General features: G+C 64.1%; 54 protein-coding genes (1 of these 54 running past the window's edge). 38 read left to right on the top strand and 16 right to left on the bottom strand.

Features of this window, described 5'->3' with window-relative positions:
- Positions 1–926 precede the first annotated feature (926 nt).
- Together RBB39_RS15200 and RBB39_RS15205 are read right to left on the bottom strand one after the other, a co-directional pair.
- Positions 927–1,490, bottom strand: coding sequence for a PIN domain-containing protein (locus tag RBB39_RS15200; protein ID WP_045993605.1), 564 nt, complete (start codon positions 1,488–1,490; stop codon positions 927–929).
- A complete protein-coding gene (locus RBB39_RS15205) occupies positions 1,490–1,942 on the bottom strand; it encodes a helix-turn-helix domain-containing protein (protein ID WP_045993606.1) in 453 nt (150 codons plus the stop codon). The genes RBB39_RS15200 and RBB39_RS15205 overlap by 1 nt, the downstream gene beginning before the upstream one ends.
- A 553-nt stretch (positions 1,943–2,495) precedes the next feature.
- Between RBB39_RS15205 and RBB39_RS15210 the strand changes: the two genes are divergently transcribed.
- Positions 2,496–3,122, top strand: coding sequence for a hypothetical protein (locus tag RBB39_RS15210; RefSeq protein WP_045993607.1), 627 nt, complete (start codon positions 2,496–2,498; stop codon positions 3,120–3,122).
- 77 nt (positions 3,123–3,199) lie between these two features.
- On the opposite strand, the gene RBB39_RS15215 is transcribed toward RBB39_RS15210, so the two are convergent.
- The 7 genes from RBB39_RS15215 to katE all read right to left on the bottom strand — a co-directional run bounded on the left by RBB39_RS15215 (position 3,200) and on the right by katE (position 12,442).
- Positions 3,200–4,483, bottom strand: coding sequence for a TRAP transporter large permease (locus tag RBB39_RS15215; RefSeq protein WP_045993608.1), 1,284 nt, complete (start codon positions 4,481–4,483; stop codon positions 3,200–3,202).
- Between the two features lies 1 nt (position 4,484).
- A complete protein-coding gene (locus tag RBB39_RS15220; RefSeq protein ID WP_045993609.1) occupies positions 4,485–4,979 on the bottom strand; it encodes a TRAP transporter small permease in 495 nt (164 codons plus the stop codon).
- A 92-nt stretch (positions 4,980–5,071) separates the two neighbouring features.
- Entirely contained in the window at positions 5,072–6,037 is a 966-nt protein-coding gene (locus tag RBB39_RS15225; protein WP_052704419.1) for a DctP family TRAP transporter solute-binding subunit, read from the bottom strand.
- A 113-nt stretch (positions 6,038–6,150) separates the two neighbouring features.
- On the bottom strand, positions 6,151–7,110 hold the full coding sequence (locus tag RBB39_RS15230; RefSeq protein WP_045993610.1) for a C-terminal binding protein: 960 nt from the start codon (positions 7,108–7,110) through the stop codon (positions 6,151–6,153).
- A gap of 228 nt (positions 7,111–7,338) precedes the next feature.
- A complete protein-coding gene (locus tag RBB39_RS15235) occupies positions 7,339–8,124 on the bottom strand; it encodes an IclR family transcriptional regulator (RefSeq protein ID WP_071211132.1) in 786 nt (261 codons plus the stop codon).
- A gap of 552 nt (positions 8,125–8,676) precedes the next feature.
- Positions 8,677–9,840 carry a Fic family protein gene (locus tag RBB39_RS15240; RefSeq protein ID WP_045993612.1) on the bottom strand — a complete coding sequence of 388 codons (1,164 nt, stop codon included), beginning with the start codon at positions 9,838–9,840 and terminating at the stop codon, positions 8,677–8,679.
- 451 nt (positions 9,841–10,291) lie between these two features.
- Positions 10,292–12,442: a catalase HPII gene (gene katE / locus RBB39_RS15245; RefSeq protein ID WP_045993613.1), complete on the bottom strand. Its 2,151-nt coding sequence runs from the start codon at positions 12,440–12,442 to the stop codon at positions 10,292–10,294.
- 391 nt (positions 12,443–12,833) lie between these two features.
- Between katE and RBB39_RS15250 the strand changes: the two genes are divergently transcribed.
- From RBB39_RS15250 to RBB39_RS15350, 21 genes are all read left to right on the top strand, one after another.
- Positions 12,834–13,481 carry a hypothetical protein gene (locus tag RBB39_RS15250; protein WP_045993614.1) on the top strand — a complete coding sequence of 216 codons (648 nt, stop codon included), beginning with the start codon at positions 12,834–12,836 and terminating at the stop codon, positions 13,479–13,481.
- Positions 13,482–13,991: 510 nt separating this feature from the next.
- Entirely contained in the window at positions 13,992–14,660 is a 669-nt protein-coding gene (locus RBB39_RS15255; RefSeq protein WP_045993615.1) for a beta-ketoacyl synthase chain length factor, read from the top strand.
- Complete coding sequence (locus RBB39_RS15260; protein ID WP_045993616.1) at positions 14,657–15,445, top strand: 1-acyl-sn-glycerol-3-phosphate acyltransferase; 789 nt, start codon at positions 14,657–14,659, stop codon at positions 15,443–15,445. Before RBB39_RS15255 ends, RBB39_RS15260 begins: the two co-directional genes overlap by 4 nt.
- A complete protein-coding gene (locus tag RBB39_RS15265) occupies positions 15,417–15,686 on the top strand; it encodes a phosphopantetheine-binding protein (protein ID WP_045993617.1) in 270 nt (89 codons plus the stop codon). The genes RBB39_RS15260 and RBB39_RS15265 overlap by 29 nt, the downstream gene beginning before the upstream one ends.
- Complete coding sequence (locus RBB39_RS15270; protein ID WP_083970492.1) at positions 15,676–15,939, top strand: acyl carrier protein; 264 nt, start codon at positions 15,676–15,678, stop codon at positions 15,937–15,939. Before RBB39_RS15265 ends, RBB39_RS15270 begins: the two co-directional genes overlap by 11 nt.
- Positions 15,940–15,956: 17 nt before the next feature.
- A complete protein-coding gene (locus RBB39_RS15275; protein ID WP_239452578.1) occupies positions 15,957–16,490 on the top strand; it encodes a hypothetical protein in 534 nt (177 codons plus the stop codon).
- On the top strand, positions 16,487–18,259 hold the full coding sequence (locus RBB39_RS15280; protein WP_253028995.1) for an AMP-binding protein: 1,773 nt from the start codon (positions 16,487–16,489) through the stop codon (positions 18,257–18,259). Before RBB39_RS15275 ends, RBB39_RS15280 begins: the two co-directional genes overlap by 4 nt.
- Complete coding sequence (locus tag RBB39_RS15285) at positions 18,252–18,992, top strand: glycosyltransferase family 2 protein (protein ID WP_045993619.1); 741 nt, start codon at positions 18,252–18,254, stop codon at positions 18,990–18,992. Before RBB39_RS15280 ends, RBB39_RS15285 begins: the two co-directional genes overlap by 8 nt.
- Entirely contained in the window at positions 18,989–19,927 is a 939-nt protein-coding gene (locus RBB39_RS15290; protein ID WP_052704421.1) for a glycosyl transferase, read from the top strand. The genes RBB39_RS15285 and RBB39_RS15290 overlap by 4 nt, the downstream gene beginning before the upstream one ends.
- Positions 19,911–21,464 carry a histidine ammonia-lyase gene (gene hutH / locus RBB39_RS15295; protein ID WP_045993621.1) on the top strand — a complete coding sequence of 518 codons (1,554 nt, stop codon included), beginning with the start codon at positions 19,911–19,913 and terminating at the stop codon, positions 21,462–21,464. The genes RBB39_RS15290 and hutH overlap by 17 nt, the downstream gene beginning before the upstream one ends.
- A complete protein-coding gene (locus RBB39_RS15300; RefSeq protein ID WP_045993622.1) occupies positions 21,454–21,894 on the top strand; it encodes a thioesterase family protein in 441 nt (146 codons plus the stop codon). Before hutH ends, RBB39_RS15300 begins: the two co-directional genes overlap by 11 nt.
- On the top strand, positions 21,891–22,520 hold the full coding sequence (locus RBB39_RS15305) for a LolA-related protein (protein ID WP_306169177.1): 630 nt from the start codon (positions 21,891–21,893) through the stop codon (positions 22,518–22,520). Before RBB39_RS15300 ends, RBB39_RS15305 begins: the two co-directional genes overlap by 4 nt.
- A complete protein-coding gene (locus RBB39_RS15310) occupies positions 22,517–24,871 on the top strand; it encodes an MMPL family transporter (RefSeq protein WP_253028994.1) in 2,355 nt (784 codons plus the stop codon). The genes RBB39_RS15305 and RBB39_RS15310 overlap by 4 nt, the downstream gene beginning before the upstream one ends.
- Positions 24,855–26,108, top strand: coding sequence for an NAD(P)/FAD-dependent oxidoreductase (locus RBB39_RS15315; RefSeq protein WP_045993624.1), 1,254 nt, complete (start codon positions 24,855–24,857; stop codon positions 26,106–26,108). Before RBB39_RS15310 ends, RBB39_RS15315 begins: the two co-directional genes overlap by 17 nt.
- A gap of 146 nt (positions 26,109–26,254) precedes the next feature.
- Entirely contained in the window at positions 26,255–26,794 is a 540-nt protein-coding gene (locus RBB39_RS15320) for a DUF3261 domain-containing protein (protein ID WP_071211134.1), read from the top strand.
- Positions 26,779–27,987 carry a beta-ketoacyl-ACP synthase gene (locus RBB39_RS15325; RefSeq protein ID WP_045993625.1) on the top strand — a complete coding sequence of 403 codons (1,209 nt, stop codon included), beginning with the start codon at positions 26,779–26,781 and terminating at the stop codon, positions 27,985–27,987. The genes RBB39_RS15320 and RBB39_RS15325 overlap by 16 nt, the downstream gene beginning before the upstream one ends.
- 32 nt (positions 27,988–28,019) lie before the next feature.
- The gene (locus RBB39_RS15330; RefSeq protein ID WP_045993626.1) at positions 28,020–28,517 is read left to right on the top strand and encodes a hypothetical protein; all 498 of its coding nucleotides are present in this window, start codon (positions 28,020–28,022) and stop codon (positions 28,515–28,517) included.
- Complete coding sequence (gene fabG / locus RBB39_RS15335; RefSeq protein WP_045993627.1) at positions 28,514–29,239, top strand: 3-oxoacyl-ACP reductase FabG; 726 nt, start codon at positions 28,514–28,516, stop codon at positions 29,237–29,239. The genes RBB39_RS15330 and fabG overlap by 4 nt, the downstream gene beginning before the upstream one ends.
- A complete protein-coding gene (locus RBB39_RS15340) occupies positions 29,239–30,498 on the top strand; it encodes a beta-ketoacyl-ACP synthase (RefSeq protein ID WP_045993628.1) in 1,260 nt (419 codons plus the stop codon). Before fabG ends, RBB39_RS15340 begins: the two co-directional genes overlap by 1 nt.
- Before the next feature lie 53 nt (positions 30,499–30,551).
- Positions 30,552–30,992: a hypothetical protein gene (locus tag RBB39_RS15345; RefSeq protein WP_045993629.1), complete on the top strand. Its 441-nt coding sequence runs from the start codon at positions 30,552–30,554 to the stop codon at positions 30,990–30,992.
- Positions 30,973–31,800, top strand: a complete 828-nt coding sequence (locus tag RBB39_RS15350) for a 4'-phosphopantetheinyl transferase family protein (RefSeq protein WP_052704423.1) — start codon at positions 30,973–30,975, stop codon at positions 31,798–31,800. The genes RBB39_RS15345 and RBB39_RS15350 overlap by 20 nt, the downstream gene beginning before the upstream one ends.
- A 71-nt stretch (positions 31,801–31,871) precedes the next feature.
- On the opposite strand, the gene RBB39_RS15355 is transcribed toward RBB39_RS15350, so the two are convergent.
- Positions 31,872–32,852: an Rpn family recombination-promoting nuclease/putative transposase gene (locus RBB39_RS15355; protein ID WP_045993630.1), complete on the bottom strand. Its 981-nt coding sequence runs from the start codon at positions 32,850–32,852 to the stop codon at positions 31,872–31,874.
- Between the two features lie 283 nt (positions 32,853–33,135).
- Here RBB39_RS15355 and RBB39_RS15360 point away from each other — a divergent pair, with 283 nt between their 5' ends.
- From RBB39_RS15360 to RBB39_RS15375, 4 genes are all read left to right on the top strand, one after another.
- Complete coding sequence (locus tag RBB39_RS15360) at positions 33,136–33,951, top strand: FadR/GntR family transcriptional regulator (protein ID WP_045993631.1); 816 nt, start codon at positions 33,136–33,138, stop codon at positions 33,949–33,951.
- 69 nt (positions 33,952–34,020) lie between these two features.
- Entirely contained in the window at positions 34,021–35,169 is a 1,149-nt protein-coding gene (dgoD, locus tag RBB39_RS15365) for a galactonate dehydratase (protein WP_045993632.1), read from the top strand.
- Between the two features lie 88 nt (positions 35,170–35,257).
- Entirely contained in the window at positions 35,258–36,220 is a 963-nt protein-coding gene (locus RBB39_RS15370; protein ID WP_045993633.1) for an SMP-30/gluconolactonase/LRE family protein, read from the top strand.
- Between the two features lie 85 nt (positions 36,221–36,305).
- A complete protein-coding gene (locus RBB39_RS15375) occupies positions 36,306–37,049 on the top strand; it encodes an SDR family oxidoreductase (RefSeq protein ID WP_045993634.1) in 744 nt (247 codons plus the stop codon).
- Between the two features lie 17 nt (positions 37,050–37,066).
- On the opposite strand, the gene RBB39_RS15380 is transcribed toward RBB39_RS15375, so the two are convergent.
- Positions 37,067–39,319, bottom strand: a complete 2,253-nt coding sequence (locus RBB39_RS15380; RefSeq protein ID WP_045993635.1) for a bifunctional diguanylate cyclase/phosphodiesterase — start codon at positions 39,317–39,319, stop codon at positions 37,067–37,069.
- A 299-nt stretch (positions 39,320–39,618) separates the two neighbouring features.
- Here RBB39_RS15380 and RBB39_RS15385 point away from each other — a divergent pair, with 299 nt between their 5' ends.
- On the top strand, positions 39,619–40,368 hold the full coding sequence (locus RBB39_RS15385; protein ID WP_045993683.1) for a FadR/GntR family transcriptional regulator: 750 nt from the start codon (positions 39,619–39,621) through the stop codon (positions 40,366–40,368).
- A 48-nt stretch (positions 40,369–40,416) separates the two neighbouring features.
- Here the strand turns inward: RBB39_RS15385 and RBB39_RS15390 are convergent, their stop codons facing one another.
- From RBB39_RS15390 to RBB39_RS15400, 3 genes are read right to left on the bottom strand one after another with little or no spacing between them, the layout of a single operon-like run.
- A complete protein-coding gene (locus RBB39_RS15390; RefSeq protein WP_052704424.1) occupies positions 40,417–41,667 on the bottom strand; it encodes an allantoate amidohydrolase in 1,251 nt (416 codons plus the stop codon).
- Between the two features lie 51 nt (positions 41,668–41,718).
- The gene (locus tag RBB39_RS15395) at positions 41,719–42,420 is read right to left on the bottom strand and encodes a DUF1028 domain-containing protein (protein ID WP_045993636.1); all 702 of its coding nucleotides are present in this window, start codon (positions 42,418–42,420) and stop codon (positions 41,719–41,721) included.
- A gap of 8 nt (positions 42,421–42,428) precedes the next feature.
- Positions 42,429–43,817 carry a YfcC family protein gene (locus RBB39_RS15400; RefSeq protein ID WP_045993637.1) on the bottom strand — a complete coding sequence of 463 codons (1,389 nt, stop codon included), beginning with the start codon at positions 43,815–43,817 and terminating at the stop codon, positions 42,429–42,431.
- 266 nt (positions 43,818–44,083) lie between these two features.
- On the opposite strand from RBB39_RS15400, the gene RBB39_RS15405 reads away from it, so the two are divergent.
- Positions 44,084–44,998: a mechanosensitive ion channel family protein gene (locus RBB39_RS15405; RefSeq protein WP_108449236.1), complete on the top strand. Its 915-nt coding sequence runs from the start codon at positions 44,084–44,086 to the stop codon at positions 44,996–44,998.
- Positions 44,999–45,158: 160 nt separating this feature from the next.
- Positions 45,159–45,674, top strand: coding sequence for a DUF805 domain-containing protein (locus RBB39_RS15410; RefSeq protein ID WP_045993638.1), 516 nt, complete (start codon positions 45,159–45,161; stop codon positions 45,672–45,674).
- Positions 45,675–45,710: 36 nt separating this feature from the next.
- Here the strand turns inward: RBB39_RS15410 and RBB39_RS15415 are convergent, their stop codons facing one another.
- A complete protein-coding gene (locus tag RBB39_RS15415; RefSeq protein ID WP_045993639.1) occupies positions 45,711–46,649 on the bottom strand; it encodes a LysR substrate-binding domain-containing protein in 939 nt (312 codons plus the stop codon).
- A gap of 117 nt (positions 46,650–46,766) precedes the next feature.
- On the opposite strand from RBB39_RS15415, the gene RBB39_RS15420 reads away from it, so the two are divergent.
- The 6 genes from RBB39_RS15420 to RBB39_RS15445 all read left to right on the top strand — a co-directional run bounded on the left by RBB39_RS15420 (position 46,767) and on the right by RBB39_RS15445 (position 52,549).
- Positions 46,767–47,300: a TRAP transporter small permease gene (locus RBB39_RS15420; protein WP_045993640.1), complete on the top strand. Its 534-nt coding sequence runs from the start codon at positions 46,767–46,769 to the stop codon at positions 47,298–47,300.
- Positions 47,293–48,591, top strand: coding sequence for a TRAP transporter large permease (locus RBB39_RS15425; protein ID WP_045993641.1), 1,299 nt, complete (start codon positions 47,293–47,295; stop codon positions 48,589–48,591). Before RBB39_RS15420 ends, RBB39_RS15425 begins: the two co-directional genes overlap by 8 nt.
- A gap of 86 nt (positions 48,592–48,677) precedes the next feature.
- The gene (dctP, locus tag RBB39_RS15430) at positions 48,678–49,670 is read left to right on the top strand and encodes a TRAP transporter substrate-binding protein DctP (protein WP_045993642.1); all 993 of its coding nucleotides are present in this window, start codon (positions 48,678–48,680) and stop codon (positions 49,668–49,670) included.
- A gap of 62 nt (positions 49,671–49,732) precedes the next feature.
- Positions 49,733–50,857, top strand: coding sequence for an FAD-binding oxidoreductase (locus RBB39_RS15435; protein WP_045993643.1), 1,125 nt, complete (start codon positions 49,733–49,735; stop codon positions 50,855–50,857).
- Positions 50,835–51,155: a (2Fe-2S)-binding protein gene (locus RBB39_RS15440; protein WP_045993644.1), complete on the top strand. Its 321-nt coding sequence runs from the start codon at positions 50,835–50,837 to the stop codon at positions 51,153–51,155. The genes RBB39_RS15435 and RBB39_RS15440 overlap by 23 nt, the downstream gene beginning before the upstream one ends.
- Complete coding sequence (locus RBB39_RS15445; RefSeq protein ID WP_045993645.1) at positions 51,152–52,549, top strand: NAD(P)/FAD-dependent oxidoreductase; 1,398 nt, start codon at positions 51,152–51,154, stop codon at positions 52,547–52,549. Before RBB39_RS15440 ends, RBB39_RS15445 begins: the two co-directional genes overlap by 4 nt.
- Before the next feature lie 39 nt (positions 52,550–52,588).
- Here RBB39_RS15445 and RBB39_RS15450 read toward each other — a convergent pair whose 3' ends face one another.
- A complete protein-coding gene (locus RBB39_RS15450) occupies positions 52,589–54,091 on the bottom strand; it encodes a sigma-54-dependent Fis family transcriptional regulator (RefSeq protein ID WP_045993686.1) in 1,503 nt (500 codons plus the stop codon).
- A 231-nt stretch (positions 54,092–54,322) separates the two neighbouring features.
- Between RBB39_RS15450 and speB the strand changes: the two genes are divergently transcribed.
- The 3 genes from speB to RBB39_RS15465 all read left to right on the top strand — a co-directional run.
- On the top strand, positions 54,323–55,273 hold the full coding sequence (gene speB / locus RBB39_RS15455; RefSeq protein ID WP_045993646.1) for an agmatinase: 951 nt from the start codon (positions 54,323–54,325) through the stop codon (positions 55,271–55,273).
- Positions 55,274–55,365: 92 nt separating this feature from the next.
- Positions 55,366–56,751, top strand: coding sequence for a YjiH family protein (locus tag RBB39_RS15460; RefSeq protein WP_083970496.1), 1,386 nt, complete (start codon positions 55,366–55,368; stop codon positions 56,749–56,751).
- A 13-nt stretch (positions 56,752–56,764) separates the two neighbouring features.
- A protein-coding gene (locus RBB39_RS15465; protein ID WP_071211135.1) for an HD domain-containing protein crosses the window boundary here: on the top strand, positions 56,765–56,972 show its 5' end (the start). It continues 476 nt past the right edge of the window; the window shows 208 of its 684 coding nt (coding positions 1–208); the start codon lies at positions 56,765–56,767; the stop codon falls past the right edge of the window.

The raw sequence follows: 56,972 nt of genomic DNA on the forward strand, positions 1-56,972 counted from the left end.
CACCCCAGCATGAGGAGCGAATCCCTACTGATGCCCTCCCGACAAATTTTTTGGTCTGATTATCCATACTCTACGTTTTGTGGGGCACAGCTCTTGATGGTCGACTGAGCTAGTCACTCGGGAGCTGTGACTCAAAAATGCCCAGACGTGACCACGGCCCAAGGTAACAGCAAACCGCTCTAGCATGCAGATTCCCGAGGCTCTGACCACGTAACCTGGAAAACCGCCTACCCCTTCTTCTCTATGTGCTCCTTTTCCTATATAACTTCACATTCCCCTAACAATAGAAGCTAAGGTCACACGGTTACAACAGAGGAAAGCCCATTCTAGAGAGGTTTTTGTCGACTCAATGGCTTGGCCACACCTAGTGTCTCGGCCACCACCCCCCGCTTGGCCAGCTTCGACGACAAGATATAGGCAGCACTCGTACACGTCATAGACAACACAGAAAAAGGCCTCCCATCACGGCCGATCCTAGACTTATCTTTTTTAGCCACGAGGATGAAACATGAAGCGCTTAAATTCCGATGAGGGAGACTCAATATGGGCAAGCTAAGAAAGGTTGCTCTTTCGAAGCGGCTACACATATTGCTGCTTACCGGGCTAGGGGGTTTGCTGATCGCCCAGTCATTTAGCCCAGGAGGCAGCTCTCCTACTTCTAGTTGGGGAGGCGAAAGCACTCGGTCATGGGGAGCTTCAGTAGACCCTATGTTGATGGCCTTAGGCATGATTTCTTTAGTCGGGGCATGGTTGATATATCGAAAATGGTCGAAGAGTCTGTGATGAGTCGTTGGCAGGGGGCGGATAGGAATGGAGATCTTGTGGGATAGCAAAGATGTTACGCATACGCTCTCGCCCACATCTCCCATAGCTGACCTTGATGACATGGTTGGCTGATCGGGAACGCCAGGTCGTTATACAAGCCGTTAAAGGACGTCGATAAATTCTCGCAGACGCTCCGCTGTCACGATCAGGCCACAGGCTGCCAAGGTGCTGAGGTACTCCTCGGCACTTTTCGGCGGCTTGCGCAGGCTGGCGCGGTGACGGCGCGCGGTCCTGACCATTAGCCCCTCATTCGACTCGAACTGCTGCTCCAGAAAGGTGTCGGGATGGACGGCCTCGATCCCGAAACCGGCCAGGGTATCGGCGGAAAAATCCCTCAGATTGAAGGTGACGATGAACTGGGCTCCAGCGCAAATGGCCGCAGCCAGCACGTGACGGTCGTCAGGGTCGGGGAGCTCAAGTGCCGGGATCAACGGCTCATGCCCGGTGACCAGGGAATCCGGCACCGCTTGATTCATGAGTGCGACGGTTCGCGGCAACGCCTCCGCCAGTTCGGGACGCTTCTTGAGCAGGTTGCGCGTCCACTCGTCATGGATCTGTTCTGTCCAGCGTGCGGCGAACAGCCCCGAAGTGGCCAAGCGCATCAATAGGTCCCGCAGAGGCGCGGGATAGAGCACGCAGGCGTCGTAGACGACTACGAAACGCATCAGTAGCCCATGTCCAGCTCCTGAGCCTGGTCGGCCAACTCCTGCAGAGCGGCCTCGGAGGTCTCCTCCTGCTGGCGCTTGTAAGCCAACAGGTCCTGCAGGCGAATTCGGCGATGGGTGCCCACCCGGGTAAAGGGAATCGCGCCCTCTTCCACCAGCTTGACCAGGTGGGGCCGCGAGACATTGAGCATGTTGGCGGCTTCCTGGGTCGTCACCTCGGCATGGGTGGGAAGGATGGTCACGGCATTGCCCTGGGCCATCTCGGTCAGCAGGTCACGCAGCAGCACCAGCGCTTGGCGGGGGAGCACCAGGTCGGCCCCATCCAGCTTGATATGCGCCCGGTCGTTCTTGGGCCGCTCGCGAAGCAGCTGACTGAGCTCGGTGGCGCTGGCCCTGGCCAGGCGGGTGAGCTCGAAGTTGCCGGGCACGCTATCTTGGCTGGCGCTGTTCATGACTGGGCCTCCACGCAGCCCGCTAGCGCTGGCTGCCGCCTTGTGTTCTATCGTTGCTTGCCAGGTTATTCGAAATAAACAAAACTCGCAATATTCGAAACAACGTGACTGCCTATGCGGCACTGTGTGCCAGCCAGGAAATTAGCAAGAGTGAACACCATGGCAGGGCCCGAACACATGGACGTACAGAAGCCTTTCATCGACCAACTGGTGGGCCAGGGCCGGAAGTACCTGTCCGGCTCGCGGGATGTTCCGGCTACCGGCAAGCAAGGTGCTGAAGGCCAACAAGCTCTCCATCTGACTGCTGCTGAATGGGCTGTCCGCCGCGGGGCTTGAGGGTTGGAACACCGGCCGGGGATCACGCGAACCCAGGCCTGGTGCTGTTCACCACCGGCATCGAAACCTGAGTCTCGGCACCCGCCCCGCCGTACAACTCAGCCGTCACTGATACACTCCTACTTAACACTCGTTATTGCACAATCGAGCCCACGCCACACAATGCAGAGTTAGCGGATTCGATCTCGCCCTCCCCTAACCGACAAGGACCTCTCCCATGGAATGGATCTCCAGCCACGGTACCTTTCTGCAATTCATGACCAGCCTCGGCACTTTGGCGGTCTGGATCTTCTACGCTCAGTTGCTCTACGCCGGCTTCCGTCGCCAGCGGCGCCCCAAGGTGGTCATCAATCAGGTGATGGGCTTGTCCACCCAGGGCCGCTGCCTGATCAGCAACATGAGCGCCGAGGGCATCCATATCGAGACCGTCCAGGTGTGGCTGCACGAGAAGTGCGGAATACGCCGCTGCACCGTGTCGGAGGTGGATACCGACGAAAACGGCGATACCCCCACCTCCATCGCCAGGGGGACGCTGCAGGGTCCGCTGCCATCCAACGCTCACCTGGATGCCGGCGAAATCGATAGTCTGGTGCGCCGGGCACGCGCCGCCGACATCGAGGACGAAGACAACACCCTGTGTGAGGGTGAAGACAGCGACTACGTGCTCGAGTTGCTGGTCCTGTACATCTACAGCTCCGCCCCCGGCATCATGGGGGCCAGCCGCTCCTTTGTGTTCGACGACAACGGACAGGCGCGCCCCCACCACCTGGAAACGCAACAACTCAGGGGCTACCGCGACCGCAAGCGCATGGCGCGTATCTATCGCAACTATCTGGACCGCTGAGGCTCCAGACAGCACCTTGCCCTGGGCCTGAAGATGCCCCAGGGCAAGGCTGCTCCTTCATCTCCCGCCAGCGGCGACTAGCCGTTGAACACCGACAGCAATACCAGCGACAGCTGCGGTACGTAGGCGATCACCAGCAAGGTCAGGATCATCACGATCACGAAGGGCACGATGCCCTTGATCACGGTGCCAAGCGAGGCATTGCCGATGCGCGAGGCCACGAACAGATTGATCCCCAGCGGTGGCGTGATGAAGCCGATGGCCAGGCTGACCACCATGACGATGCCGAAGTGCACTGGATCGATACCCATGGAGGTCGCCACCGGATAGAGAATCGGTGACAGCACCAGAATCGCCGGTGTGGTATCCATGACGCAGCCCACCAGCAGCAGCATTACCAGGATGACCAGCAGCAACACCGCAGGGCTCGACGAGAACTGCAGCATGAAGTCGGCGATCGCCACCGGGATCTGCTCGATGGTCAGGATGCGGGCGAAGGTCGAGGCGCAGCCCAGGATCACCATCACCGTGCCGGTGGTGGCGCAGGACCCTGCGATGGTCTTGAAGATATCCCGGGGCGACAGCTCGCGATGGATGAACACCCCACAGACAAAGGCGTACACCGCCGCCACTGCCGCCGCCTCGGTGGGAGTGAAGATGCCCGCATAGATGCCCCCCAGGATGATTACCGGATTGAGCAGCGCCCACTTGGCCTCCCATACCAGGCACAGGGTCTTGCGCCCATCGAAGGGGGTATCATCGCCCTTCCAGCCCATCTTGCGGGAATAGAAGTAGGCGTAGGTGATCAGCACCAGACCAATCAACAGCCCCGGCAGGACACCGCCGAGGAACATGTTGGAGATAGAGGTGCCGGTGGAGACCCCGTACAGCACCATCGGGATCGAAGGCGGAATGATCACGCCGATACTCCCGGCCGCCGCCACCAGCGCCAGCACGAAGGACTTCGAATAGCCGGCCTCGAGCATGGTCGGCACCACCATGGACCCCACCGCTGCGACCGTGGCCGGGCCCGAGCCCGATACCGCGGCAAAGAACATGCACACCACCACGGTGACGATGGCAAGACCCCCGGTGAAGCGACCAAAGAAGGCGGAGGCCACCCCGAGAATCCGCCGCGACACGCCGCCGGCCCCCATCAGGTCGCCGGCCAGAATAAATAGCGGTATGGCCATGATCGGAAAGCTGTCGGTGGCCGACACCAGAGTCTGGGCCACATAGAGCTCTGACAGGGTGCCGAAGGACAGGATGGTCACCACACAGGACAGACCGATGGCGATGCCCACAGGGACGTTCAGGATCAACAACACGACCAGGCTCAAGAACAATACCGTCGCGGTCATCTCACACCTCCTTGTCGTGTACGGCGTCGGGATGCGCAAGCCGCCAGCGAATGCTCTGCACCTGGCGCAGGGTGGTCAGCGCAAAGCCGACGAAAGGCGCCGCGTAGACCACCCACATGGGAACACCGATAGCCGGGGAGGCCTGGCCGAGCATCAGCTGGCGCTCTATGACCGCCCAGCTGGTCCAGACCACATAAAGCGCGAAGGCCAGAAACAGCAGGTCCCCCAGGATGACCACCCAGTGACGCGCCGAGCGCGGGAACAGCTTGAGTGCCGCGTCGATCTTGATATGCCGCATTTCCCGGGCGCCGTAGCTGATCCCAAGATAAATCAACCAGATAAAGAAGTAGCGCGCGAGCTCTTCGGACCAGGACAGCGACGCGCCCATGATGTATCGCATGAACACCTGCACCGCGAGCAATAGCGTCATCGCGGACATCAGCGCCACGCAGATCGAGATCTCCGCGTACTCATCGAGCCATCTCACAAGTTTCATCCGCTCTCTCCCTGGCAGCGGGGTGATGACAGAAGTCGGCAAGGCTACAGCGAAGCGCCCGCGTGCGGCGGGCGCCTTCTGGCCTCATCGGGTCATGGCTTCAACAGCTCGTCGAGGTACTCGGGATGCTCCATCTTCGATTTGACCAGCGAGTAGATGTCGGCCTCGACGGCGGCATCACGCCACAGTTCCTTCTGCTCCGGGGTAATCTCGGTCACCGTCACCCCCTGATCGGCAAACTTGTCGAGGATCTCGCCTTCCAGCTGCTGGGAGCGCTCGCGCTGGTAGGTCGTCATCTCATCGATGGTGGCGTCGAGCGCCTCACGCAGGGAGTCGTCGAGGGCGTTGTATCTGTCGAGGTTCATGAACACCAGGTAAGGCGTATAGACGTGCTGGGTCAGCGACACGTGGTCCTGCACTTCCTGGAAGCGATTGCCGTCGATGATGCCCAACGGGTTTTCCTGGGCGTCCACGGTCCCCTGCTGCAGCGCGGTAAACAGCTCGGTGAAGGCCATCGGTGTCGGATTCGCACCGTAGGCGCGCCAGGCCGCCAGATGGACCTCATTCTCCATGGTCCGCACCTTCATGCCGTCCAGATCTGCCGGCTCGGCCACCACCTTGCCGCTGTCGGTGAAGTTGCGAAAACCGTTCTCCCAGAACGCCAGCCCCTTGAGGCCCTTGCTTTCCAGCGACTCGAGGAGCTTGTCGCCGACCTCACCGTCCAGGGCACTGTAGGTGGCCTCCGTCGACAGAAACAGGAAGGGAGCATCGAACACGTACAGGTCCGCAAACAGCGTGGCCATCGGACTGGTCGAGGAGATACCGATGTCGATATCACCGAAGATGGTGCTTTCCACCACCACCCTGTCATCGCCTAGCTGGTTATCCGGGAACAGCGTGATCTCGAGCTCGCCGTCGGTCCGCTCTTCAACCAGTCGCTTGAACTCGACACTGGCGTCCTTGGCCGAGGTCGAGGTCACGCTGGACATGCGCAGCGTTTCGGCCTGGGACAGCGCCGGGGTCATCGCCAGTGCCGCGGCGATCAGGGACAGCTTCATTCTGGAGAGTCTTGGCATGAGGTCTTTCTTTGTTGGTGTTGTTGGCATTGAAGAGCACGGGCACCAAGGCGCCCGTCGTCACAGCGATCCTGCATCCGCTTCTCGAGGGTTCGTCACGCGAGCCGATTGACGGCCCAGTAAACCGCCTCCCCTCTGGCAAAGCGCACCGCCTCCTCGGCCACCTTGCGTTTGAGCTCGGCAGCCGCGTCCTCGGAATACCAGGCCATGTGCGGTGTGATCAGACAGCTTGGCTGGGCCCACAACGGGCTATCGGGTTCCAGCGGCTCCCGTTCGGTGGTGTCGAGGCCTGCCCCGGCGACGTGACCGGAGGCGAGCGCCTCGGCCAGTGCCACCTCGTCGACGATCCCGCCCCGTGAGGTGTTGACCAGAAAGACCCCGGGCTTCATCGCGGCCAGTGCCCCTGCGTCGATCAGGTGACGGGTGTCCTCCGTCAGCGGGCAGAACACCGCCACCACGTCGGCCCGGCCGTAGAGCGAATCGAGTTCGACGGCTTCGATATAGTCGGTGCCATCCTCGGCACTGGGGCGGTAGAAGGCGTCGTAGCCGATGACACGGAAACCGAGGGCGTTGACTTTCCGAGCGTACAGTCGACCAATCCGTCCCAGGCCGATCAGACCCACCGTCTGAGTCGACTGTCGCCGCAATGGAATGGCCTCGACGTAGTCCCAGCGACCCTGGTGACAGGCAAGGTTCATCGGCACCAGCTTGCGCGTGAGCGCCAGCGTCAGCGCCAGGGCATGGTCGGAGACCTCGTTCATGCCGTAGTCGGGTACGTTGCATACCTGCACCCCGGCGGCGGTGGCCGCCTCGAGGTCCACGTTATTGACGCCGACACCGTAGCGCACGATCAGCTTGAGTCGTGGCAGTGCCTCGAGCACCCGACGGGTGAAGGGGGCGTACTGGTTGAGCGCGATGTCCACGTCAGTAAGCTGATCGACCAGATCCTGCTCGGTGCGACAGGCCAGCATCGGTGCGTCGAATCCGGCGGAAGCCAGGATGTCCTGCTCGATGTCATGATCGGCGTGATCCAGATCGGAGAAGACAATGTTCATGGCAGGTGTCCTTTTCAAGATCCCAGGCAACCACTGTCCACAGGCGGAACGGCCTCTCTGACATCGTCAGAGACAGGTGATGCCAGCATCATCGGTGGTCCATTCATGTCATCCCCGGCGCTGCAGGGGCCGGTATCGACCAATACGTCCATCTCACGCTCCAGTGTGGGCGGTGGCTGCCAGGTACAGAGCGCCACGCGCGACCGCGCATGGACGCGATGCTGCTTGCTAACTTTCACCACGAAGGGCCCGCGAGATGGTGTCGGCGGTGCGTTTGACCTGGGGGCCCAAGGCTGCCATGCGGTCTCTCGGCATAAAGCTGATGACACTGGTGACACTGACGGCGGCCACGGCGTTATCGACATGATTCTTGACCGGTGCCGAGACACAGCGGATGCCGTACTCGTTTTCTTCCCAGTCGAAGCTCCAGCCGCGCACGTCGGCTTCCTTCAGATCGCGACGGACCTCCGCGAATGACTTGAGTGCAGGAGCATCCTCGCGAGGCCTGGCTACCCGCTGCACGGCGGCATAGTAGGCGGGCCAGCTGGAGGGATCCTTCGATGCCAGCATTGCCTTGCCCAGGGCAGTGGCCAGCGCCGGCATGCGCCCTCCGGTGCGCGAGCGCATCTCAAGAGTCCGCTTGCCCGGCAACTTGCACAGGTAGAGCACATCGCCACCGTCGAGCACCCCGAAGTGCACGGTATCCCGCGTCTGCTCGGCCAGCGCCTCCAGGTACGGCCTGGCAATATCGACCAGGGGCTGCTGCTCCGCCGCCCGTTCGCCCAGCTCGATCAACTTCGCCCCGAGGTAGTAGCCCTTGTAGGGCACCTTGTGCAGGTAGCCGTCTCTGACCAGGCAGGACAGGGAACGGGCCACCGTACTGCGAGGGAGCTGCATCGCCTGGGACAGCGCCTTGATCGTGGAAATACCACGCCCGACGCACTGCAGCACTTCGAGCCCTCGACTCAGGGTCTGGGTGCCGGAGCGGTCTTTTGGGGGAATCAGTTCATCCATGGCGCCTCCTTGATTCATCCCATTCAAGGCAAGGCCCCATACACGGTCAAATAGTCAACCAATCCGCCACATAGTGAGTCACTTGAATAAGTAACTAACGGAAAAAGCAACAAAAAACCGCCAACTTCGTGAAAGTGGCGGTGGCAGAAAAAACAACGTCTCACCGATCAGTACGTCATCGCCGACATCTCCTGCAAGACATCTCCTGATGACTCAACCAAGGTCGATATCAGCTCGGGCAATGATGCGCACTTCAGGCAATTTATTTAGCTTGAGGGAACCGTCTTTACTCCTGCACCTTTCATCCAGGTGACGCTTACACCGGCTGGTGCTTGAACTCAGGGTCACCAGTGGTCCGCTTGAGCGGAGCCGAAGAAAAAATATGGCGGTCTCAACGAGTTATTATCGCTATTGGGGAAAGGCCAAGCTAGCTGTCGACAACGAGCCTTACCGAGGTCGAGAGGGCGGCACCCCGTCCTACCGTTACCCGCAACCGCGGGGCTCAGCAGTATGGCTCGGCACTCCTTCTCCTCGTGTCATTACAGCGGACACCTACTCCCCGCTGTCCTGATGAAACCGTTCCGGTACCTGATAGCGCGTGCTGCGGCCACCTCCTGGAAGCTTCACCAAGCAACCCTTCTCGACCAGCCCAGCGAGATGACGGGTGGCAGTTGCCTTACTGACCTTGGCGGCTTTCTGGTACTGCGACGCACTGATGCCGTGTTCGAAGCCTCTCTCACCGCCATCCAGCAGGCGGTTCAACACCTTCACCTGCTCAGGCAACAGGCCGGCTGCCCTGAAGTGCTGCCAGAAACGGGCCTTGGCCAACGTCCTATCGACCTTCCCCAGGACATCCAACAAGGTGGCATCCAGCGTCTCCAGGAACCAGACAAGCCAGGCCGTCAGGTCAGGCGTGCCACACTGGTTCGCTTCCAGGCGCCGATAATAGTCAGCGCGGCGCTCCAGGATGGCAGCCGACATGGCATACAGGCGGATACTCTGCTGATCCGCCTGCGCCAAGGCGCGATCAGCGATAGCCCGGGCAATCCGACCATTGCCGTCTTCAAATGGATGCAGTGTTACAAACCAGAAGTGTGCCAGGCCCGCTCGAACCAGGGGATCCAACTCGGGGTCATGACGGCTGGACGCGAACCAAGTGAGGAACTGATCAACCTCAAGTTCCAACCCCTCTCGCGGCGGCGCTTCGAAATGCACCTTGGGTCGATCGAGGCGACCCGAGACCACCTGCATGGGCTCCACTCCGCGCCACTGCCCGGGCCTTAACGTCGTAAGCCCCGCGTCAGCATCAGGGAACAACCACCGATGCCACTGAAACAGCCTGGTGGTGTCCAGCGGCGTGTCAGGCTTGAAGGTGGCATCCAGCATCAACTCCGCCAGGCCTTCAGCACGTGGTGAGGTAGCCCCCTCCGGCTCCTCCACACCAAGGCGTCGGGCCAAGGAAGAGCGAACTGACACCACGTTCAGACGCTCTCCCTCGATGGCCGAAGAGGTAACGATGCTCTGCAGTAGCGTATCCAGGGCGGCTCTTGCCTCAGCGTCCTGGTCATCCGCGGATGTCAGAGCCCACGAGCGTCCCAGCAAGATGCCGAGATCCCTCCAGCATGCCTGGACCCGCGGCTGAATCTCGGCCGCGTGCCAGGTGAAGTTCGGCCAGTCAGGATGCTGCCAGATCCATGTCGAGGCGTGATCGGTCATGCCAGGCCTCCAAGAAGGCGGAGGAGCCGAATGACAACGATATTCGACTCGCATTGTGAGCCGAATAATGATTGGTTTCGGCTCAGCTGGCAAGTCTGGGAGTCATAAGGCCTCGGCGACCATGAGGACAGGTTTCAGATCAGGCCACCCAATCCAAAGGTGGTCAAAGGTGGCCCTCATGGCGGCCCGGGGAGCGATGCCCCGCTGCATGAGGCGGCGTGCCGTCCACGAATACAGGGCATGGGTAAGACCGGCCAATAGCCCCAACAGCAAGCTGTGGATCAGGTCCGATCGGCGGATGGCCTATGGATAACGCGACACGGCGTACTTCTTCCTGAAGATCCGCGCCGCATTTCCCGGCAAAATGCGATGAACCCAAAAAAAGCCCCCGAGTCTCCTCGGGGGCTGCTGTGCTGACCGCCAGTTCAAAGGGGTCTGCCATCGCCGGACCTCAGGCCGGCATGTCGTTGGCCTTGGCGTCGCGCGACCAGACCCGGTGGCCACGAATCGCCTCCTGGAAATCGGCGTAGAGATCGTCCACGGTCTGCGCCGAGAACACGCCGTCTTCCGGCACCTCGATGCCAGCCGCCTGCAGCACATTGGCACCGTCGCCGAGTGCAGCGATCGGCTTGAGGTGCTTGTAGGCCTCCTGCACGTAGTAAAGCCCCAGGCCGGAACCCGCCAGCGCCTTGACACTGTCATCGCCAGGGGCCACCGCCACGGCGTCCAGAGTCACCGACGGCAGTCCGTTGAGCATGGCATCCGGGGTCAGGGTGCCGCCTTGAACGGTCGCCACCGGCGCCATCGACGGCGCGATGATGAGCCCCTGGGCCCCCTCGGCTTCCAGGCGCTTCTGCAGCGCTTCCACCTGGTCACCGTCGACCCCGTCGGCGGCCAGGATCGCCACCTTGCGATAGCGAATATCCGGCTGACCGCGATGCATCAAACTAAGCGCCGAGGAGGCGTCCAGCGACGTGGTGCCCAACTCTTCCGAGGGTGCCGGCGGATGCTCCGGCGGCTTGACACCATGCACCTCGCCCACCCGTCGCGCGAGCTCCATGTCGATATTGGGCAGGATCTCCTTGATCACCCGCTCACGGATCCACGGACGCTCGACCTTGGACAACTCGAAGGCGTAAGCGGCGATGATGTGCTCTTTCTCGACGTCACTCTGGCTATGCCAGAACAACCTGGCCTGGGAGTAGTGGTCGCCGAAAGACTCGCTGCGCGCCCTGACCTTGTGGGCATCGATGCGCTCCTGATAGCTCTCGAAACCGCCGTTTTCTTCCGCCGGCGGGGTCTCCCGGGGCCAGCCATCCTCGATCGAGTTGGGTTCGTAGGAAACCTGGCCCTTGTTGATGGTCTGACGGTGCGGAGCGTCGCGCTGGTGATTGTGGAACGGGCACACCGGCTGGTTGATCGGGATCTCATGGAAGTTCGGGCCACCCAGGCGCAGCATCTGGGTATCCAGATAAGAGAACAGGCGCCCCTGAAGCAGCGGATCGTTGCTGAAGTCGATGCCGGGCACTACATTGCCGGGGTTGAAGGCGACCTGCTCGGTCTCGGCAAAGTAGTTGTCCGGGTTGCGATCCAGCACCATTTTGCCGATGGGAGTCACCGGCACCTGCTCCTCGGGAATCAGCTTGGTCGGATCGAGGATATCGAAGTCGAAGGCATACTCGTCTTCTTCCTCGACCACCTGAATGCCGAGCTCCCACTCCAGGGCATCGCCATTCTCGATGTCTCCCCACATCTCGCGGCGGTTGAAGTCCGGATCACGACCCCACAGCTTCTGGGCCTCGTCCCAGATCAGCGAGTGGGTGCCCGCCAGCGGCTTCCAGTGGAACTTGACGAAGCGGGCCTTGCCTTGTCGATCGATCAGCCGGAAGGTGTGGACGCCGAAGCCTTCCATATAGCGGTAGTGCCGCGGGAAGGCCCGGTCGGACATGGTCCACAGCACCATATGGGCGCTCTCGGGCATCAGCGAGACGAAGTCCCAGAAGGTGTCGTGGGCCGACTGTCCCTGGGGAATCTCGTTGTGGGGCTCGGGCTTCACCGCGTGCACGAGGTCGGGAAACTTCATCGCGTCCTGAATGAAGAACACCGGCATGTTGTTGCCCACCAGGTCCCAGTTACCCTCATCGGTGTAGAACTTGGTGGCAAAGCCGCGCACGTCGCGCACGGTGTCATTGGAGCCGCGGCCGCCCTGCACGGTGGAAAAGCGCACGAATACCGGCGTCTTCTTGCCGGTATCCTGAAACAGTCCCGCCTTGGAGTACCTTGCCGCCGCCTCATAGGGCTGAAAGTAGCCGTGGGCCGCCGCACCGCGGGCATGGACGATACGCTCGGGAATGCGCTCGTGATCGAAGTGATTCATCTTCTCGCGGAAGATGAAGTCTTCCATCAGCGTCGGGCCGCGCTCGCCGGCCTTCAGCGAATTGTGGTTGTCCGCGATCCGGGTGCCCTGGTTGGTACGCAGGTCATGCCCGGTCGCATCACTGCGGTAGGTCTCGAGATTGTCGGACTTGCTGTTGGCGTCGGTACGACGCTCAGTGTCATGAGCCTCGTCTCGATTCGGTTGGGTGTACGGATTCTTCGCCATGACAAACACTCCGTTGTTTGCTCGGGAAATGAGCCTTCCACGCCACCAGGCGTGGACTGTCATCGGTCGGGCTGGCACCTGTAGCCAGGCGCTCCGCCGAATGGGCTACTCCCTTATAGGCAATCGAGATACCTCTCACAAACCCTGCAACAGCACCCACCACCTACCTAAGACCAAAAAAACCTATAAATCAAATACATAAAACATGTACAAGATATTAACAAAACTTAGATAATTACAATCACACACCTGCATTACGTTGTCTTACGAGCCGGCTTCGGCCTGAGTCCGCTGCATTTTTTTAGCCAGTCCTGATATTTTTCGCTTCGGCACAGATCGCTATGCTGCCAACGAAAATTTCAATAGATATCAAGAGACTCAGGGAACCTAGATGAAAAAGATCATGCTGGCCGCCATCATCATGGCGGCCGCCCTTCTGCAGGGATGCGCCACCAGCCGCAGCACCGTGGACGTACAAGCGCCCGACACCGCGACGGTAACTCAGGCAAATCCGGGCCCCAGCCTGTACATACGCAACGTCACCGATCAGCGGCAGTTCGAGGAAGCTCCTCGCTCCGCCGACATTCCGTCGCTGGGGTTCGAAGGCGCCGAGGCGGCAACGGACGAGCTCAAGTCCCGGGCCATCGGACGCAAGCGCAATGGCTACGGCAAGGCGCTCGGGGACGTGCTGCTGCCGGAAGACAAGACCATCACGGAGCTGGTGCGCGTCTACGCCAGCGAAGGCTTCGAGGACGCAGGCTGGAATGTAGTCAACAGCGCCGACGCCAGCGACGACGTGACCACCGTGGATATCGGTGTGACCCGCTTCTGGACCTGGGTCAAGCCGGGCTTCTGGGCTATCGCCCTGAACACCGATATCGAGACCGAGTTCACCTTTTCCGACGCACGACAGCTGGAACCGATCCACGCCCACTTGAAGGATCGCATGCAGATGGTGGTCGACAGCGATTGGGCGACCAGCAATCAGCTGACGCTTGAAAGCTATCGCCAGGCCATCGCCCAGAAGGCGACGCCCTGATCAGGCACGAGCCGTCAGCCTCGCTGCGCCGATGCCCGGCCACTCGCTCGGCATTGACGTACACGGACAAAAACGGGCCGCCTCGGTGGCCCATTCTGGTTCGACAAGAAAGTCAGGTTGTGCCTTTGCAGCAGCTCGCACCCCGAATAGCGCCGACGGACTTCCACCGAGGCCTCCTGTACCACATGCAACCGCAGTGATCTGGACAGCAATGAAACACGCCACCATGTCGCCCCACATATGTCGCATCTTAATGCCCTGTTTGATGTGGCTTTATGCCCTGTTTGATGTGGCTTTGGTGTCTGATCTCGGTACTTTCCGGAGCAACTTTCCTTGAAAGGCCTTATCGAGCCCAACCTTGCTTACACCGCGCGCCTATCGACATGTGCGCCAATCAGAAAAAAACGCGACCAAACACCCCTTTTTCGACGTAATACTGATAATTAACGTGCTTGGATAGGTGCAGATTTAGCGGTAAAATTTACCTTTTCGCTCAGGCGGATTTTAAGCATGGAACAACTACGCCTAAGTGAATGGCTTGGTTGGGATCCTCTCCGCGAAGAAAACGCGACGAAGGATGCCCGACTACTGCCCTCAGACAAGCCGGGAGTCTCGCTACCGGCCATGCTACGACGCCGACTGGACAATGCCGGTCGGGCCACCTGCGATATTCTTGCAGGGCTCGATCCCGAGGCGCGTTGTCCCTTGATCCACGCATCCCGCCACGGCGACGCCAACTTTACTCTGTCGATGCTGAAGGCTCTGGCGAATCAGGAACCGCTCTCGCCTACTCGGTTTTCGATGTCAGTGCACAACGCCACCCTGGGCGTCCACGCCATCGCCAACCATCACTACCGCCCTCTACAGGCGCTCGGCGCCAGCGGCAACGAGTTCAACGCCTTGCTGTGGGAAGCCCGTGGCTACCTGGCCGAGGGCCATGAAGCGGTGGTCATTGTGTTCAGCGAAGGGACGCTTCCCGGCGACTATATCGACTGCACGCCGCACCCGGGGCACGCCTGCGCGGTGGGCCTGCGACTGTCACTGACCCAGGGCCGGGCGCTGGTAGCCGAGGACGCCACGCCAGGGGCGGCACCGACGCCGCTCGACGTCATCGACTGGCTTGGTGGCTGCAGTCCACGTCTCGCCGCCGCCCCGGGCTGGCGCCTGGAGGAAGCATGACGCTGGACCAGTGGCGGCGCGGCATCGGCACCTTCCTGTCCTTCACTGCCTTCGGCATTGGCGGCTTGATCATCGGCCTGGTGGTGGCACCACTGCTGCAACTGGGGATGCGCGACCCGGTGCGTCGCCAACGCCTGGCCAGGCGTCTGATCCAGCGGGTCTTTCGCGCCTTCATTGCGCTGATGAAGGGCCTCGGGGTACTCGACTATCGCCTGGAAGGTCGTGGGCGACTCGCCCGTGGCGGCCGTTTGATTCTGGCCAACCATCCGTCGTTGATCGATGTGGTGTTCCTGCTGGCCTATACCCCCAACGCCGACTGCATCGTCAAGGGCCGGCTCGCCACCAACCCCTTCACCCGCGGGCCGATCGGTGTCGCCGGCTATATCACCAACCGCGATCCCCAGGCACTGCTCGAGGCCGCGCGGGACAGCCTTGCCCGGGGCAATTCGTTGATCCTGTTTCCCGAGGGCACACGCACCACGCCCGGTCGTCCGATCAAGTTTCGCCGTGGCGGGGCGAACATCGCCCTGCGCACCGGCAGCGCCATCACCCCGGTGCTGATCAAATGCTCGCCCACCACCCTGACCAAGGGTGAGCCCTGGTATCACATCCCCCGGCGCAAGGTTCAGATGGACCTGCACATACTCGACGACCTGCCGCCAGAGCCGGCGTCAAACCAACCGACCAGCCAGCAAGCCCGACAACTGACGCGGGAACTGAGCCACTACTTCAACAGGGAACTGGAGCGCCTCCACCATGAACCAAAGCGTACCGCTGTCGCTTGATTTGAAGCACATGATCATCGACACCCTCGAACTCGAGGATGTCACCCCCGAAGACATCGACGACCATGCGCCGCTGTTCGGCGAGGGCCTCGGGCTCGACTCCATCGATGCCCTCGAACTGGGCCTGGCGCTGCAGAAGCGATACGGCGTCACCCTTGACGCCGAGGCCGAGGATACTCGCCGCCACTTCGCCAGCCTGGCGGCGCTGCAAGCACTGGTGGAGGAACGCCGTGTCAACTGAAGCCGCCATCAGCCGTGAACAGATTCTCACCCACGTGCAACGTACCCTGGTCGAGCTGTTCGAAGTCTCTCCTGCCGAGGTAACCCTGGAGGCCCGTCTTTACGAAGACCTCGACATCGACAGCATCGACGCCGTCGATCTGGTGGTCGAACTCAAGCAGTTCACCGGTCGGCGCATCGATCCCGAGGCCTTCAAGTCGGTGCGCAGCATCGATGATGTGGTCAACGCCGTCGATCAGCTGATGCGCGACTGAGCCCGGTCTTGCGCACGGTGTCCACTACCGCCGTGGTGCTTGCCACCGCGTTGTCGTTGAGCTGGCCGCTGTCGGTGTGGTGGCTGCGGGGCACCCTGGGGCCCTGGCCACTGCTGCTGATTGGCTGCGGGCTGATCGCCTGGCGCCTGCCCCAGGCACGCGGCCTGGCGATCCTTGCCGCTCTGGCGCTGCTGGCGGTGGGGCTTGCCGTCGATGCCGAGCTTGGCATGCGTGGCTACCCGGTGGCCGTCAATGCGGTACTGCTGGCGTCCTTCGCCGCCAGCCTGTGGCGAGGCATGCCGGTGATCGAACGCCTGGCGCGTCTCAAGGAGCCCGACCTGCCCCCCGCCGGGGTGCGCTATACCAGGCGCGTCACCCAGGCCTGGTGCCTGTTCTTCCTGATCAATGGCGGTATCGCTGCCTGGACGGCGGCCTTTGCGGACCTGGACGTCTGGACCCTGTACAACGGCGTTATCAGCTATGGCCTGATCGCCCTGATGTTTACCGGCGAATGGCTGTGCCGTCGCCGGTTGCGGAGCTCCTCCTCATGACACGCCCCATCATCGGCGCCCCGACAACCCGTGACGGCTATCTGTGTCTGGCAGATCGCCCCTGGCGACAGGCCTGGCCGGACGCTCGGCACCTGCCCTCCCGCTGGTGCCATTCCCGGGATCTTGGCCGGCGAATCGACGCCTGGCTCGCCTGGCTCGCCCCTCGCCCGCACGGTCGCTGGCTGCTGCTCGACCCAGACCCGATCACTTTTACTGCAGCCTTGCTGGCACTCTGGGAAAGCGGACAAAGCGCGCTGCTTCCCGGCGATGATCGTCCCGCCACTCTGGCGCGACTGATGCCGCTGGTCGTCGGCCGACTCCCCGCCGAGCCATCGCCGGAAGACACCCAGGATCTACCTGCCCAGGAACCCCTCGCCACCGCACAGTGGGAAGCTGATCGGAACCCTGCCGGTGCAACGGCGGTGATGGCTGACAGAGAGGCGGCGGAAAAAGAGGCGGTGGTGCTGTGCACCTCGGGTTCCACCGGCCAACCAAGCCTCGAGCCCAAGTGCTTTCGCCAACTCGACGAAGAGCTCGAGCGTCACGCCGCACTGTGGCCGCTAGCACAGACAGCCGTGGTCTGTCAGGTTAGTCACCAGCATATCTACGGCCTGCTCGCCGGTATTCTAGCGCCGCTGTGTCACGGCGCCCCCTTCTGTGGCGACGACAGCCGCTTCCCCGAGGTGATGGGCCAACGGGTCAGCGAGGCAACCTCGGTCGGGCTGGACGCCTGCCTGGTCGCGAGCCCCGCGCAACTGTCGCGGCTGCCGCAGCACCTGGCCCTGCACCACCAGCGCATTGCCCGGGTACTGTGCTCCGGAGCGCCGCTGTCCAGGGACGACGCCATGCGCTGCGAGCGTCTGCTGGATAGCCCGGTGATCGAGATCTACGGCAGCACCGAGACCGGCGGCATCGCCCATCGTCGGCAGTCGAGCGGTGATCTCTGGACCCCGTTCCCCGGGGTCGAGCTGGACCTGAATGACAGCTCCCTGCGATTGCGCTCGCCCTTCCTGGCCCGGCCGGAGCAGTGGTGGGACCAGGCCGATCGGGTCGAGCGCCAGGGCGAGGGCTTTCGCCTGCTGGGGCGCCGCGACCGACTGGCCAAGATCGGCGGCAAGCGTGTTTCGCTGACGGCGCTGGAACAACGTCTGTGCCAGCACGAGGTTGTCGATGACGCCCGCTGCGTGGATCTCGACTTGCGCGACGGAAGGCTCGGCGTGGTGCTGGCCGTGGCCGGCGATGCGCTACCCCAGCAGCATGAGCCCCGAAGAAGGCTGATCTCGACCCTGCGCGAGCACCTCGCCAGCGAACACGAGCCGTCGGCGATTCCGCGCTACTGGCGCTTCGTCGAGTCGCTTCCACTCAATCCCCAGGGCAAGCACGATCACGCTACCCTGCGTCGCTTCTTCGATGACCTCGACGACGATCGTCTGCCGCGCTGGCTGGGCGCAGTGGACGTCGACGACGAGCAGCGCATCACCCTCGAGGTACCCGAGCGTCTGCGCTATCTGGAAGGCCACTTCGAGGGCTTCGCGCTGGTTCCCGGGGTGGTACTGGTGCAGTGGGCCATCCACCACGCGCGTGAGCGGTTTCCGGCGCTTTGCGCCTTTCGCGGCGTCGACCGGCTGAAGTTCCAGAAGGTCCTGCGTCCCGGCCAACGCCTGACGTTGACGCTCAAGCGTCGTACCGATGGCATCGCTTTCTCGTTCGACTCGCCGAAGGGTCGCCACGCCGGCGGCAGGGTCCGGCTGGAGGCGCGCCATGACTGAGCCCCGCCCCTGCGCCGTGGTACCGGTCTACAACCACCCCGACAGTGTGGCCGGAGTGGTCGGGCGGCTCGTCGATCTGGGCCTGCCGGTGATCCTGGTGGACGACGGCAGTGATCCGTCCTGTCGCCGGGAGCTCGAGCGTCTGGCCAACGCGGGCCACGCGCTGGTGACCCACCAGCGCAATCGTGGCAAGGGCGCGGCGGTGCGCAGTGGGCTGCTCGAGGCCGAGCGGCTGGGCTACAGCCACGCATTGCAGGTCGACGCCGATGGCCAGCACCACCCGGACGACCTGCCAGCCTTCATCGATGCCATGCACCAGACGCCCCATCGTCTGCTGGTCGGCTACGCCCGCTATGATGACAGCGTGCCCAGGGCCCGGCTGTACGGCCGCTACGCCACCCATGTGTGGGTCTGGATCAACACCCTGTCGCGGCGGATTCGCGACTCCATGTGCGGGGTACGTCTCTACCCCCTGGCTGCCGTCAATGGCCTGCTGCGTCGGCACCCCTGTGGTGATCGCATGACCTTCGACACCGAGGTGCTGGTGCGCTGGTACTGGGCTGGGGGCGAACTCACCAACCTGCCGGTACGGGTGCACTACCCCGAGCAAGGAGTCAGCCACTTCGCCCTGTGGCGCGACAACGCCCAGATCAGCGCCATGCACGCCCGCCTGTTCGTGGCCATGTGGCCCCGCCTGCCCGGTCTGCTGTGGCGCCATCGGAGGCAGCCATGAACCGCCACTGGGCCGCCATCGGCGAGCGCGGCACCCTCTCGGGGATGCTGTTCATGGTCTGGCTGAGACGCTTCGGCGACTGGCCCTTCCAGCTACTGCTGTGGCCGGTGATCCTGTGGTACTACCTGTCCCACCGCACCGCCCGGCGCGCCTCCCAGGACTACCTGACACGGCTCGATCCGGCGCTCGAACGACAGCCACTGCGGCTGCGGGCGCGTAGCTTTCGTCACTTTCTGAGCTTTGGTCGATCGCTGATGGACAAGGTGGCCGCCTGGAACGGCGAGTATCCCCCCTCGCGGCTGTCCGGCGACGGTGTACAGCACTTCGCCCAGGCCGTGGACGGCGGCCAGGGGGGCCTGATTCTGGTCGCCCACCACGGCAACCTGGACATCGTCAACGCCCTCAGCGAACGCCACCCCTCGCTGGACCTGACGGTGATCATGCACACCCGCAACGCGCGCAAGTTCAACGAACTGCTGGAGCGCGCCACCGGCCGCCGTCGCCCCGAGATTCTCGAGGTCAGCGAGATTTCACCGTCCAGCGCCCAGCGCCTGGACGCACGCATCCGCGCCGGAGGCTTCGTGGTCATCGCTGCCGATCGCATTCCCTTGCGCCAGGGCCGCACCCGTGCGCTCGAGTTTCTCGGTGCACCGGCGCCCTTTCCCGAGGGCCCCTTCCTGCTCGCCAGCCTGCTGCGCTGTCGGCTCTACCGGCTTGCCTGTGTGCGTGATGGCGACGGCTTTGTGGTCGACTTCGACCTGATCGACGACACCTCGCGGCTGGGGCGCCGTGGCCGCAGCGCCTGGATCGCCGAGGCCATGCAACGCCATTGCGCCGACCTGGCCTGGCGCGTCCAGCGCCACCCGTTGCAGTGGTTCAACTTCTTTCCTTTCTGGATCGCCGACGAGACGACTGACCATGACCCACCCCGCTGAGCCGACCGCCCCCTTGATCCTCGATGGCGGCGCCCTGAGCCTGGAGGACGTACTCGATGTGGCCCTGCGCCGCCGAAGCGTCGCGCTGTCGCCAGCTCCCGAGTTTCGCACGCGCATCGAGCGCGGCCAGCGCTTTCTCGCGCGCCTGCTTAAAGAAGACGGCGTGGTCTACGGCGTCACCACCGGCTACGGCGACGCCTGTACCCGACCGGTGGCCCACCAGGACATCGACGACCTGCCCCGCCAGCTGTACACCTTCCATGGCTGCGGCATGGGCCAGATCCTCGACATCGAGGCAGCCCGGGCGGTGGTGCTGGTGCGCCTGGTATCGCTGTGCCAGGGGGTGTCCGGGGTCAGCTTCGAGCTGCTCGAGCGGCTGGCCTGGCTACTCGAGCACGACGTGCTGCCGGTGATTCCCGAGGAAGGCTCGGTCGGCGCCAGCGGTGACCTGACGCCGCTGTCCTATCTGGCCGCGGTGCTGTGCGGTGAGCGCGAGGTCATCGACAATGGTACCCGCCGTCCGGCCGCCGAGGCCCTGGCCGAGCGCGGCCTGCTCCCCTATCGACTGAAGCCCAAGGAAGGCCTGGCGCTGATGAATGGCACTGCGGTGATGACCGCGCTGGGCTGCCTGGCCTTCGCCCGTTGCGCCTACCTGGCACAACTGTCGACTCGCATCACCGCGCTGTCGGTGCAGGCGCTGGACGGCAACCCCTACCACTTCGATGCCGAACTGTTCGCCGCCAAGCCGCACCCGGGACAGCAGCAGGTGGCCGCCAGGCTGCGCCAGGACCTGCATGCACCGCGTACCCCGCGTAACTCACCCAGACTGCAGGATCGCTACTCGACCCGCTGCGCGCCCCACGTGATCGGCGTGGTCGAAGACGCCCTGCCCTGGTGGCGACAGTTCCTGACCAATGAACTCAACAGCGCCAATGACAACCCCTTGATCGATGCCGAGGCCGGCAAGGTGATGCACGGCGGCCACTTCTACGGTGGCCACGTGGCTTTTGTCATGGACAGTCTGAAGCAGGCCGCCGCCAATCTGGCCGACCTGCTCGACCGGCAGTTGGCTCTATTGGTGGACAGCCGCTACAACCATGGCCTGCCGAGCAACCTGAGCGGCGCCAGTGCCGAGCGCCTCGCGCTCAATCATGGTTACAAGGCGGTACAGATCGGCGCCTCCGCCTGGACCGCCGAGGCGCTCAAGCTGACCATGCCGGCCAGCGTCTTCTCGCGCTCCACCGAGTGCCACAACCAGGACAAGGTCAGCATGGGCACCATCGCCGCGCGCGATGCCCTGCGCGTGCTGACCCTGGTCGAGCAGGTGGCTGCCGCGACCCTGCACGCCGCGGTGCAGGGCGTCGAACTGCGCAGCCGACTGAACGACGCCGGCGCCGTTCCCGAGCGCCTGGCGGCCTTCGTCGACAGCGTGCGCCGCGACGTCGCCCCCCTGGCCGAGGACCGCGCCATGGACAGCGACCTCAACCACCTCTGTGGCCTGATACGCCGCCGTCACTGGAGGTTCTATGACGCCTGACGATCGCCCGCTACCCCGAGCCGAGGTGGAGCTCGAGGTGCCCTTTCACGACGTCGACATGATGGAGGTGGCCTGGCACGGCCACTACGTGCGCTATCTCGAGATCGCCCGCTGCCGGTTGCTCGACGCCATCGACTACAACTACCTGCAGATGCGCGCATCGGGCTTCGCCTGGCCGATCATCGATCTGCGCCTGCGCTACGCCGCGCCCGCTCGTTTCGCCCAGCGCCTGGCCATCGAGGCTCGCCTGAGCGAATGGGAAAACCGCCTCAAGATCGACTACACCATCCGCTGCGCCGAGAGCCGCAAGCGCCTGACCCGCGCCTGGTCGGTCCAGGTCGCGGTGGGGCTGGACGATGGCGAGATGCGCCTGGCCTCGCCACCTGCGCTGATCGAGCGGCTGATCGCCTGGCAGGAGGCGCAACCATGAACCACAGCTCCACGCACCACCGTTCACACCGGCCTCGCTGGGCTCACGGGAAAAGCCGAGCCTTGAGGGGCGCCCTGGCGGGCATCCTGCTGGTGCTGCCGATGCTGGCAACGGCTGCTGTTGCCTCCACCGGCACGGTACCGAGTCTGCCGCAGTTGAGCCGGCAACTGGAGCAGCATCAGCCGGCCTGCGTGAGTTTCGAGCAGAACCGCTGGATGGCGGACCTGCAGACCGAACTGCCCAGCGCCGGCTACTTTCGTCGCGAGCCCTCTGGGCTGGTGTGGCAGACCCTGAGCCCGATCGAGGATCGGGTCGTGCTGTCCGCCGACAACCCCGAACTGCCACCGGGGCTCAAGGCCCTGCTACCCGTTCTGACGGGACTGTTCGACGGCAACTGGGCGAGCCTTGAAGGGCATTTCAGCGTGCGCCTTGGCGGCAACCTCGATGACTGGCAGGCACAACTTGCGCCCCTGGACAGGGCCATCGCCGAGCATCTGCAAGGGATCGAACTGGACGGCGCCGAGCAGGTCGAGCACCTTCAGGTCAGCTTCACCGACGGCGATCGTCTGCGCCTCGAGTTGTCGCCGCTGCCCTGTGACGCCCTGACCGGAGCCCCCGGCGCATGAGTCTCGGGGGCACTGATTCAGCCCGCGGCGCGCTGCTGGCGAGTCGCGGCTGGGGACTGGTGCTGCTGGCCTGTATCGTGCTGCTGGCCGTGCAAGTGCTGCGCGGTGCGCCACTGGATACCCGCATCACCGCCCTGCTGCCCGAACATCAGCAGGGCGAGTTGATCGCCCGCGCCGATGACAGTCTTGCGTCCACCTTCGAGCGCCGCTTCTTGTTGCTGGTCGCGAGCGACGCGACGCCGCACGCCGCCCCCGTGGAGGCGGTCAACGAGCTTCGCCAGGCGCTGACGGCCAGCGGCATCATCGCAAGCCTGGATAGCCAGTCGCCGCCGCGCCCGGATCAGACCCTGACCCCCTATCGCTATCGCCTGCTGACCGATTCGCTGGCCCGCCAAGACGCCGAGGCCTGGCGCCAGCGCGGCCTGTCACGGCTGTTCGCCCCAGGCGTCGACGCCGATCTCGAGCGCGACCCCTTCGGCCTGCTCGACGGCTGGCTCGAGGCGCGCTTCCAGGGCCCGGTCAGCTGGCACCCCGGCGGCCCCGGGGTGGTCACCGACAAGACCGAGTGGAGCCTGATCGGCGCAACCCTGGCGGCCAGCCCCTACGACATGGCACTGCAGCAAGAGCTGAGTGCGGTGCTGGAGCGCTTCGGCCAGGCGCATCCCGAGCTGACCCTGCTGCGCGCCGGGCTGGTATTCCATGCCGCCGCCGGTGCCAGGCAGGCGAGTCACGAGATCGCCACCATCGGTCTGGGTTCGCTGTTCGGCATTCTGGCGTTGCTCGCGCTGGTGTTCCGCCGCCCGCTGGTGATCGCCACGCTGCTGTTGCCGGTGGCCACCGGTCTGGTGTTTGCCAGCGCGCTGACCTGGCTGATCTTCGGCTCGCTCAACCTGATCACCCTGGCCTTCGGCGCCAGCCTGATCGGTCTGTCGGTGGACTACGCGCTGCATCTGCAATGCACCCGCCAACTCAACCCGGGGCGCTCACTGCGCTTGTTCTGGCCGGGCCTGACGCTAGGCCTGGCCTCGAGCCTATGCGCCTACCTGGTGCAACTGGCGACTCCCTTGCCGGGGCTGCGCCAGATGGCCACCTTCACCGCACTCGGCCTGCTCGGCGCCTGGCTCAGCGTGCGTCTGTGGCTGCCACGGCTGCCGCTCTATCACCACCCGGCTACCGCCACCATCGCCAGGCGGCTCGATCGACTGCGTCTTGGCCGCGGCCAGCGCTGGGTGTATCCCGCCCTGGCGCTGGTGCTGGTTGTGGCTGCCGCGCTGGCGCTGACCCGGAGTACCACCAGCCATGACCTGCGCCAGCTCAATCCGTCGCCGGCTGCGCTGATCGCCGAACAGCAGCGGGTACAGACGCTGCTCGAGCGCCCGGCCAGCTTCCGCTACCTGATCGTCAGTGCCGAGACCCCGGATGCCCTGCTGAAGCGCCTGGAACAGCTTGACGAGCCGCTGTCCCGGCTCGAACGGGAGGGCCACCTGTCCTCCCATCGCCACCTGGCCCAGGCGGTACCGTCGATGCAGACCCAGGAGCACAACCTCGAACGGGTGCGCGAGCGCTACGCCGCGGCCCTGCCGGAGCTGCTGAAGGCTGCCGGCTTGCCCTCGACATTGATCCCGCGCCTTGAAGATCCTCTGCACGAGGTGCCCTTCCTGTCCCCGCAGACCTGGCTGTCGAGCCGCGCCGGCGAAGCCGACCGTGCGCTCTGGCTCGATGGCCTCGAACGCCCCGCCGCCCTGATCACCATCGGTGAGGTGGACGCCACCGCATCGAAGGCGCTGACGCAGCTCGCCGAGTCACCGGACGTGATCTATCGCGATCGGGTCGCGGCGCTGTCGCAGCAGCTCGCCTTGCTCAGCGAGGAGCTGGTGCGCTGGCTGGCACTCGCCCTGGCACTGCTGGTGGGCGTCTTCGGCCTGCGCTACCGTCGCCACGCCTGGCGGGTGCTGCTGCCGCCGGTGGGCGCAGTGATCATCACCCTGGGTCTCTACGCACTGAGCCACACCGGCCTGACCCTGTTTCACCTGCTGGGTCTTTTGCTGGTGCTCGGCATCGGACTCGACGCCGGTATCTTCAGCACCGAGCACCCGCAAGACCCGGGCGCATGGCTGGCGATCAGCCTGTCCTGCGCGTCCAGCCTGCTGGCGTTCGGCCTGTTGGCGTTCAGTGCCACGCCGGCACTGCACTTTCTTGGTCAGACCTGCCTGATCGGACTGGTTGCCACCTGGTGCCTGGTCCCCCTGGCCCGAGGCGCGACGGAACGCGCTGGCGTGGCCGCCCACCGGGGTGTCGCAGGAAGCGACACCCAAGAACTGGAGAGTTCATCCCATGGAAGATCGACCTGATACCGACGTCGCCATCATCGGTGCCGGCCCCTCGGGCGCAGCGGCCGCGGCCTGGCTTGCGCGCAAGGGCTATTCGGTCAGGGTGCTGGAGCGCACCCACTTTCCGCGCTTCGTCATCGGCGAAAGCCTGCTGCCCCAGTGCATGGTGCACCTGGAGCGCTGCGGCCTGCTCGAGGCGGCCAAGGCCGGTGGCTACCAGCCGAAAAACGGCGCCGCCTTTTGCCGGGGCGACGACTACGCGGCCATCGATTTCCGTGACAAGTTCAGCGATGGCCCCGGCACCACCTGGCAGGTGCCCCGTGACGACTTCGACCAGCGCCTGATCGAGGGTGCCAGGGCGGCGGGCGCGCGCGTCGACTTCGGCGTCAGCGTCAGCGACTTTCGCGCCGATCCGTTCAGGCCGCGACTGAGCTGTGTCGACGATGACGGGAAGTGCTTCGACATCGAAGCCCGCTTCGTCCTCGATGCCAGCGGCTATGGCCGCGTGCTGGCACGCCTGGAGGCGCTGGACCGCCCCTCCAGCCTGGCCACTCGCTGCGCGCTGTTCACCCACGTCGAAGACCGTATCGATCGCGCCGAGCATGACCGCGACAAGATTCTGATCGGCGTCCACCCGACCCACCCGGACGTGTGGTACTGGCTGATCCCCTTCCGTGACGGGCGCGCCTCCGTCGGTGTCGTCGCCAGTCCCGAGTTGCTCGAGAGCGCCGGCGACAGCGACGACCAGCGGCTGTGGGCGATGCTGGGTCAGGAGCCCCGCTACGCTCGCCTGCTCAAGGACGCGACGGCCACCCGCGAGGTCCAGCGCATCGACGGTTACTCCGCCGATATCACCCGCCTGCACGGGCCGGGCTTCGCGATCCTCGGCAACGCCGGCGAGTTTCTCGATCCGGTGTTCTCTTCCGGCGTCACCATCGCGCTGGACTCGGCGCTGCGCGCGGCGCCACTGGTAGCAGACCAGCTCGACGGCGAGGCCGTGGACTGGGCGCAGGACTTTGAAGCACCGCTGCGCCGTGGTGTCGCCACCTTCCGCGAGTTTGTCGATGCCTGGTACGACGGCCGCCTGCCACGCGTCATCTTCCATCCGGATCAACAGCCCCGGGTGCGTCAGATGATCGCCTCGGTGCTGGCGGGATACGCCTGGGACATCGACAACCCCTTTGTCGCCGCCAGCCGTCGACGCCTCACCAGCCTGGCCGAGCGTTGCGAACTGGACAGCCAGGCCGTCGCTCCGTGAAGGTGCGCTCTACGCTCCCGCACCACCCGCCAAATGGCGGGTGGTCGAGCCCCTGGGCCAGGCTGCGTGGGCCAGGCAGGTCCTTCGCGGCGCTAGTGATACTCTGCCTGCTCGGCGCCTGCGGGTTGGGTCCAGGCGTGGCGCCGATGCCGGCACTGCACACGCTAGCGCCCATCAGCGCCCAGACCCAGCGGCTGACCTTCGAGCACCAGGGCGAGCGCCGCGTGCTGCTCGGCGTGCTGCGTCATGACCACCAGCAGCTTCAGTTGGCGCTGATAAGCCCTCAGGGCCAGCGACTGCTGACCCTGGTGCAGGATGACGAGGGCGCGCGCTTCGCTCCGGGCGCCGCCTTCGAGCCGCCTTTCAGCGCCGACTGGCTGGCCAGCCGCCTGAGTTTCAGCCTGTGGCCCGAAGCACGCCTGCGAGAGGCCTTCGCCGGCAGTGACTGGTCGCTCGAGCAGCGCGACCACGAGCGCCGCATCTATCATCAGGGCCGCCTGGCGGTGCGACTCGAGATGACGCCGACCTGCCACGTGATTCATGATATCGAGGCTGACTACCGGCTCAGCGTGGCGACCCTCGCGCCCTCCCCGGATGCCCGCGAGAACAAAAGCCCGAACAGCAGCGTCAGCACGACCACCACCAACCATAACGCAGTGACCGATTCACCATGCCCCTCGACGTGACACCTGCGCAGACACCCTGCCGACTGCATGCGCCGGCACTGGTCTGCCCCCTGGGGGATGACCTCTCGACCATCGCCGCGCGGCTGTTCGACGGCCAGCACGGCCTGGTGCGTAGCGATAAATACACCCCCGGCAGGCCGCTGTGGCTGGGCACCGTGACCACGCCGTTGCCCGACGACGGTGACTGGCCGGCGCGCCATCGTTCGCGCAACAATCGCCTGCTGGACGCCGCTTTCGCGCGTCTGCGGCCGACCCTTGATGACTACCTTGCCAGCCATCCCGGGGCACGCCTGGGCGTCGTGCTGGGCACCAGCACCTCCGGTATCGGCGAGACCGAGGCGGCAGTGGCCCATCGTGCCGCCAGCGGCCAGTGGCCAGAGCCCTTCCACTACTGCCGCCACGAGATCGGCGCAGCGTCCGACTTTCTGGCCTGGCGCCTGGCCGCCGAGCGGCCGGATATCCGTCTGATCACCGCCTATACCCTGTCGACCGCCTGCACCTCCAGCGCCAAGGCCCTGGCCAGCGCCAGGCGGATGCTCAAGGCGGGGCTGTGTGACGCCGTCATCGCCGGTGGCGCCGACAGCCTGTGCGGTCTTACGGTGAACGGCTTTGCCGCCCTCGAGGCGGTCAGCGACGAGCCCTGTCGCCCCTTCGCCGAGGATCGCGACGGCATCAATCTGGGCGAAGGCGCCGCACTGTTCCTGGTCACCGCCGAACCCGGCGGCGTTCAGCTCAGCGGCTGCGGCGAGACCAGCGACGCCCACCATATCTCCGCCCCTCGCCCCGACGGCATGGGCGCTCTGGAGGCCATGCGCGCCGCTCTAGAGATGGCCGGCCTCGGTCCGGATCAGATCGACTATCTGAATCTCCACGGCACCGCCACCCGACAGAACGACAGCATGGAGTCCCGGGCGGTCGCTCAAGCCTTCCCCGATGGCGTGGCCTGTGGCTCGACCAAGAGCCTCACCGGCCACACCCTGGGCGCCTGCGGCGCGCTGGAGGCAGCCTTCTGCTGGCTGGCCATGCACCACAACCGGCGGCCGCCACATCTGCACGCAGCAGACCCGCAACTGCCCGCGCTTTCGCTGTGCGGATCTGATACGACGCCAGCCACCGAGGTGCGACGTAGCCTGACCAACGCCTTCGCCTTTGGTGGGAACAATATCGCCCTGGTGATGGAGCGCGCGCCATGACGACACCCCCGACTCCCGTGACAGCCCCCCTTATGTCCACTGATGCCTCTTCTTCCGGCAGTGCAGACGCGCTGCCCCCTATCGCCGACCTGGTGCCCCACTCCGGCGCCATGTGCCTGCTCGACAGCGTGCTGGAGATCGGTGAGGAACATCTGATCGCCCGTATCACGCCCGACCGGCAGGACCCCTTTGCCAATGACCACGGCATTCCCGGCTGGGTCGGCCTGGAGTGGCTGGCCCAGGCCATCGCTGCCTGGTCCGGGCGGGCCGCCCGCGAGGCCGGAGGCGAACCCCGGATCGGTTTTCTGCTGGGCTCACGGCACTATCACTGCGACGTCGAGCATTTCGTCTTCGATTCCCCTGTCGAGGTCAAGGTCGAACTCGACTACCGCGCCGACAATGGACTCGGCGCCTTCCGCGGTGAATTGCGCGACGCAAAGGAGCGGCGCCTGGCCCACGCCACCCTCAACGTCTTTCAACCCGACAGTGCCGAGACCCTGTCGGCCATGCTCGAGGATTCAGCGCCATGACCGATACCCTGCTCGTCACCGGCTCCAGTCGGGGCATTGGCCGCGCCATCGCCCTCAGGCTCGCCCGCGATGGCTTCGATATCGTGGTCCACTGCCGCAGCCGCCGTGACGCCGCCGAACAGGTGGCCGACGAAGTTCGCGCCCTGGGCCGTGACGCCCGCGTGCTCTGCTTCGACGTCACCGACAGAGACGCCGCCAGAGCCGCTCTCGAGGCCGACATGGAGGTCCACGGCGCCTACCACGGGGTGGTCTGCAACGCCGGCATCACCGCCGACGGCGCCTTCCCTGCGCTCACCGATGACGACTGGGACAGCGTCATCGATACCGGCCTCAACGGTTTCTACAACGTGGTCAAGCCGATCACCATGCCCATGGTGCGACGCCGCAGGCCAGGCCGCATCGTGGTCATGTCGTCGGTGTCGGGGATCATGGGCAACCGCGGCCAGGTCAACTACAGCGCCGCCAAGGCCGGCCTGATCGGCGCGGTGAAGGCCCTGGCGGTGGAGCTGGCCAAGCGCCGGATCACCGTCAACGCGGTGGCCCCGGGACTGATCGACACCGACATGACCGAGGGTCTGGCCAGCGAGGAAGCGCTGAAGGCGATTCCGATGCGCCGCAGCGGTCGCGCCGAGGAGGTGGCCGCCACCGTCAGCTTCCTGTGCTCCGAGGACGCAGGCTATATCACCCGCCAGGTCATCGCCGTCAATGGAGGCCTCTGCTGATGCATCACAATGGACATCGAGCCGATGGACTTGGCCGCCGCGTGGTGGTCACCGGCATGGCCGGCTTTTCTCCCGTCGGCAACGACTGGGACACGATCAAGACCCGACTGCAGCGCGGTGAAAGTGGAATTCGCCACCTTCCCGAGTGGGACGTCTACGATGGGCTAAACACTCGCCTCGGCGCCCCGGTGGAAGACTTCAGCCTGCCCGCCCACTACCATCGCAAGGCCCTGCGCAGCATGGGGCGCGGCGCGCGCATGGCCACCCGCGCCAGCGAGCTGGCGCTCGAGGATGCCGGGCTGCTCGACAGCGACCTGCTGGGCAGCGGCGAGATGGGCATCGCCTACGGGGCCTCCGCCGGCGAACCCGACGCCGTGGCCGACTTCGGCAACATGCTGATCAACAAGTCCACCGACGGCCTCAACGCCAATTCCTACATCCGCATGATGGCCCACACCGCGCCGGTCAATATCGGCGTCTTTCTCGGCCTACGGGGACGGATTCACACCACCTCAAGCGCCTGCACCTCAGGCAGCCAGGGCATCGGCTACGCCTACGAAGCGATCCGCTTCGGCCGTCAGAAGGCGATGATCGCCGGCGGCTGCGAGGAACTGTCCGCCTCGGAGGCGGCGGTCTTCGATACCCTGTTCGCCACCAGCACCCGCAACGACACCCCCGAGGCAACGCCGCGCCCATTCGACCGCAACCGAGACGGTCTGGTGATCGGTGAAGGCGCCGGTAGCCTGATCCTCGAGGACCTGGAGCATGCCCAGGCGCGCGGCGCCCGCATCTACGCCGAACTGGTCGGCTTCGGCACCAACAGCGATGGCCGCCACGTCACCCAGCCCGACGCCGCCATGATGGAGCGCGCGATTCGCCAGTCCCTCGACGATGCCGGCGTCAGCCCCGCCCAGATCGGCTACGTCAGCGCCCACGGCACCGCCACCGATCGTGGCGACATCGCCGAGAGCCAGGCAACCCGGGCAGTATTCGGCGAGCGCCAGCCGGTCAGCGCCTTCAAGAGCTTCACCGGCCACACCCTGGGGGCCTGCGGTGCCCTCGAGGCCTGGGTCGCCATCGAGATGATGCGCGAGGGCTGGTTTCACCCCACCCTCAATCTCGACCATCCCGACCCGGCCTGCGCCGAGCTCGACTACCTGCGCGGCGAGGGCCGACGCATCGACTGCGAGTACGTGATGAGCAACAACTTTGCCTTCGGCGGCATCAACACCTCCTTGATCTTCCGCCGCTGGCCGTAGCTGAAGCCCAAGGGGCCACCAGGCCTCCCACCAAAAAGAAAGGAAACGACACCATGAGAAAGGGAATCCTCGCACTGACGCTACTGGTCGCAGGCCTTGGCGCAGCCACCAGTGCCCAAGCCAGGGACACCCCCTACTTCCTGCCGATCCAGGAAGCCCTGGCCACTCCGGCCGCCCAGGAGAAGCTTGACCCGAACATCCGCCTGGTGTTTGCCGATGCCGGCGGCAACGTCAGCCAGGACTTCGGTGAGGTGGTCACCAGCCGCAAGACCAACGCCTTCAACAAGACCGACGAAGAGGCCTGTCGCTGGGTCATGCTGTCGGCGCTGATCGCGCTCCAGGATAGTGCCCGCCAGCAGGGCGGCAACGCCGTGGTCAACATCGAGAGCTTCTACGACAGGAACGCACGCGCCTCGACCAGCGAGTACGAGTGCCACGCCGGCGCCTTGATGGCCGGTGTCGCGCTGAAGGGCGATGTCGTCACCCTGCGCTGAGGCTCGTCTCCCATGCCTGCTGCTGGCCATCGCCGAACTGCCGGCCAGCGGCACGTCCGATCAGGGTGCGGCACGGGGGAGACAACAAGGAATTGGGTCGCAGCAAGCACGCCAAGGACACGACAACGGGCGACAGCCGCGACGCATTCAAGCAGGCATTCGCGGCGAGGCTGCCTCGCACCTGGGTCGTGAACGGCTCAGCCGACTCGCCGCCGGACTCGGCTTTGACTGCCCGGTGGCGGGCTGGTCCCCTCGCGGTGCCGGGCCGCCTCGCCACCCCGGGCTACCCTCGCCCTGGACCGCGTGCCTCAGCCACAGCGGCAGCCTGGTCGTCGCTGGGCTCGCCGAGGTGCCGGTAGGGCTGGATATCGAATGTCCCGACCGGCGACAGCGACAGCGTCACCGAAGCCGCCTCGATGGCCTGATCGCGACGCTGCCCGAAGCCAGCGTACGCCGGGCCATCCAGCGGGCGCCGGATGCCCTGGCAGCCTTCTACCGCGCCTGGACCCTGTACGAGGCCCGCTACAAACTCGGCTGTCTCGAAGGCCAGCCCCCGGACCACGTCCTTGCCACCCGCATCGGCTCATTGATGGCGCCTGACCTGACCGACATGATCAGCCATTCGAATAGCCATACGAATAGTCATTCAAATCGTCAGCAGTCGGGCGATCCCCTCTACGCCTGGCAGGCGCAGGATGACCGCCTCACCCTGAGCCTGTGCGCCCGTGAACTCGGGCTGAGCATCGAGATGCGCTTGGGTGGATTGGAGTTCCCGGACTGGACGGGGCTTCCACAGACATTCGATTGAGAGAGCGTCATCGGCGCCGGATGGGGCCATCTGGAAAGCAGGAGGTGGGCCTTATTCACTGCTGTCCTGCCTCATGCTTGTCTTCTCAGCTCCGCCACCTGCTCAAGCTCGAGTCCACAGATTTCTGCGATTTCGCGGTCATCCATGGCGGTGCGCGCAAGCAGGTTACGCGCGGTTTCCAGGCGCCCTTCCTCGCGTCCTTCCTCGCGTCCTTCCTCTAGACCTATCTCTCGCCCTAGCCGTCGTCCTTCCTCGAGTCCCTTCTGCTTCCACTGTTCGGGCCATCGTTTGGCACGTTCCGACAGCATGGTGTGTACCTCCTCAAGGTCATTGAGCGCCTGCCACTGCTCGTGGTCGCTCTTCCCGCCCGGCACCCAGTTGGGCAGCAGGACGCGCTTGATCCATGTCGCGAAGTGGCGCCGCAGCCGAGCCTGCCCGGGTGATTTCAACCACTCCACCAACTGGCCGATGGTGTCGATCACGTCCTGTTGGCTATGGTGATACTCCAGCCGAAAGATGGCGGCAACCAGGTTGCGGGTGTCCGTAGGCCAGCGCTCGTCGGCGACGATCGCACCTTCATCCAGCAGTAGATAGGACTGCGAGGGTTGGTAGCGAGCCAGCTCCGTCGCTGCGGGATGAATCAGTTCGGACAGCTCCTTCGCGGCACTCCAGCGTCTTTCTCCATTGTAGAGGACGATGGGCAGCACCGGCGGCAACCTGCGCTCGCTGGCCAACTTTCTCTGCTTCACCAGGTCCTGATACAGCAGACCCACGTAGGTCATGATGCGCAGCGCCATGAAGGGATCGACGCTGCTCTGAAACTCGATCAACAGATAAAGGTACAGCCAGTCATCACCAGAACGCACCCGCCAGATCACGTCACCTTCGCGGTCGCGAAGATCATCCGTCACGAAACTGCCGCTGACCTTCTCCAGGCTGTCCAGGTCCAGCCGCTCGACCCACTCGCCTTCGACGAACCCGGTCAAGAGGTCACGTATCACCCTGGGCTCACTGAACAGCAGCTTGTAGCTCTGATCATGTCTATCACGCATGGCAGGCTGGTCCGTCAATACATCCTGCATCGCAGCGTGGCGGCTAATCACACTCTTCTCGAGCCCACACGTAAGCTTCAGCACAGACAAGGCCAGCATGTGAGTTGCATGGGGCAGAATGACGGCGGCTGCCGAGAATCAGGCAGCCACTAATCGGCGAGCTAACAAGCGCACGCGTTCAGCACCGTGCCTTCCACCAAGGTCTACCCCATTCGAGGCATTCCTGCCTTGCCTAAAATGTCAGACATTAACTATAGTAACGTCGAACATTATGGAGGCCTGGATGGACGCTCTCGCTTCACTCCCGAGGCCCGCCGAGGGTCGCGGTGCCGCGGCGCTGGCCGAGGTACTGGCACGGGCGATTCTGTCGGGACACTGGCAGCCGGGGGATCTGTTTCCTCGGGAGCTGGATCTGTGCCAGCACTTCGAGGCCAGCCGCAATCGGGTGCGTAACGCCCTGGGCGAACTCAGCGCGGCGGGCCTGATCGAGCGCACCGCCGGTCGCGGCACCGTGGTGCGCGATATCGTCGACTGGCATCTGCTGGATCCGCAGATGAGCGGCTGGATGGCCAGCCTGGACGCGCCCCACCCGCAACTGGTCGAGGCGGTGTTCGCCTTTCGCCTGGCAGCGGAGCCCTATATCGGCGAGCTGGCGGCGCTTAACGCCTCCGGAGAAGACCTGGCACGCATCGAACGCGCCTTCGACGGCATGCGGGAGACCGCCGATGCGCCCTCGCAACGACTGGCCCACGCCGAACACGATGTGGCCTTTCACGACGCCATCTATCGCGCCAGCCACAACCTGGTCTGGCGCCAGATGGGGCTGCTGTTGAGGCCCTCCATCGTGGCCCTGATCCAGCGCTCGCAGCGCCATGCCGGGAGTTCCTCCGACGGCCCCACGGACGACGCAGCAGGCGGCCATGCGCGTGGACTCAGCGACAGCCTGGAGCGCCACCGCCAGCTACTCGAGGCGATTCGCCTGAGGCAGCCAGAGCAGGCCCGCCGCGCCACGGAACTGCTGCTCGAGCGCACCGCACGTGACCTGGACAAGACACTCCCGGCCAGTGGCATCACGACACCGGCGTCGCGACACCTTTAAGCCCGTCCGCTCGCTTCACCCAACCCCATCGACATCGGGCCAAGCAGGCCCCCACAAGAGGCATCGACCATGAAGATCACCCGACTCAAGACCTGGCAGGTTCCGCCACGCTGGTGCTTTCTGAAGATCGAGACCGACGAGGGCGTCTACGGCTGGGGCGAGCCGGTCATCGAGGGCCGGGCCGCCACCGTGGAAGCCGCAGTGCACGAGCTGTCGGACTACCTGATCGGCCAGGATCCGCGCAATATCGAGCACCTGTGGAACGTCATGTACCGGGCCGGCTTCTATCGCGGCGGCCCGATTCTGATGTCCGCCATCGCCGGCATCGACCAGGCGCTGTGGGACCTCAAGGGCCGCGAACTCGGCGTCCCGGTGCACCAACTGCTGGGCGGCAAGGTGCGTGATCGCATGCGCATGTACGCCTGGACCGGCGGCGATCGTCCCGCCGACGTGGGTGCCGGCGCCAAGGCACTGACCGATCAGGGATTTACCGCCTTCAAGATGAACGGTACGCCGGAGATGCAGATCGTCGACAGCCATCGCAAGATCGACGAGGCGGTCGCCCGCGTCGCCGAGGCTCGCGACGCCGTCGGTCCCGACGTGGGCATCGCGGTGGACTTCCACGGCCGTGTCCATCGGCCCATGGCCAAGACGCTGATGCGCGAGCTCGAGCCCTATCACCTGATGTTCATCGAGGAGCCGGTGGCACCCGAGCACCTGCCGGTGCTCAAGACCATCGCCCAGGATCTGGCCACCCCGATCGCCACCGGCGAACGCCTGCACACCCGTTTCGCCTTCCGTGACCTGCTCGCCGACAACATGGTCGATATCGTCCAGCCGGACCTGTCTCACTGCGGCGGCATCAGTGAAGGCTTGAAGATCGCCACCCTGGCCTCGGCCTACGACGTGGCCCTGGCGCCCCACTGCCCGCTGGGCCCGCTGACCCTGGCGGCGTCGCTGCAGCTGGATGCGGTATGTCACAATGCCTTTATCCAGGAACAGAGCATGGGCATCCACTACAACAAGGACAACGACGTGCTCGACTATCTGGTCGACAAGAACGCGCTGGCGATCGAGGACGGCTTCTGTGCCATTCCCGAGGGGCCAGGCCTGGGCGTCGAGATCAACGAGGCGTTCGTCGAGGAACGCGCCAAGGTCGGACACCGCTGGCGCAACCCGGTATGGCAACACGATGACGGCTCCGTCGCCGAGTGGTGAGCGACGGCTGATCGCGTTGCCGAACAATGACAACAGTCCTGGTGGATGCGCGCTCCAAGGTGCCATCCGCCAAGTTCGAGGAGACGTCATGTCCCGTTCCGCATCCCCCTGCCTTGGCGAGGCTCGCGCCATCGTCGAGGCACCCTGCGAACTCGGCGAGGGCCCCAGCTGGGACGCCCGGCGTGGCGAGTTTCGCTGGCTCGATATCCTCGGGCGCCGCTTCCATCGCTACCGCCTCGAAGACGGCGATCATCGGTCCCAGGCGCTGGACGAGCTGGTGTCCTTCGCCGCCCCCTTGACCAGCGGTGATGATCTGCTGGTCACCGAACACGGCCTCAAGGAACGCGACCACGCCCACGGCGGCGTGTCACCCTGGCGCGAGGTCGAGGCTGCCAACCCGGTGACGCGCAGCAACGATGCGCGCATCGATCGCCACGGCGGGCTGTGGTTCTCGACCATGGGCAAGGCCGCCGAAGCCGCAGCCGGCAGCCTCTATCGCCTGTACCGCGGCGAGATCTTCTGCCTGAAGCAAGACATCACCATCCCCAATGCCCTGTGCTTTTCACCGGATGGTCGCCTTGGCTACTTCACCGACACCGCCACCGGGGTGGTCATGCGCTGGGCGCTCGACGCCGAGGGCTTCCCGTTGCGCCAGGATGGCGGCGCCTTCCTTCAGGACGGGGTGGCGGCAAGGCCCGAACAATTGGCCGAGCCCGAACCCTGGGCGGACTTCAACGACGACCCGGGAAACCCGGACGGCGCAGTGATCGATGCCGATGGCTACATGTGGCTGGCGCTATGGGGGTCAGGGCGGGTTGCCCGGCTGACGCCGGATGGCGAGGAGGTCGGTCATGTCAGGGTCAACGCCGACCAGCCCTCCTGCCCGGCCTTCGGCGGGCGTGAGCTGACCACCCTGCTGATCACCACCGCCACCGAAGGACAGCGAGAACACAAGGAAGGCCGCCAGGACGGCGCTACCTTCCTGTTCGACCTGAGCGAAGCGCTTCCCGGCGTACGTGGGCTCGATGATCCACCGATCGCACTGCGCTGAATCGCTGCTCACATGCCGCCGCTTTCGGCTTGTCCATCGGCGGCGGCGCCCCCAGGTTTACGACGCACCCCCAGAGGCCTGAAGCATGAGCGAATCCGACTCTCCCAAGGTCGCCATCATCACCGGTGGCTCACGCGGTATCGGGGCCGACATCAGTCGGCGTCTGGCCAACGATGGCTATGCAGTGATCGTCAACTACGCCCATCACCGCGAGGTCGCCGACGGCCTGGTCGAGGAGATCCTGGCCCAGGGCGGCGCGGCGCTGGCCGTTCAGGCAGACATCTCACGCACCGACGAAGTGGCGCAGCTTTTCGACACTGCCATGCAGCGCTTCGGTCGCGTCGATGCGCTGGTGAACAATGCCGGCGTGCTCAAGGCGGTGCCCATCGCCGAGGCGGCGGACGACGACTACGACACGCACTTCGAGACCAACACGCGCGGCACCTTCAACACCCTGAGGGAAGCCGCCTCGCGCCTGGAAGATGGCGGCCGAATCGTCAACCTGTCGAGCAGCGCGCTGGCGCTGAATCTGCCTGGCTACGGGCTCTACAACGCCACCAAGGCTGCAGTGGAGTCGCTGACCCGAGTGTTTGCCGGCGAGTTGCGCGGCAGGCGGATCACCGTCAACGCGGTAGCGCCGGGACCGGTGGATACCGAACTGTTCCGCTCGGGCAAGACCGAGGAACAGATCGAAAGGTTCACCCATATGCCACCACTGGAGCGACTGGGCCAACCGCGTGACATCGCCGCGGTGATCGCCTTCCTGCTAAGCCCCGAGGCCGAGTGGATCAATGGCCAGGTCATCCGCGCCAATGGCGGCTTCGCCTGAAGCAGCGTCGTCAAGGCTCAGCGCAGTTCTTCGTTGGCGGCGTCGCGGATGCCGTCCCCGACGCGACTGCGCAGCCACTCGGTGGCGGCCTCGGCGGTCATTGGTCGTGAAATCAGGAAGCCCTGCAGCATATGGCAGCCTTGCTCCGCCAGGTGGTCCGCCACCGTCTGGTCTTCCACCCCCTCGGCGACCACGCTGAGCCCCAGATGGTGAGCAAGCTCGATCGTGGAGGACACGATGACGTCGTCCTCGGACCCCTTCACCAGCTGCATGACGAAAGACTTGTCGATCTTCAGCTCCTGGACCGGCATGCGCTTGAGCTGGGCCAGCGACGAATAGCCTGTTCCATAGTCATCGATGGCCAGCTCCACCCCCATGGCGCGCAATGACTGCAGCTTGCGCGCCCCCATCTCCGGCGATTCCATCAGCGCGCTCTCGGTGAGCTCGATGCACAGACACTCGCCGCGCAGGCCATGGCGGTCCAGCGCCCGCTCGACCCGCTTGATCAACCCTGGCTGCTGCAGGTCCATGGCCGAGATATTCACCCCGAGGCGCACATTGAGCCCCACCTCGCTCCACCTGGCCAGCTGCTGGCAGCCGGTGTCGATGACCCACTGGGTCAATTGGTGGATCAGCCCCGAGCGCTCGGCAAGGGCGATGAATTCATCCGTCGGGATGCGTCCGAGCCTGGGGTGGTCCCACCGCAGTAGTGCCTCCATGCCGAGGGCCCGGCCGGTCAGGGCCGACACCTGGGGTTGATAACGCAGCGAGAACTCACCGTTGCTGGCGGCGTGCTGGAGATCGCGCACCAGAGACAGATGGCGCAGATGGCGTTCGTCCTGGCCGTGCAGGTAACACTGATAGGACTGGCGTAGCTGACGTGCTCGATCCAGTGCGATCTCGGCCCGCCGCAGCAGCAGGTTGGCCTCGCCGCCATGCTCCGGATAGCGCGCCTCGCCCATGGCGCAATCGAGTGTCACCGGCGACCCATCCAGACGGATCGCCCGGGTCAGTCGACGATGCGTATCCTCAAGCCACAGCGGGTCGAGGTGAGACACTGACAGCAGCAGCAGGAATTCGTCGCCACTGAGACGGTAAGCCCCTGCCTTGGGTGCCGGCAGATCCGCCAGGCGTCCGGCCAGCGTACTCAGTACCTGATCACCGAAGTCATGGCCGAAGGTGTCGTTGATCCGGCGCATATGGTTGATGGTCAGCCGCAGCAGGGTAAAGGGACGCCCGGTGGCGATGGCAGCCTCGATATCCTCGTTGGCGCATTGGCGATTGCCTAGCCCGGTCAACTGGTCCTGGCGTGAGCGCTTGCGAATGTCGGCTTCCCGGCGCACCAGGTCGTTCTGCATCTTCAGCATGGTCGAGGACAGCAGACCAAATTCTCCCTTGCGGGGAAGTCGATCGAGATCCAGAGGTTCCCCACGCCCCACACTCTTGGCCGCCCCCACCAGGCGCAACAGCGGCAGACTCACGCTCCGAGCGATCAGGATAGCGGCCACCAGCATCAGCGCCAGGCTGATCGCCAGGATGATCGCTAGCTGGCGCTTTATTGCCTGATAGTCGGCCAACAGAGTCTCGTAGGAACGCTCTACCACGAGCTGGATACGCCCCTCTGCATCCTCGAACAGCGTCAAGGCTCGGCGCAGACCCTCGCTCCCCACAAGGCCTACGTCCTCACCTTCACCCACCTGCACCTCGAAATGGGTGTCGCTGCGAATCAGCGCCGACAGCGCCGTTGCCATGTCCTCGTCGAGGCGAAACCCCATGATCAGCCACCCCGCCGACGTCTTTCCCTGGACCGGATACAACACAAGTTGAAAGGCCTCGCCATCATGAATGCCAAGGGTAACGGCCCCATCATTGTGTCTCGTCTGTTCCCTGGGGTCGCGGAAAGCTCCTGTCCCCAGAGCTTCGTGATGGCTCGACACCAGCACACGACCCTTCTCATCGAGCAGGCTCGCCATATCGGCGCCCATGCGCTGCGCGTACTCACCCAGAACGTTTCCCCTCGCCGCCCTGTCGAGCGAGTCAACGGCTTCGCGGAAACGTGGATCTTCCACCAGCAGGCTCACACTATGCAGCAATTGTTGGCCCCAGCCATCGAGCAGGGCGACTGCCACACTGGAAGCTACTCTCAGTTCCTTCTCGCCCTCCTCCAAGGCGGTGGATTTAACCGCACTGAGTACCGCCCATGACACGACCAGCTGTATCCCGATGGTCAGGACCAGCATCACCAGCAGTAGCCGAGCACGAAAGGACATCGAAAGGCCTCCACGGATTGTCGATGGCGCCACCACCACACAAACGCTGCACACAGAGTGGCAGAAAAGTCACCCGTAACCCCCTCACAGGCACTGCGGTCTGGCCGGCTTAGGCCACTTCAGGGACAGGCTTCACCCTGGCCTTCTAGAATAGCCATACTGTTACTAAATGTAACTAATATTCACAAAATCTTTGCCGTCCAGCCCCGCGCAGTCGCGGCAACCCTGACCGACGAGGTGGCGGCCAGTCCGTCATAGGCTCTGATATGCTGTGGTTTCATGACCGACGAGAGACCAACATGACCGGATCGACACCTCGCAGACGACCCTATCAATTGGCAGAGACCATCAAGGGCTGGATCGTCGAACGCGAGCTGTCACCGGGTGATCGCCTGCCCGGTGAGGCGGAGTTGATGGAGATCCTCGGCGCCTCCAAGGGCACCGTTCGTGAAAGCACCCGGGTGCTGGAAGCCCAGGGGCTGGTCGAGACGCGTACCGGCCCCGGCGGCGGCGTGTTTATCCGGGAAATGAGCGAATCCCGCGCCATCTCGCTGCTCAGCCACTATCTGTACTTCAAGGACATCTCGATCCGCGACATCTACCAGATCCGCCTGGCGCTGGAACCGGAGCTGGTAGCCTCGCTGGCGGGGCAGGTCGAGGTTTCAGAGATCGCCAGGCTGCGCCAGTCACTTGCGAGCTACGCCGAGCCCGCCTGTGACCTGGACGCCGAGCGCCAGCAGCACATCGACTCGCTGGACTTCCATGAACAACTGGCGCAGCTTTCCGGCGGCAACCCCTTGCTGTCCTTCATCATCCGCTTCACCGCCCAGGTGCTGTCCGACCTTACCGTCTATCGGCGGCTGTACGAGCCCGGCGACCATCATATCGGTCCCGCCGGCTGCCAGTATCACGCCTGGCTGCTCGACGCCATCGAGGCCGGCGACGGAGAACGCGCCCGCACCCTGATGCGCGAGCATCTGCTGGAAGCCCAGGCGGTGATGCACGACAACGAAGCACAGGTGCGGCGCGGGTTTCTCAACGAAGGTTAACGACCCTCAGAGGCGGAGGTGCGAGTGCCTTGCCCACCTCGACGACGCCTATTGCGCTTTCGGAGTCAGGTCCTTGAGAAATTGCATCAGTACACGAGTGGCCGCCTCACCGTCGGCCGCGGTGATGGCTTCGTCCGGATGGTGACTCAGGCCATCGGTACAACGCACGAACAACATGCCGATACCGGTCAGGTCGCACATCGCCAGACCGTCATGACCGGCGCCGCTGAACAGCAGATCAGCCGGCTCATCGCACCGTTGGCAGGCATCCCCCAAGGCCTCGATCAGCCAGTCCGCGCAGGCCACCGCCTCGGCCTCATAGGTCGTCTCCACCGTCAGTGACAACTCGCGCGCCTGTGCCAATTGTCGGCAGGCGGCCAGAATGTCCTCGCGACCACGACGCCGAACCTCGGCGTGGGGAGAGCGCAGCTCGAGGGTGAACACCACCTCGGCAGGAATCACGTTGACCGCGTTGGGGCGTACCTCCAGCTTACCCACCACCCCGACAAAATCCTCGGTGGCGTTAAGGATGCGGTCGACCTCGGCGATCATCTCGGCAGCCCCCACCAGCGCATCGCGACGGCCCGGCATCGGCGTGGTGCCGGCGTGGCCTGCCTTGCCGGCAACCGTCAGCCGGTGACGCTCGATCCCGGTCAAGGAGGTCACCACGCCGAGAGCGTGATCGCGCCGTTCCAGCACCGGCCCCTGTTCGATGTGGACCTCGACGAAGCCCAGCACCGAGTCAGGATCTCGGGCCAATGACGGAATTTGCTCAGGATCACCACCAAAGGCCCGAAGCGCCTCGCCCACGCTGATGCCATCGGCATCCCTGGCCTCCAGACTGGCAGGATCGAAGGTACCGGCCAGGGCACGACTGCCGATCAGCGTCGACTGAAAACGGGTCCCCTCCTCATCACCGAAGGCCACCACTTCGACGCCGTAGTCGAGCTCGATCCCATCCTTCTTCAATCGCTCCAGCGCCAGCAGCGGCAGCGCTACGCCGAGCATGCCGTCATACTTGCCACCTTCGACCACGGTGTCCTGGTGTGACCCCATGATCAGCGTGCGCGCGCCGGCGCGCGCCTTGTCGCATCGCCCAACCAGATTCCCGGAGGCATCCAGTTCGGGCTCAAGTCCGGCCCGGCGCATCCAATCGGCGATAAGTTCGAGTACCTGGCGGTGTTGCTCCGAGCAGAACAGCCGGGTCACGCCGGCGCCAGACTCCGAGAAACACGCAGCCTCGTCGAGGCGCTCGAGCAGTTGTGCGCCGAGCGTCATGGTCTCGTGGTCAGCGGTCATGATATCTCCAGATCGGGTGCCTTGAGGCACCGGAATAACGAAGGAATGGCGTCAGCGACGCGGCAGGGACGCCAGAAAGTCGGCAAAGGCAGGCGCGCGCACACGCCTGGCCAGGGCGCGCAACTCGTCCGCGATATCGCCCTCACACCAATCGACACGCAGATCGAGGGGGGCCTGGGTGAACGACTCGATACGCAGAGCGGCGGAGCGCGTGCCTCTGACGTCGCCCCCCTCTGCCAGGGCGACCTCCAGGGCGTCGATCAGTCCCTCGAGCAGCGTCGCCTCATAGTCGTCGCGGTACTCGGGCGTTGCGCCCTGGCGCACGGCGTCGGCGTTGGTACAACAGGTGTCGACAAAGGCATGAGCCAGGGCCTCGACCACCTTGGCGCTGGCCAGCAGATTGCCCGCCGTGGCCACGCCGGGGTAGCAACAGGAAGCGACGGTGGCGAGGTTGTCGGCACCGCTATGCAGCGCTGAGCGCCCCTGGACATCCATCACCAGGCACTGACGCAACGAGGTGCCCTTGTCGGCGTCGACCTGCCGGGCAAGCGCACCGCGGGCATCCTCCCCCCGTTCCAGCGCCCGGCGGACACCGTCGGGATACCAGGGGTGGGTAACCCGCCCCTGGGTCGCGCAGGCGCCGACGCCACGCCACACATGGTGAACGTAGCCGCCCACCGCCACACCTCCGGTGGCGGTGAGGGCGGCTACCGTGCCGGTAGCCGGATGAACATGCAGCAGCGACAGTGTCATGGCGCGACCTAGTAGCCGACCATATGGCCGATCACCAGACCACCCCAGGACAGCAGGTAGACCAGCGCCATGAAGGGCAGGATAGCCTTCAGCCACTTCTCGTAGGACACCCGGCCCAGCGCCAGCATCGCCAGGGTGCCACCGGAGGTCGGCACGATCAGGTTGGTCAGGCCGTCACCCACCTGGAAGGCGGTGATCATCAGCTGGCGGCTCATGCCGACCAGGTCGGCCACCGGCACCAGGATCGGCATGGTCACCAGCGCCTGGCCAGAGCCGGATGGCACAAACAGATTGATCACCCCCTGGACGACGCTGGCCATGATCGCCGACAGCGCCCCCGGGATGTCCTGAATCAGACCGCTCAAGGCGTAGACGATGGTGTCGATGATCTGGGCGTCCTTGAGGATCACCTGGATCGAGGCGGCCAGGCCGATGACCAGGGCGCCCGCCGTCACGCCGGATGCCCCTTCCATCATCTGCTTGACGATCTCGTTGGCCGACAGGCCGTTGACGATGCCGATCACGATGGCGATCAGCAGGAACATGCCGGCAATCTCATTGATGTACCAGCCCTGGGTAAAGACCCCCACCAGCATGGCGGCGAGGCCACCGACGAACACCACCAGCGTGAGCTTGTCGCGCTTGCTCATGTGGTACTCGTCCAGCGACTTGCTCATGGCCTTGGCGTCGTTGGGCTCCTCGAAGTCCATGCGGGTGACGAATCGACAGATATACCAGGACAACAGGCCCAATGAGGTCAGCACCAGCAAGGCACGCAGCCAGGCGCCGGAAAAGGTCGGTAGCTCGGCGATGCCCTGGGCCACGCCCACGGTATAGGGGTTGATCGGCGACAGTGCAAAGCCCACGCCGATGCCACCCACCGCCATGGTGGTGCCCACCAGGCTGGAGCAGCCCACCGCGCTGGCGATCAGCACCGCAATGGGCACCAGCGCAATATTGTTCTCGAAGCCGACGGCCACACCGAAGAAGCCGTAGATGAAGGTGCCGGCGGTGATGATGACGTTACGCCGTTCGACGCCGACGCGATTGACCGCCACCCCGATGGCGTTCTCCAGGGCGCCGGTGCGTTGAAGGATATGGAACAGCCCGCCGGCGATGAACACGATGAACAGGTACAGCGAGGCCGCGTTCAAGCCCTTGGGAATTGCCACGAAGATGTCGAAAGGCGAGATCGCCGCCACGTCGCTCAGATAATGAAAGGAGTCCGGCACTACGCGGGTGCGTCCATCCTGCATGACCCGCTCGAACTCGCCGGCGGGAATGATGAAGGTCAGCGCATAGGTGGCGAGCAGGATCAGGAAGATCAGCACCATCGGGTCTGGCACCGTGCGATACCACTTCTTGCGCTCTTTCAGCGTCTGGTCGTGGGCACTCATGGAGTTGTCCTTGTTGTGGAAGAACCGTTCTGGATCGTTTGTCGAAGAAGGCCTGGCGATGGAGTGACGCCGCGAGCGTATCGCGGCCACCTCCAGATGAACAAAAGTATTTATCATGATAAATAGAGGGTCAAGTCGGAACCGACGCGGTATCCGGACTGCCAGCGTTGGCAGGTGACGCGCGATTTGCCTGGCGCCCCGCTATGCTCAGCAACAAGGGCGCAGGATAGTGCGCCCACCGCCTGAACATGGCCCGGGAGGATGCGATGGAAGAACTGGAACAACTACCCTTCGTGTCGCTGCTGCTGGGAGAGGTTCAGGCCTACCTGTCAGACATTGGCTCTGCTGGCCCACGACTGGCCGCCGGCCTGCTGCTGATCCTGGTGACCTGGCTGGTGGCGAGATTCGGCCGCGCCCTGGTGGCTCGGGTGGCCGACAAGGCCAAGCTTCGACGCAATCTTCGCGACGTCCTGACCATGCTGACGGGGCTCTGTCTTTGGCTCGGGGGACTTCTGATCACCATCACCCTGATCTTCCCCACCGTCACCCCCGGCAAGGCCCTGACCACCCTGGGCCTCGGTTCCATCGCCATCGGCTTCGCCTTCAAGGACGTGTTCGAGAACTTCCTCGCCGGCCTCTTGATCCTGTGGCGAGAACCCTTCCAGATCGGCGACCACATCGCCCTTGAGGCCAACGACGTGGAAGGACAGGTAGAGCAGATCACGGTGCGCGACAGCCGTATCCGCCGCACCGACGGCCAGATGATCGTGGTGCCCAACGCCCTGCTGTTCCAGCAGCCGGTCATCGTTCGCACCAACCGCGATATCCGGCGCACCTCCATCATCGTTGGCGTCGCCTACGACGAGGACGTGGACCAGGCTCGCGAGATCATCCAGGGCGCGGTCGCCGAGGTGGACTCGGTGCGCAGCGACGTGCGTGCGGTGCAGGTCTTCGCCAAGGCCTTCGGCGCCAGTTCCATCGACTTCGAGGTGGCCTGGTGGACCGGGTCCCGCCCCGTCGACATCCGCGCTTCCCGCGATCAGGTGGTGGCATCCATCAAGCGCGCGCTCGATGAGGCCAATATCGAGATTCCCTTCCCTTACCGCACCCTGGTGTTCAAGGACCAGGCAGAGGCCGAACGCTTCCATCCTTCGGAAGCAGGTCGCCCACCAGACTTATGAACCAGCACTATTTACGCGGTTCGTACTAGAAACTACGTGATCGCCTATCTAGACCAAGGGAGAAAATGGGTAGGATTCAAGTCGGAAGGACGCAGCTTATCGAACCAGTCTCCCTCAACTGCACACCGGCATCACGCTGGATCTACAGGACGAGATACCGATGCATCGCCCTACTGCTCCCGGATTTCACGACCCTGTCGCCCCCGGTCACTCATCGCCCCAGGCCTTCGAGCTCAGGCGAGTGCTGCCGGGCTACTGGTTCGACAGCCTGGCGGGGCGCGAGAGTCGTCTCGACTTCTGTCTCAACGCTACCCTGGCGCTATCGTTCTACTATGCCGCCCTGTGGGCGACCACCATCACCGCCCCCGCCCTCGAGGACGCATTGACGATCAAGGCAGGCCTGCTGGGGCTCTGGTGGGTTGTCATCAGCCTTCAGCCCTTGGTGCTGCACGGCACTCGTCGCCTGCACGACCTGGGCCAGGCGGGCTTGTGGAGCCTGATGCTGCTGGTCCCCGGCGCCAACCTGCTGCTGACGGTGGTACTCGCCATGCAGCCCGGGGAGTCCAGCGACACCGAGCACGACGAACGGGGCTCTACCAGCGGTGCGGTATTGGTGCTGAAGCCACTGCTGATCCTGGCCACCTGGGTCGGGTTCTTTTACGTCTTCCGTCAGTAAGCCGGGGAAGTGGGCAGTAAACACTGCAGGAGCACGTCAGGGCCTTTCGGTAAGAGAGAAGAGATCGTCAGTTTCCCTTGCCAGCAACCTCGCCTCCTCTCGCACCCGGTCGATAAACGCCCGGGCAAGGCGAGACGGCTCCCGATCGCGAGGCACGATCAAGCTGTAGCGATACGGGATACGCGGTTCGAAGCGCTTGACCACCAGCCCCAACTTTCGATAGTGAAGCGCCGTCATCGGATCAACCAGCGATACCCCTCCACCAGCCAGCACGAAACCACAGGCGGCATAGTGCAATTGGGTATCAAAGGCCTGATGACGTTTCACCTCCCGCTCCTCGAACAGCCGATCCACGGATTCCCGCAAGCGCTGTTCCGGACCCAGCGAGACAAACGTCTCGCCCGCCAGATCCTCAGGTTCCAGATGCTCACGGTCGGCTAGCGGATGCCCCGCAGGCAATACACACACAACCCTACTGTCCAGCAGGGCTCGCTCCACGACAGCGGGATCGTCTACCGGAATGGCGGAAATGACTCCCAGGTCAAAATGCTGGCCGGCAACGAGATCGATCACTTGCTGCGTATTTCGAACCTGCAAAGTGGCGGAAACACCACTATGCGCCGCTAGAAACCCGCGAACCACACCTGGCAAGAAATCCAGCGAGATCGCCGGCATACCGGCGATCCGCAAGCTGCCCAGATGAAACTCCCTGAGTTCTTCCGCCGCTCTAGATAGCTGCTCCAGCGATACGAAGGCTCGTTCGACCTCCTCGTAAAAGAACCTTGCCTCCGCTGTTGGCACCAGTCGCCGTCGATGACGCTCGAACATGGACACGCCCACCGTCTGCTCGAAGTCATGCAACAGGCGACTCACCGCTGGCTGGGAAATGCACAGAATGTCCGCTGCACGAGTGGTCGTCCCCCCCTGCATGACCGCTCTAAAAGCCTCGATTTGTCGGTAGGTTACTTTCGCCATGAGACACCTAAAACATCATGTTATCTAATGATACTGAAAAACGATTTGAGGTTATACGTGTTGAATACCACGATGAGCGCATCGGTCCCCAACAACACAACAAGTGAGGCGACCCCGATGGATCGACTCTTTCGCTATGCCCTTACAGCATTGATCAGCATCGTAGCCCTGGCGCAGTTCGTGCAGGTGATCACCCGCTACCTGCTCGAGACTCCGGTCATGGGTCTCGAGGAAGCTGCGATCATTCCCACCATCTGGCTCTACATCCTCGGCAGCGTCAATGCGTCTCGAGAAGACTCTCAGATCCGAGCCAATGTCCTGGATATCTTCCTCTCACGCGAGCGCTCTCGGGCTTGGCTCCAGGTCGTCTCGGACAGCATCAGCATTGTCGTGTCGACCTGGCTGACGCTGTGGGCCTGGAACTACTTCGAGTACGTGCTGCGGGTCGACAAGCAGACCCCGACACTCTACCTGCCGACGCTGTGGTACGAATCTGCGCTGCTGATCGGCCTGGTACTGATGATTGTGTTCACGCTGTGGCACCTGATTCGCAATCTGGCCTATCTGGCTGGAAGGCGACAGCGCCCCGACCTCGCCGCCCAGGACGAGGCCATTGATCAGGACAACGGGAAGGATGCTCCCCATGATTGAGATCGCCCTGCTTGCCTTCGCCACTCTGATCGTACTGCTCAGCCTTGGCGTTCCCCTGCCCTACTGTTTCGGCGCCGCCTTGATGGTGATGACGGTGATCGGCGAAGCGACGATGCGCGGTTTGATGGTCTGGGGATTCAGCCAGTTGACCAATCCGGTGCTGCTGGCAATTCCCCTGTTCGTCTTCGCCGGCACTCTGATGAGCGTCAGTGGCATCGCTAGCAGTCTGCTGAAATTCGTCAACGTCTTCGTCGGCCGTGTTCGTGGAGGGCTCGGCGCGGTAGCCGCCGTAAGCTGTGCCATCATCGGTGCCATTTCCGGCAGTGGTCTGACCGGCATCGCCGCCATCGGTCCACTGCTGATTCCCGAAATGGAGCGCAAGGGCTATCCGCGGGCCTACTCGACAGCACTAATCGCCAACGCTTCGATCCTGGGACTGCTGATACCGCCAAGCGTCACCATGATCGTCTATGGCTGGGTCACCGATACCTCGATTCTCGCCAGTTTCCTCGCCACACTCGGCCCCGGACTCTTGATCATGCTGAACTTCTGTCTGGTCAACATGGTCATGACTCGAAAATTCGATCTGGTGCTCGACGAGCCCCTGCCGATGGACAAGATGATGCGCGAAGCAGGACGTCGCACCACCCACGCGCTACCCGCGTTGCTGATGCCGGTCATCATCCTTGGTGGCATCTACGGCGGCATCATGACGCCGACCGAAGCCGCTGCCGTGGCGGTGATCTACGCCATTCCTGTTGGTTTCCTGATCTATCGTGGCCTCACCTGGCAGACCTTTCTGGCCTCTGGCAAGGAGTCAGCGACAGCGGTGGGCGCCATTCTGATTATGATCCTCTTCAGCCTGATGCTGAGCCAGATCTACGTACTCGAAGCCATTCCCCAACAGTTGGTCGACATGATCTTCGCGATCACCGACAACAAGCTGATTCTGCTTATCCTCATCAATCTGCTGCTGTTCTTTATCGGCATGATCGTCAACGACATCACCGCGATCATCCTGACCGCACCGCTGTTGCTGCCACTGATGGAGGCGCTCGGTGTAAGCCCTGTTCAGTTCGCCGCCATCATGGGGGTCAATACCGCCATGGGAGGGGTCACCCCTCCCTACGCCAGCATCCTGTATCTGGGGGCTCGCATCGGCAAGGTCCGCTTCACCCAAGTCATTCGTCCTGCCATGACTCTGATCCTGTTCGGCTACATCCCGGTGGTGGTGCTGGTCTCAGCCTGGCCGGATCTATCCGAGTACCTGCCGGGCCTGTTCGGCTATTGATCCAACGGACAAGCCCCTGGCGCCGCTCGTCGCTGGCATCACGAGCTTCCAATGACAACGACACTCCGACCAGAAAGGAAAACACCATGACCACAAAAAGCCTCCTTGTCAGTCTGATCGCCGCGGCGGCCCTTGCATCCGCCACAGCCCAGGCCACCAGCCTCAAGCTCTCCCACGTGCGTCCTCAGAACACAGCCATCGACCAGGCGGCAGCGGCCTTTGCTGATGATGTCGCCACCTCCACCGAGGGCGAGTTGAACATCCGCCTATTCCCGGCCAATGCCCTGGGCGACTACACCATCGTGCAGGAAAGAGTCAGCCTGGGCGCCGTCGACATGGCGGTCCAGCCTCCGGCGTCGGGGGCCGACAAGCGCTTTCAGCTAGCTTACCTGCCCTATCTGGTTCGCAACTGGGACGACGCCAAGCGGGTTTTCGAGCCGGGCGCGCCGATGCGCGAGGAAATCGAGAGCATCTATGCCAGTCAGGATATACGTGTTCTGGCGGCCTGGCCGGTCTACTTCGGCGGCATCGCCCTCAACAGCGACGTTGAGAACCCTGCCGATCCCTCGGCTGACAAGGGCGCCAAGCTACGTGTACCGCCGATGAAGTCGTTCCAACTGATGGCGGACAACATCGGATACATCGGCTCTCCCCTACCCTTCTCTGACGCCTTCACGGCGGTACAGACCGGGGTTGTCGATGGCGTCATGGGGTCTGGAGCAGAGGGCTACTACGCCTCGTTTAGAGATGTCACCAACACCTACGTACCACTCAACACCCACTTCGAGGTGTGGTACCTGCTGATCAACGAAGGTGTCTACAGCGATCTAGACGACGCTGCCCGACAGGCACTGAGTGAAGCAGCAGCTCGCTTCGAGTCCGCTCGCTGGGAAAACGCCCAAGCCGACCAGGCCCACAACGAACAACTGCTGGCCGAGGCCGGCGCCACCCTGATTGAGGTCGATGACGCCCAGATCGACGCCACCGCGTCCATCGTGCGAGAGAAGGTCTGGCCAGTCATCCTCGATGACATCGGCGCCGACTGGGCTCAAAGCGTCCTCGATCAGGTCATCGAATAAGGCCGCTTTCCACCTTCGATCCGCCCGCGGGCGGATCCCCTCTGCTTTAAAGAGGCAGTCTCATGCAACAAGCGACCAAGACATCCTCCTCTCTCAGCGACGTGGTCGTAGTGGGCGGCGGCCTGGTCGGCCTCGCCGTGGGCGTCGGCCTGGCACGCCAAGGATTGACGGTACGAGTGCTCGACGAGGGCGACTTGGCCATCCGAGCATCGCGGGGCAATTTTGGCCTTGTCTGGGTGCAGGGCAAGGGCGATAACCTGCCGCAATACGCCACTATCAGCCGACGCTCCGCAGCACGCTGGCCACGCTTTGCCGAAGAACTGAGGGAAAGCACCGGTATCGACCTTCAACTGGAGCAGCGAGGTGGTCTCTACCTATGCCAGACTCAACAGGAACTGCAAGCCCGACACGCCATGTTACGCCGGATGCGTGAGGACGCTGAGGGTGACTACCCCTTCGAGGTGCTCGACCTTCAACAGGCACGAGACTTCATTCCAGAACTCGGCGACCAGACAGCAGGAGCCACCTGGTGCCCAGAGGATGGTCACGTTAACCCGCTGCGGCTGCTGCGGGCGCTAATGCAACGCTTCATCGATCTCGGCGGAAAACTCGAAACCGGCGGACGCGTCGAACGCATCGACCACCGCGACGGCGCCTTTCGACTCCAGACAGCGTACGGCCGCTATTCTGCCGCCAAGGTGGTCCTCGCCGCCGGACTCGGAAATCGCGACCTTGCCCCTCAGGTCGGCCTGACAGCCCCCGTGTCGCCAAATCGTGGCCAGGTGCTGATCGCCGAGCGCGTTCGCCCCTTCCTGTGCTACCCCACGGGCCATGTTCGCCAGACCGGAGAAGGCACGATTCAGATCGGCGATTCAAAAGAGGATGTGGGCTTTGACACAGCGACGACCAACGACGTCATGGCCCATATCGCCGCCCGTGCCTTGCGTTTCTTTCCCCTGCTTCGCGATGTCCAGCTGATCCGCGCCTGGAGCGCCCTGAGGGTAATGACCCCCGACGGATATCCGCTTTACGAAGCTTCCACCAGTCACCCGGGTGCCTACCTGGTGACCTGTCACAGCGGTGTTACCCTGGCCGCCTTCCATGAAGGCCCGTTGGCTGACTGGATCGGCGGCGCCCCCACCGACCAGCCCCTGGAGGTGTTTCGTGCCCAACGCCTTGCCCTTTGAGCGCCTAGCCCGGCGCGACCAGCCATCGCTTACCGTCTTTGTCGACGACACACCCGTCAAGGTCTACGCCGGAGACAGCGTCGCCGCTGCCGTTCTTGCAGCAGGTTGCCTGCCGTCTCGACGAACCGCCGTGAGCGGAGATCCTCGTGCGCCCTACTGCCTGATGGGTGCCTGTTTCGAATGCCTGCTGACCATCGATGATCGTCCCAATCAGCAGGGCTGCATGACCGAGGTTCGCGACCAGATGCGTATCACCTTCCAGTCCGGCGTCCGTCCCACTCAGGAGATATTCAGATGACCATCTCCACTCCCGACTACGACCTGGCTATCGTCGGCGCTGGACCAGCCGGTATGGCCGCAGCCACTGCCGCTGTCGAGTGCGGCCTGACGTGCGTCCTGATCGATGAACAACAGGCGCCAGGCGGCCAGATCTACCGCTCCATCGGACAGAGCCCGTTGTGCGACGAGTCCATCCTCGGCGCCGACTACTACGCCGGCCGGCGACTACTCGAGGCACTCCCACGAAGCGGCGCCGTGAAGACAATGTTCGGACACACTCTGTGGGGAGTGGAAGATGGACTTGTCCTGCACCTTTCTCGGACGGGCGAAGGCCGTCGACTTACGGCGTCACGCCTGCTACTGGCCACCGGCGCCCAGGAAAGGCCCGTACCCTTCCCGGGATGGACACTTCCGGGGGTAATGACCTGCGGTGCCGCTCAAATCGCCTTGAAGAGTCACGCACTGGTGCCTCCCGCTCCCCTGGTGCTGGCGGGTAGCGGCCCACTGCTGTTACTGCTGACGGCACAATTGCTTCGCGCCGGAGTGAAAATCCGGGCGTTGCTTGATACCACGCCTCGCGGCCAGTGGCGCCAGTCACTGCCTCACTTGATGCAGGCCACACGCAACCTGCCACTATTGATGAAAGGTGGCACACTGCTGAGAGATGTTCGACGCTCACGGATACCGCTATATCGACACGTGTCCTCGTTGCGAGCTGAAGGCCAAGAGGACCGGGTTTCAGAAGTGCATTTCACCTCTGATGGCAAGCACCACAGTTTGGACTGCGCCAGCCTGCTAGTGCATCAGGGCGTCGTCCCCAATATTCAGCTCAGCCGCGCTCTGGAGCTCGACCACCACTGGCATGCCGCCCAACAATGCTGGCATCCCACACTGGATAGCGATGGCCGAAGCTCACGACCGGAAATCGCTGTCGCCGGTGATGGCGGCGGCATTTCCGGGGCAAAGGCCGCCGAGGCGGACGGGCGAATGGTAGCGCTGGCCATTGCCAGGGAACTCGGACGTCTCGACGAGCGTCGCTACAGAGCGATGACCCGCGCACCGCGCCGGCTCAGAACACGCGAACGCTCAGCCCGGCCGTTTCTCGACCACCTCTATTCACCTTCGCGGGACATTCTGGCTCCTCCCGACGAGACTCTGGTGTGCCGCTGCGAAGAGGTCACTGCTGGAGAAATCAGACGACTCGCCCGCCACGGCTGCCCTGGCCCCAACCAGGCCAAAGCCTACAGCCGCGCAGGCATGGGTCCCTGCCAGGGCCGACTATGCGGCCTGACCATCAACCAGTTGATCGCCACTACACAGAAGCGTGAACCCGAGGAGGTGGGGTACTACCGGCTGAGGATGCCGATCAAGCCGATCACACTAGGTGAGCTGGCCGATACAGATAGCGGCTGAGAGCCCAACAATACCCTGCTGTCGGCCGTCTTACCCAGTTCACCCGATCCGCAACCCATGCTGCTTGAGCTTGCGCACCACGCTTGGCTGGCTGATGCCGAGGTGTTCGGCGATGGCGTAGGTGGTGGGAAGGGTACGGCAGCAATCGGCAAGGATCTCACGCTCGCGCCGGGCCAGGGCGGCCTTCAGGCCCTCGCCCCGGGCAAGCGACAGCTCGGGTCGCGCTGCGCCTGGTGCGGATGGTGTCGCGGGTGACAAAGCGCCATCAGCCAGCGCAGCGGAGTCTCCGGTGAGGGACGCCGCCGTCTGCTGCGCTTCACGCTGCTGCCCGCCGAGCGGCCCTACCGAGGCCCCCGTGGACGGCACCAGCAGATCGCCCTGGATGACATCGTCACTGGATAACCAGGCCCTCTCCAGGGTGTTTTCCAACTCACGCACATTGCCCGGCCAATCCCAGCCCATCAGCGCCTGCCACACGTCTCGCGACAGCATCTTGTCGCGTCCATAACGCCGATTGAGGCGCTTTAGCTGGCGCTCGACCAGGCCGGGAATATCCTCGCGACGCTCGCGCAGGGGCGGCAGGGTGACCGGAATCACGTTCAGCCGGTAGTACAGATCCAGGCGAAACAGGCCCTGCTCGACCCGTGCCGACAGGTCCTGATTGGTGGCCACCACCAGGCGAAAGTCGACCCGTCGCGGGGCCCTGTCCCCAAGCCGGGTAATACTGCCGTCCTGGATGGTCTTCAGCAGCTTGGTCTGCACCGCCAGGGGCAACTCGCCGATCTCGTCGAGAAACAGGGTGCCGCCCTCGGCCTGCTCGATCAGCCCCTTGCGGCCCCCCGGCGCAGCGCCGGAAAACGCGCCCTTTTCATGGCCGAACATCTCCGATTCGAACAGGCTTTCAGGGATGGCGGCGCAGTTGACGTCGATAAAGGGGCCATCGCGGCGAGAACTCCAACGGTGCAGCTGGCGGGCGAAAGCGGTCTTGCCCACCCCGGACTCGCCCAGCATCAAGACCGTGGCGTCGGTGGGCGCGACCCGCTTGAGCAGCAGCGCCACCTCGCGCATCAGCTGGCTTTTCACCTCCAGGTCATCGAGCTCGGCTTCGAGTGCTTCGCTGTCGCTCTCCAGCGCATGGCCCCGGCGCAGGTGCTCGCTGAAGCGGCGCTGCAACAGCGCGTACTCCTGCTGCAGCAGCTGCAGATCGGTCAAGTCCATGGAGCGGCTGACCACCGCCACCAGCCGCTCACCCTCGAATACCGGATGGGCCTGGGCGATGACCCGGCGTCCGGTGCCGGTGCGCTGGACCAGCTGGGCCGGCCGCCCGCTGCGAATGACCTCCAGGCTGACCGACGGGGTCAGCACGCCATCGGCCTCGAGCCGCTGCACGCTGGTGGCGCAGAGCTCTTCGCAGGACATGCCGTAGACCGCCGCCGCCCCGGGACTGACGTCGCGGATACGACCGTCCGGCGCGACGATGAAGAAGTGGTCGTGGGCGGTATCGATGATGGTCTTGAGAATCTTGGTGTCGTCGTCGCTCATCAAACGATCCATAAATGCATCATTGATTCAGAAGTGTATCACGATGCGTCGGGATCGCGATTCACTTCTGGATCACTTCTACCACCACAGCAGACCATCCCTTGGAATCCCTGCACCTCTATTACATCTTTAGTATAAATGCCCAAAAGATGGCACGGCGTCTGCATCATCCACAACAACCGTCAGGCCCAGGGCCGCGACCGTCCCCATCCACGATGCCAGGAGTTCCCTGTGAGCGACTTCAATCAACCTCTCGGCGGCAACGAGATGCCGCGCTTCGGTGGCCCTGCCACCATGATGCGTCTGCCCACCCAGACCAGCGCCGAGGGTCTGGACGCCGCCTTTATCGGCATTCCCATGGACATCGGCACCTCCAACCGCCCGGGCACCCGACTGGGGCCGCGCCAGATCCGCGACGAATCGCGCATGCTGCGCCCCTACAATATGGCCACCCGTGCTGCACCCTTCGACAGCCTGCAGGTGGCGGACATCGGCGACGTGCCGATCAACACCTTCAACCTGCCGAAGAACCTGGACATCATCAGCCGCTTCTACGACGACGTCCTGTCCCACGACTGCGTGCCGCTGACCCTGGGCGGTGACCACACCCTGACCTGGCCGATCCTGCGTGCCATCGCCAAGAAGCATGGCCCGGTAGGGTTGATCCATATCGACGCCCACGCCGACGTCAACGAGCACATGTTCGGCGAAGAGGTGGCCCACGGCTGCCCGTTCCGCCGTGCCCAGGAAGAAGGGCTGCTGGACGCCAACCGGGTCGTCCAGATCGGCCTGCGAGGCACCGGCTACGCCGCCGAGGACTTCGACTGGTGTCGCCAGCAGGGCTTCCGCGTGGTCCAGGCCGAACAGTGCTGGCACAAGTCGCTCGAGCCGCTGATGGCCGAGGTGCGCGAGCAGATGGGCGATGGCCCGGTGTACATCTCGTTCGACATCGATGGCCTGGACCCGTCGGTGGCGCCCGGCACCGGCACGGTGGAAATGGGCGGCCTGACCTCGGCCCAGGGCCTGGAGATCGTGCGCGGCGCCCAGGGGCTCAATATCGTCGGCGGCGACCTGGTCGAAGTCTCCCCGCCCTACGACCCCAGCGGCAACACCGCCCTGATGGGCGCCACCCTGCTCTATGAAATGCTGTGCGTGCTCCCCGGAGTCGCGCGCCGCGACTGAATCCTCACAGGGCCAGGGAGTGGCCCTGGCGACAGCCAACGAGGCGCCCGCGTCAGGGCGCCGACCATTACAACAGCAAAGAGTGATCGCCCATGTCCTCCCACCTGCATTCTGCCGACAAGATCACGACCGACGGGGGCAAGCTAAGCACCCATGGTCTGATCAAGTTCCTCGTCCCGTCGTTGATCGGCATCCTGCTGTTCCTGGTGCCCTTCTCGGTCGGTGATACCATCAACATCGGCATGGGTCTGGCCGCCGACTGGCTCAAGGCCACCCTCGGCGACGCCCTGCCCGCCATCGCCACCGTCGTGCTCACCCTGTCCATCGTGCTGACCCTGGTGGTCAAGCTGACCAAACCAGGCTGGGCCCGCCAGGGCGCGATGAAGGAGCTGTTCGACATCGCCCCGCTGTGGGTGGTGATGCGCGCCCTCGGCGCCGCCTTCGCGCTGATGACCTACTTCCAGGTCGGCCCGGAGATGGTCACCGCCTCCTTCACCGGCGGGGTGATGCTCAATGACCTGGCGCCGGTGCTGCTGACCTTCTTCTTTTTTGCCGCCATCCTGCTGCCCTTCCTGGTGGACTTCGGCTTCATGGAGTTCATCGGCTCCATGGTGCGCACGCCCTTTCGCAAGATCTTCGGGCTGCCCGGGCGCAGCGCCATCGACGCCACCGCCTCCTGGATGGGCTCCGGCACCGTCGGCGTACTGATCACCACCCAGCAATACGAGCAGGGCTTCTACAACGCCCGCGAGGCCTCGGCCATCGCCACCAACTTCTCGATCGTGTCGATCGCCTTCGCCCTGCTGGTGACCAGCTTCATCGGCATCAACCACCTGTTCGTGCCGTTCTACCTGACCGTGGTGGTGGCCGGCCTGGTCGCCGCCGTCATCGTGCCGCGCCTGCCGCCGCTGTCACGCAAGGCCAACACCTACTACGAGCCGGTGGGCTGCCAGATCCAGGAAGAAAACACCGGCAACCAGAGTCTGTTGCGCTACAGCCTGGGCATCGCCGTGGCCCGCGCCGAGACCGCCCCGGGCCCGCTCAAGCTCGCCCGCCTGGCACTGTTCAACGTCGCCGACATCTTCTTCGGGCTGCTGCCGCTGGTCATCGCCATCGGTACCGTGGCGCTGGTACTGGCCGAGTTCACTCCGCTGTTCACCTGGCTGTCCATGCCGATGGTGCCGGTGCTCGAGTGGATGGGTCTGCCCGAGGCCGAGGCCGCCGCGCCGGCGACCCTGGTGGGCTTCGCCGACATGTTCCTGCCGGCGGTACTGGCCAGCGATATCGAGAGCGAACTGACTCGCTTCGTCATCGCCTGTCTGTCACTGACCCAGTTGATCTACATGTCAGAGATCGGCGCCCTGCTGCTGAAGTCACGGATCCCGCTCAAGCTGTGGGAACTGGTGGTGATCTTCCTGCTGCGCACCGCCATCACCCTGCCCATCATCGTGGTCATGGCCCACTGGCTGGTGGGTTGATCGGGAGGCCGACATGACAGACCCAAACGATGCTCACGCCGCCGGCAAGGCGGCCTTCACCCGCATCGACCAAAGCACGGCAGAAGACTGGGCGGTGATCGCCGCCCACGACGCCGACTACCTGGCCGGCCTCGCCGACAGCGTACTGGACACCCTCGCCCGGCTGGGCGAGGGCCACCAGCCCTACCAGATCACCCGGCTGGAGCACTGCCTGCAGAGCG

It is taken from the genome of Halomonas sp. MMSF_3323 (assembly GCF_030733595.1).
Taxonomy (GTDB): domain Bacteria; phylum Pseudomonadota; class Gammaproteobacteria; order Pseudomonadales; family Halomonadaceae; genus Halomonas; species Halomonas litopenaei.

Coding starts and splice junctions, on each gene's coding strand:
- RBB39_RS15200 (WP_045993605.1), bottom strand. CDS start 1,490: ATGCGTTTCGTAGTCGTCTACGACGCCTGCGTGCTCTATCCCGCGCCT.
- RBB39_RS15205 (WP_045993606.1), bottom strand. CDS start 1,942: ATGAACAGCGCCAGCCAAGATAGCGTGCCCGGCAACTTCGAGCTCACC.
- RBB39_RS15210 (WP_045993607.1), top strand. CDS start 2,496: ATGGAATGGATCTCCAGCCACGGTACCTTTCTGCAATTCATGACCAGC.
- RBB39_RS15215 (WP_045993608.1), bottom strand. CDS start 4,483: ATGACCGCGACGGTATTGTTCTTGAGCCTGGTCGTGTTGTTGATCCTG.
- RBB39_RS15220 (WP_045993609.1), bottom strand. CDS start 4,979: ATGAAACTTGTGAGATGGCTCGATGAGTACGCGGAGATCTCGATCTGC.
- RBB39_RS15225 (WP_052704419.1), bottom strand. CDS start 6,037: ATGAAGCTGTCCCTGATCGCCGCGGCACTGGCGATGACCCCGGCGCTG.
- RBB39_RS15230 (WP_045993610.1), bottom strand. CDS start 7,110: ATGAACATTGTCTTCTCCGATCTGGATCACGCCGATCATGACATCGAG.
- RBB39_RS15235 (WP_071211132.1), bottom strand. CDS start 8,124: ATGGATGAACTGATTCCCCCAAAAGACCGCTCCGGCACCCAGACCCTG.
- RBB39_RS15240 (WP_045993612.1), bottom strand. CDS start 9,840: ATGACCGATCACGCCTCGACATGGATCTGGCAGCATCCTGACTGGCCG.
- katE (WP_045993613.1), bottom strand. CDS start 12,442: ATGGCGAAGAATCCGTACACCCAACCGAATCGAGACGAGGCTCATGAC.
- RBB39_RS15250 (WP_045993614.1), top strand. CDS start 12,834: ATGAAAAAGATCATGCTGGCCGCCATCATCATGGCGGCCGCCCTTCTG.
- RBB39_RS15255 (WP_045993615.1), top strand. CDS start 13,992: ATGGAACAACTACGCCTAAGTGAATGGCTTGGTTGGGATCCTCTCCGC.
- RBB39_RS15260 (WP_045993616.1), top strand. CDS start 14,657: ATGACGCTGGACCAGTGGCGGCGCGGCATCGGCACCTTCCTGTCCTTC.
- RBB39_RS15265 (WP_045993617.1), top strand. CDS start 15,417: ATGAACCAAAGCGTACCGCTGTCGCTTGATTTGAAGCACATGATCATC.
- RBB39_RS15280 (WP_253028995.1), top strand. CDS start 16,487: ATGACACGCCCCATCATCGGCGCCCCGACAACCCGTGACGGCTATCTG.
- RBB39_RS15285 (WP_045993619.1), top strand. CDS start 18,252: ATGACTGAGCCCCGCCCCTGCGCCGTGGTACCGGTCTACAACCACCCC.
- RBB39_RS15290 (WP_052704421.1), top strand. CDS start 18,989: ATGAACCGCCACTGGGCCGCCATCGGCGAGCGCGGCACCCTCTCGGGG.
- hutH (WP_045993621.1), top strand. CDS start 19,911: ATGACCCACCCCGCTGAGCCGACCGCCCCCTTGATCCTCGATGGCGGC.
- RBB39_RS15300 (WP_045993622.1), top strand. CDS start 21,454: ATGACGCCTGACGATCGCCCGCTACCCCGAGCCGAGGTGGAGCTCGAG.
- RBB39_RS15305 (WP_306169177.1), top strand. CDS start 21,891: ATGAACCACAGCTCCACGCACCACCGTTCACACCGGCCTCGCTGGGCT.
- RBB39_RS15310 (WP_253028994.1), top strand. CDS start 22,517: ATGAGTCTCGGGGGCACTGATTCAGCCCGCGGCGCGCTGCTGGCGAGT.
- RBB39_RS15315 (WP_045993624.1), top strand. CDS start 24,855: ATGGAAGATCGACCTGATACCGACGTCGCCATCATCGGTGCCGGCCCC.
- RBB39_RS15320 (WP_071211134.1), top strand. CDS start 26,255: ATGCCGGCACTGCACACGCTAGCGCCCATCAGCGCCCAGACCCAGCGG.
- RBB39_RS15325 (WP_045993625.1), top strand. CDS start 26,779: ATGCCCCTCGACGTGACACCTGCGCAGACACCCTGCCGACTGCATGCG.
- RBB39_RS15330 (WP_045993626.1), top strand. CDS start 28,020: ATGTCCACTGATGCCTCTTCTTCCGGCAGTGCAGACGCGCTGCCCCCT.
- fabG (WP_045993627.1), top strand. CDS start 28,514: ATGACCGATACCCTGCTCGTCACCGGCTCCAGTCGGGGCATTGGCCGC.
- RBB39_RS15340 (WP_045993628.1), top strand. CDS start 29,239: ATGCATCACAATGGACATCGAGCCGATGGACTTGGCCGCCGCGTGGTG.
- RBB39_RS15345 (WP_045993629.1), top strand. CDS start 30,552: ATGAGAAAGGGAATCCTCGCACTGACGCTACTGGTCGCAGGCCTTGGC.
- RBB39_RS15350 (WP_052704423.1), top strand. CDS start 30,973: ATGTCGTCACCCTGCGCTGAGGCTCGTCTCCCATGCCTGCTGCTGGCC.
- RBB39_RS15355 (WP_045993630.1), bottom strand. CDS start 32,852: ATGCGTGATAGACATGATCAGAGCTACAAGCTGCTGTTCAGTGAGCCC.
- RBB39_RS15360 (WP_045993631.1), top strand. CDS start 33,136: ATGGACGCTCTCGCTTCACTCCCGAGGCCCGCCGAGGGTCGCGGTGCC.
- dgoD (WP_045993632.1), top strand. CDS start 34,021: ATGAAGATCACCCGACTCAAGACCTGGCAGGTTCCGCCACGCTGGTGC.
- RBB39_RS15370 (WP_045993633.1), top strand. CDS start 35,258: ATGTCCCGTTCCGCATCCCCCTGCCTTGGCGAGGCTCGCGCCATCGTC.
- RBB39_RS15375 (WP_045993634.1), top strand. CDS start 36,306: ATGAGCGAATCCGACTCTCCCAAGGTCGCCATCATCACCGGTGGCTCA.
- RBB39_RS15380 (WP_045993635.1), bottom strand. CDS start 39,319: ATGTCCTTTCGTGCTCGGCTACTGCTGGTGATGCTGGTCCTGACCATC.
- RBB39_RS15385 (WP_045993683.1), top strand. CDS start 39,619: ATGACCGGATCGACACCTCGCAGACGACCCTATCAATTGGCAGAGACC.
- RBB39_RS15390 (WP_052704424.1), bottom strand. CDS start 41,667: ATGACCGCTGACCACGAGACCATGACGCTCGGCGCACAACTGCTCGAG.
- RBB39_RS15395 (WP_045993636.1), bottom strand. CDS start 42,420: ATGACACTGTCGCTGCTGCATGTTCATCCGGCTACCGGCACGGTAGCC.
- RBB39_RS15400 (WP_045993637.1), bottom strand. CDS start 43,817: ATGAGTGCCCACGACCAGACGCTGAAAGAGCGCAAGAAGTGGTATCGC.
- RBB39_RS15405 (WP_108449236.1), top strand. CDS start 44,084: ATGGAAGAACTGGAACAACTACCCTTCGTGTCGCTGCTGCTGGGAGAG.
- RBB39_RS15410 (WP_045993638.1), top strand. CDS start 45,159: ATGCATCGCCCTACTGCTCCCGGATTTCACGACCCTGTCGCCCCCGGT.
- RBB39_RS15415 (WP_045993639.1), bottom strand. CDS start 46,649: ATGGCGAAAGTAACCTACCGACAAATCGAGGCTTTTAGAGCGGTCATG.
- RBB39_RS15420 (WP_045993640.1), top strand. CDS start 46,767: ATGGATCGACTCTTTCGCTATGCCCTTACAGCATTGATCAGCATCGTA.
- RBB39_RS15425 (WP_045993641.1), top strand. CDS start 47,293: ATGATTGAGATCGCCCTGCTTGCCTTCGCCACTCTGATCGTACTGCTC.
- dctP (WP_045993642.1), top strand. CDS start 48,678: ATGACCACAAAAAGCCTCCTTGTCAGTCTGATCGCCGCGGCGGCCCTT.
- RBB39_RS15435 (WP_045993643.1), top strand. CDS start 49,733: ATGCAACAAGCGACCAAGACATCCTCCTCTCTCAGCGACGTGGTCGTA.
- RBB39_RS15445 (WP_045993645.1), top strand. CDS start 51,152: ATGACCATCTCCACTCCCGACTACGACCTGGCTATCGTCGGCGCTGGA.
- RBB39_RS15450 (WP_045993686.1), bottom strand. CDS start 54,091: ATGAGCGACGACGACACCAAGATTCTCAAGACCATCATCGATACCGCC.
- RBB39_RS15460 (WP_083970496.1), top strand. CDS start 55,366: ATGTCCTCCCACCTGCATTCTGCCGACAAGATCACGACCGACGGGGGC.